The following is a 40837-nucleotide window of genomic DNA, read 5'->3' as shown; positions in this document are numbered from 1 at the left end:
TCCTGGAAGGAGAGGGTTGGGGTGAGGTGTAGTCCATCTCCGGAGAGGTCACGCACCTCACCCTGTCCCTCTCCTTCCAGGAGAGGGGACCCGCGCTCCGTCTCGTCAGCTGTCCGACCTAATCTACCGGAGGCCGTATGAGGCGCAGTGCCTCAGACGAGGTAGAGCGTCGATTGCAGGCGGAAGACCTTCGGGCAGCGCAAGCTGGCGACGAGCGCCTGGGCCTCGTCGAGGGTGATCTGCCGGTCGGCGGCAATGTCCTGCAACGTCATCCAGCGGTTCGTCATCGCTCGCATCCTTATCGTCGAGCAGGCAACACCCGACGCGACGGTTGGTTCACCCGGCGCTGAAGGTCACGCAGGGCCTCAGCGCAGATAGGTCACGCTGTAGAGCGTGCGGCGCAAAGCCTCCTCGCCGACCCAGACGCGGCCGTTGTCGCAGGAGTCCCGCATGCCCTCCCGCATGCGGGCGCAGTACTCGCCGGTGTTGTCCTGCACCCGGTACTGGCAGGTGCCGCCGAGCATGCGCCGGCCGATGACCGGGCTGGCATGGTCGGCATGGAGATCCGGGTCCTTCGGGTCGCGGTCCTCCAGGAGGTACCAGCTGTACCCGATGGTGGGCACGCGGCCGTGGTCGAGGGCGTAGTCGATCATCGCCAGGATGCGGCTGATGGCGCGGGGGCTCGGCGGCGTGCCGGAATCGCGCATCTCGACGAACTCGGCCTGGTTGGCCGCGACCCGGTAGGAGACCGGGAGCAGCGGAACGGGCAAGGGCACGCGCCGGCAGCGCGCCTCGACATGGGCGATCCAGGCGGCGTTGAAGGTGTCGGTGCGCGGATCGCGCAGGTGCGGCACGGTGCCAGCCAGAGTCCGATGGCTCATCGGCCGGGGGGCGAGTCGGCTGCGGTAGCGCAGGCGCCGCAGGGTCGGGTTGGCGTAGCGGTAGCCGTCGTTCGAGGGCAGGTCGCGGTCCTCGCACAGGCCGCCGATGTTGTAGAGGAGCGCGGCGGTGTCCTCCTCGCCGCCCTCGATCTTGTCGAAATACGGCAGGAGCCGAGGGTTGCCGATAGGCGACATCTCGGCGGCGTTGCGGCTCCAGGCGATGTCGGCGCGCCAGTTCGGATGGGCCTTCATGTGGGCGCGCAGGGCTGGGATCGCGGCGAGGCGCTCAGGGTCCGCGAAGTAGTTCTTCGTCGCCACGTCGAGGGGCGAGACCTGACGCCCCAGGCGGTGCGAGATCATGTCGGCGGTGGCGTAGGCGAAGCAGATCGCGCTCTCGCCCTGGTTCAGCGGCATCTCGCGCGGCGAGGGCGAGAGGCCGACGTCGCGCGTGCCCTCGTGCGCCTCGAAGGGGATCGTCGTCTCCAGAGCGGCACAGGCGGGGTTGCGGGCATAGGCCGGGTGAGGCGGCAGGATGCGCGGATCGGCTTGAGCGGGCGCGGTTTGAGCGGGCGCGGTTTGGGCGCGCGCGGGAGCCGGAACCGCGAGCGCGAGCCAGCCACCCGCCAGGGCCGCGCCGAGGACGCGGGGAAGGCGGCCGTCGCGCATGCCTCAATCCTTCCGGCGCAGTCGGGTGGCGAAGAAGCCGTCGAGACCGCCGCTGGCAGCCGGAGCCTCGCCGCCGAGCGGGGACGCGAGATGCGAGGGAAGCGTGCGCAGGTCGCCCGAGGCGTCGATGCATTCGGTGAGGCCTCCGAGCTCTTCCGGCCGAACCGGTACGCGCTCGAAACCGGGGTTGCGGGCGAGGAAGGTCGCCACCTGCGCCTCGCCCTCCTCCGGCTCCAGCGAGCAGGTGCAGTAGACGAGTCGCCCGCCCGGCCTGACCAGGGTGGCGGCCTTGTCGAACAGCCGCTTCTGCAGGCCGATGAGGCGGCCGATGTCGCTCTCGGTCTTGGTCCAGGCGACATCGGGGTGGCGCCGCAGGGTGCCGGTGGCCGAGCAGGGCGCGTCGAGGAGCACCGCGTCGAAGGCGGCCTCGTCGGGCAGGGCCAGGGCGTCGCCGACCTGGACCTCAGCCTCCAATCCGAGGCGCGCGAAGTTCTGGGACAGGCGTCCGAGCCGGGGACTGGAGCGGTCGACGGCGAGCACGGAAGCACCGGCGGCGGCGAGTTGCGCCGTCTTGCCGCCGGGGGCGGCGCAGAGGTCGGCGACGCGCTCGCCCGGCTGCGCGCGCAGCAATCGCGCCGGCAGGGCGGCGGCGGCGTCCTGCACCCACCATTGGCCCTCGCCGTAGCCGGGCAGGTCCGCGACGTTGGCGCGGATCTCGTGCAGGCGCACGCTGCCGGTCGGCAGGGCGACGCCGCCGAGGCGCTCCGCCCATTCGGTGACGGAGCCCCGCACGGTCAGGTCGAGGGCGGCGCCCTGGAGGTGGGCCGCCGCGATGGCGCGGGCGGTGTCCTCGCCATAGGCCGCGCGCCAGCGCCGGGCGAGCCAGTCCGGCGTGTTGTCGGCCAGTGGATCGGCGGGATGGGCCACGATCTCGGCCCGCTCGCGCACGATGCGGCGCAGGACCGCGTTCACGAGGCCCGACAGGTGCTGGAGCTGCGGGTCGGCCTTGGCGAGGCGCACGCCGAGATCCACGGCCGCGTGATCGGGCACGTTGAGGTCGAGGATCTGCACGGCGCCGGTCGCCAGGAGGGCGACGAGGCGCGGCTGGTCCTCGGGCAGCCCCTGCGACATCCGCGCGGCGAGCACGCGACGCAGGAAGCCGAGGCGCCGGAAGGTCGCGGTGGCGATGGCCCGGGCGAGCCCGGCATCGGCCGCGTCCAGCCCGGCGGCGCGGCCGGCCTGGGCAAGGGCATCCTCCAGGGCGAAGCCACGGGTCTTGCCGATGAGGTCGGCGACCGCACCCTGCGCCACCTGCCGCGCGGCGAGGCCCGCGACGCTGCGGTCGATCGGCGCCGTGGGCGCGTCCGTGTTGCGGCGTGTCGCCATGAATGCCACTTCCTGCTTGAAAGACCCGCCGCTCGAGACCCGTTCGCGACGGGCGGTTTTCGTGCCCTGTCCCCCTGCCCTTCCACCCGAGACACCGAGATGCAAGCCATGACCAGCCCGGAGCCGACGGAAAACCACGCGGACGAGGCGCTTCCGGCGGCGCCGGCGCGTCCGCTGACCCCGGAGGCGGCCCGCGCGCTGGCCGAGGCGGCGGAGCGGCGCGCGGTCATCGACGCCCACGCGGCCGAGATCACCGCCACCCGCGAGCGCCAGGGCCGGGGCGGCCTGGAGCCGGTGCGCTACGACGATTGGGAGATCAAGGGCATCGCGGTCGACTTCTGAACCGGCCTACGCCTGTTCGGCGCGGATACCGGAACGTCCGCCATCGGCTCCCGTTGTCCCGGCCATCGGCCCGGCGACGACGGGCAGCGACGGAGGATACGATCATGGCCGTGAAAGTTTCGAGCAGGACTGCCGGCGAAGGTCCGCATGGCGAGGTCGCCCTGGCGCGCGGGCAATCGGTGGCGATGCGGATGTGGCGGAACGAGTCGCCCGCGACCGACAAGCCGATGGCGGCCCGGCCCTACGAGACCGTCGGATACGTCGTCTCCGGGCGGGCCGAACTGACCGTCAACGGCGAGAAGGTCGTGCTCGAACCGGGTGATTCCTGGCTGGTTCCTGAAGGCGCCGACCACAACTACACGATCCTGGAATCCTTCACGGCGATCGAGGCGACGTCGCCGCCGGCCCGCTGACGCGATCCGGCCCGCACCGGCCGCGACGCGCGGTCCGTTGCGGGCCCCGGCGGGTGACATCCGGGAGCGTCGCTCTGATCGTGTCTCCGCTCCGATCAAGCGGCGACTGTATCACGGATCACCGCGTGACGTAGACCTGGGTTCCCACCGAGACGCGCTCGTAGAGATCGACCACGTCCTGGTTGTACATCCGGATGCAGCCGTAGGACGCGTAGGTGCCGATGGAGTTCGGCCGGTTGGTGCCGTGGATGGCGTACTCGCCGCCCGCCAGCGTCATCGCGGCCGATCCCATCGGGTTCGAGGGCGAGCCGCCCGCGATCACCGAGGGCAGGCGCGGGTTGTCGCGCTTGACCTCGCGCGGGGGGGCCCAGGCCGGCTCGACATATTTGCCGTCGATCCGCGTGGCGCCGCTCCACTGCTTGCCGGGCTTGCCCACCGCGACCGGATAGCGGATCGCCGTACCGTCCCCGTTCACGAGGTAGAGCCGGCGCTCGGACGTGCGCACCACGATGGTGCCCGGCATGACGCCATCCATGACGCCCTCATGGAAGGCGACGACCTCCCGCGCCATGGCGGGCGCCGCCGACAGGCCTACGGCCAGCATCGCGCCCAGAACGGCCGCACCCGAAATTCCCCGACGCACCATGACCCGAACCCTCGCAAGCGTGACCTTAAGCCCGCTGATAAAGCGGGGCGCGGGTTGTCGTTCCGGTAAAGCCTTGCGGGGATGGAGGGTTATCCCAGCGGAATCGGACGACGCGGTAAAATCTGAGCGGGGAATTCAACACAAAGGCGTCGCATTGCTTTCAACGATCGTTGACTCTGATTGCGACGTCTCCGCCTCGCGGAGATTACGGCTACAATCAATCGGCCGGGACGAAGCGGAGGGTGCCGGCGCGCCGGGTCGGCTTGCCGGTGTCGTTCGTGTGGTTGACCCCATCCATGACGGGCACCTCGGGGAAGTCGAAGGGGCTCACGCCGTCCAGGCACGCCACGTTCACCGCGTACAGGTTCCGGTCGGACCGCCGCTGGTGATGGGTGTAGATCCCGCAGCGGGAACAGAAGAAGTGCTGCACCGCCTCGCTGTGGAAGCGATAGGTCGTCAGGACCTCGGCGCCCTGCAGGACCTCGACGCCCCCCATTTCCGCCATGGCGACGACGGCGCCGCGCATCCGGCAATAGGAACAGGTGCAGCGGCGGATCGACCGGAGGCCGTCACTGAGCGTCGCCCGGAAACGCACCGCGCCGCAATGGCACTGGCCGACCCGAATGTTCGTGTCCTCCACCATGTCGTTCGTCCTCCCGTGCGTCAGCGCTCGATCAGCGCCATGCGGGGGTCGAGCCGGTCCTGCCAGCCGTGCCGGACCAGTTCCGGGTCGGCGTGCTCCTCGACGGGGTAGCCCACGCAGAGATAGGCGACGAGGTGCCAAGCGCAGGGTACGCCCAGGGTCTCGCACACGGTGCCGGGTTCGAGGATCGAGACCCAGCCGACGCCGAGTCCCTGAGCGCGGGCCGCGAGCCAGAAGGTCTGCACGGCGGTGACGACGGAGTAGCGCAGCATCTCCGGCATGGTCGCCCGGCCGAGGCCGTGGCCGGTCTCCGTCGCCTCGTCGCAGAACACCGCGAGGTGGACCGGCGCCTCGCGCAGGCCCGCGAGTTTCAAGCGGATGTAGGCCTCGCGGCGCTCGGCCTCGTAGCCGGAGGCGGCCTCGGCGTTGCAGCGCTCGAAGCTCGCCACCACGCGGGCGCGCCGCCCCGGATCGGCGACCCGCACGAAGCGCCAGGGCTGGCTGTTGCCGACGGACGGGCTCAGGGCCGCGAGGTCGAGGCAGCCGCGCAGCAGCCCTTCGTCCACCGAATCCTTGCGGAAGCGGCGGACGTCGCGCCGCCAGGCGAACAGATCCGCGAGTGTCCGGCGAAAGGCGGCATCGAAGCTGACCACGATCCGCTCCCCCGCGGTTGAGACCACCAGACCCTCGACGATGGCGTGGCCCCGAGGCGGCAGCTCCCGGGACGGCCGCGCCCCAGACGGCGTTTCTCGCCGCTGACGGACGGTGCCGCAAGGGTCAAAAGCGAGGGGTCAAAAGCGAGGGCCCAAAAAAAGGGCCGCACTCCGAGGAGGCGGCCTGAAGTCCTTGGGTCTCGAAACCTCTGGGATGTCGGGCCTGCCGGACCGGGCGCCGTCCGAAAGCTGGGGAGCCGAAAGACTCGGACGCCGCGCCGGGAGCAGGATCGACGAAGTTTCGGCAACAGGTGTCGCGTCTCATCAAGGCCGGCACGCGGCTCGATGGCGGCGAAATCGTGACGATATGTTTCGGGAGCAGCCCTTGGCCGGACGCCGAATCGCTGCCCTTGCGAGCGCGAAAGCGCGACACCATGATGACAATCCAGATCCGGACCAGGAGCGACGATGAGCGAGAGAACCGGTGCCGACCCGCGATTGCCCGAAGCCGCTCGGGTCATTCCCTTCCCCACGGCGCCGGTAGCCCCTCAGATCGCCTTCGACCGCGCGGAGCTGCGCGTCCTGTTCAACCTCTACGGCCGGATGGTGTCCCAGGGGGAGTGGCGCGATTACGCCCTCGATTTCCGGCGCGACAAGGCGGTGTTCTCGATCTACCGCCGCAGTTCCGAGATGCCGCTCTACCGAGTCGAGAAGGACCCGAAGCTCGCTCGCCGCCAGGGTGCCTACGCGGTCCTGGCCGCCTCGGGGCTGGTGATGAAGCGGGGCACCGATCTCGCCCGCGTCCTCGCCGTGCTGGAGCCCCCGCTGCGGGCGGTGTGAGACGTCGGGACATCGAATCGGGTCGAACAGAAAAAAGGCCCCGGCGGGATTCCGCCGGGGCCTTTTCGATCGTTCGGGCTCAGGCCCCGCTCAGCGGCGGTCGCCGAGGAGCGAGAGCAGCATCTGGAACATGTTGATGAAGTCCAGGTACAGCGTCAGGGCGCCGTTCACGGAGAGCTTGGCCGCGCCCTCGGCATCCGCGCCGCTGTAGAGGAACATCTCCTTGAGCTTCTGCGTGTCGTAGGCGGTGAGGCCCGCGAAGATCAGCACGCCGATCACCGAGATCGCGAACTGAAGCGCCGAAGAGGCAAGGAAGATGTTCACCAGCGAGGCGATCACGAGGCCGATCAGGCCCATGATCAGGAAGGAGCCCATGCCCGACAGGCTGCGCTTGGTGGTGTAGCCGTAGAGGCTGAGGCCACCGAACGTCGCCGCCGTGATGAAGAACACCCGCACCACGCTGGCGCCCGTGAACACGAGCAGGAGCGAGGACATCGAGGCGCCCATCACCGCCGCGAAGGCGAAGAAGGTCAGGCGTGCCGCCGAAGCGGACATCCGGTCCATCTTCATCGAGAAGATGAAGATGAAGGCCAGCGGCGCTAGCATGATCACCCACTTGAGCGGGCTGGTGTAGAGGAGCTGGCCGAACGGGGTCAGCGCCACGCGGCCCGTCGCGGTCTGCGCGACGGCGGCCATGTTGAGGCCGAGCGCCACGAGACCGGAGATCCCGAGGCCGATGACCATGTTGTTGTAGACGCCGAGCATGAAGGTGCGCAGGCCCTGGTCGATCTCGACCTGGCTGCCGGCGTACCCGGTCGGCTGGGCGCCGTACCGGAAGGGGCTGTTATCGAATGCCATGGGAGATTCCCTTGGAAGCTCTCTCAGCGTGTGATTTCGGAATGAGGCTCACGCACACGACCTCTGGCGCCCTGCGACGCCTCACGGTGAAATATGTTCGGTCACGCTGCCCCGCACAAGGGGCCGGCCAAGGCTGATCGGGCCGAATCACGCCCCGCTGTGCTGGTATTTTATTCCCCGCGCCGGGATTAAAGCGCGGGCTGACCATGCGAGACTTTTATCGACCCGCGCTTAACCAAGTCGCCAAGTCGGGGTCGCGGGCCGGAGCGCGGGCCGTCAGCCCGGCACGGCGTCGAGGCAGCACTTCTTGAACTTCTTGCCGCTGCCGCAGGGGCACGGATCGTTGCGGCCGACATGCTTCAGGGGATTCGTCACGGGCTGGCCGGCGCCCTCCGCCGTCCAGTCCAGGGCGGCGACGGGATCGTCGAGGGTGCCGAAGCGCCGGGGGTCGAAGCGGGAGAGGTCGTCCGGCTTCGCCTCGGCCTGACGCAGGGTCTTGACGAACCAGGGCTGGTCGCTGAACGCGTCGGTCAGCCGCTCGTCCCGCCGCGCCGCCAGCACCCGGGTCTCCAGTTCGCGTAAACCCAGGAGCGCGATGGTCTCCTCCCAGCCGACCCAGCCGACATCGCCCTCGACGGCGACGCGTTTCTCGTCGAAGCGCACCAGCAGGTCGCGGGCCTGCCGACGCGGAATCCGGCCGGTCTGCGTCAGGTAGGCCAGGGCCGCGAAGGCCTCGTTGCGCACCAGATCGTCGATCGTGCTGTCGAGCAGGAGGGCGCCGAGCGGCTCGGCATCGCCGTCGAAGGTACTGACGAGGACCTTCGCCAGGGTCATCGTCACCGCATCGCCGAGCAGGACGTCGAGGGTCTCGCCGTCCTGATGGAGCAGATGCACCAATGGCCGGAACACCCGGAGGTCCCGGGCGGCAGCCAGAACGTGCAGGCCCCAGAACAAGAGGTCGGCCTGCGGCTCCTCCAGTTCCGTACCCTCGGCGGCCTGCTTCAGGACGGCGAGCACCGCATCCGCGATGCGGTCCGGCTCCGCCAGCGCCGCGCGCATCTCGGGCACGGGCAGGTGCTTGGCCGCCGAGAGGGCGGCGACGAGATCCGGATCGCGCATCGGGTCCTTCCTTCGATCCGGCGCGAAGGGTCGCGCCGGCCTTCTCGCTCAGGCGCGGAGGGTCGCGCCGGTCTTCCTGGTCAGGCGCGAAGGGTCGCGCCGGTCTTGCGACCGACCTCTGCGACGATCCGGCCGGTCACCGCCTCGATCTCCGCGTCCGTGAGGGTCCGGTCCGTCGGCTGGAGGCGGACCGCGATCGCCACCGACTTCGAGCCCTCGGGAATCCCGACGCCCTCGTAGATGTCGAACACCTCGATGCCCGCGATGAGCTTGCGCTCGGCGGCCTGGGCCGCCTTCACCACGTCTCCGGCGGCGACGTCGCGGCCGACCACGAAGGCGAAGTCGCGCGAGATCGCCTGGAAATCCGACAGCACGAGGGGCGGCTTCACCTTGGTCGGGCGATGTTTCGGCAACGGCACCGCGTCGAGGGTGATCTCGAAGGCGACGAGGCGGCCCTTCAGGTCGAGGGCCTTCAGCACGCGCGGATGCACCTCGCCGAAAAATCCGACCGGGTTCTTCGGGCCGAATTGCAGGGTGCCGGAACGGCCGGGATGCAGCCAGTCCGGCCCGCCGGCCACGACCTGGAGCCCGCCGGTCGGAACGCCGAGCGCCGCCAACAGCGCCAGCGCATCGGCCTTGGCGTCGAAGGCGTCGACATTGTCGGCCGTGCCGTCCCAGTGGCGCCCCGCGCCCGCATGGGTCGCGCTGCCCCGGCGGATCGCCGCCGCCCGGATGGTCTGACCCTCGGGCTGGTCGGTGGCGAAGCACTGGCCGACCTCGAACAGAGCCACGTCGGCGCTGCCGCGATCCGCGTTGCGCTGAGCGGCCTTCAGGAGGCCCGGCACGAGGCTCGGGCGCATGTCGGAGAGGTCGGCGGCGATCGGGTTGGCGAGCGCGAGGTCCGCCCCCCCGCCGCCGAACAGCACCGCGTCGTCGTGCGGGATGAACGACCAGGTCACGGCCTCGACCAGCCCCCGGCTGGCGAGTGCGCGCTTGGCCAGCCGCGTACGCTTCTGCATCACGGTGAGGACCGGCTTGCCGACGGCCGCCTCGAGGCGCGGCAGGGGCTTGGGCTCGATGCGGTCGAGCCCCGCGATGCGAATGATCTCCTCGACGAGGTCGGCCTTGCCCTCCACGTCGGGGCGCCAGGAGGGGGTGAGCACTTTCACCCGGTCGCCGGTGCCGGCCACGTGGAAGCCGAGCGCCTCCAGGGTCACCTTCATCTCGGCGCGCGAGAGCTCAATCCCGGCCAGCCGCCGGGTCTCGGTCCAGGGGAAGTCGATGACGCGCTCGATGACCGGCGGCTCGCCGACGATCACGGCCTCGCTCGGGCTGCCGCCGCAGATGTCCATGACGAGGCGGGTGGCGAGGTCGAGGCCCGGCAGGGTGAAGGCCGGGTCGACGCCGCGCTCGAAACGGTAGCGCGCATCCGTGATGATGCCGAGGCGCCGGCCGGACTGGGCGATGTTGACGGGGTCCCACAGGGCCGATTCGATGAGCACGTCGACGGTGCCGGCGTCGCAGCCCGAGGCCTCGCCGCCCATGATGCCACCGATCGATTCGGCGCCGTTGTCGTCGGCGATGACCACGGTGTCGCCGGTCAGGGCGTAGGTCCGGCCGTCGAGGCCCTTCAGCTCCTCGCCCTCGCGCGCCCGGCGCACGACAAGGCCGCCCCGCACCTTGGCGGCATCGAAGACGTGGAGCGGCCGGCCGCGGTCGAAGGTCAGGTAGTTAGTGATGTCGACCAGCGCGTTGATCGGGCGCAGGCCGATGGCGCGCAGGCGCGCCTGCATCCAGTCCGGCGAGGGGCCGTTCCGGACGCCGCGCACGAGGCGCAGGGTGAAGTAGGGGCAGAGGCCGCGATCGAGCGGGTCGAGATCGAGGGTGACAGAGACCGGGCAGGCGCCCTCGCCGCGCACCGGCGGATGCGGCGGACGCTTGAGGCTGCCAAGCCCCGTGGCGGCCAGATCGCGGGCGATGCCGTGGATCGCGGTGCAATCCGGGCGGTTCGGCGTGAGGTTGATCTCGATGACCGGGTCGTCGAGCTTGGCGTAGAGGGCGTACGGTTCGCCCGTGGGCGCCTCCTGGGGCAGGTCGAGGATGCCGTCCGCCGCCTCGCCGAGGCCGAGTTCGGCCCCCGAGCACAGCATGCCCAGGCTCTCGACGCCCCGGATGGTGCCGACCGACAGGGTCTTGTCCAGGCCCGGCACGTAGGTGCCGGGGGGGGCGAACACCGTCTTCATGCCCGCGCGCGCGTTGGGCGCGCCGCACACCACCTGAACCGGACGGCCGTCACCGGTCTCCACCGCGCAGACGCGCAGGCGGTCGGCATTCGGGTGGGGTTCGGCGCTGATCACGTGGGCCACCACGAAGGGCTTCAGGCTCACGGCCTTGTCCTCGATGCCCTCCACCTCCAGGCCGATCCGCGTCAGCGTCTCGGCGATGGTGTCGAGGGAGGCCTCGGCGTCGAGGTGGTCCTTGAGCCAGGAGAGGGTGAATTTCATGGGCCTGCGTATCCGTCGATGGAGTCAGGAACGGCGCGGTTTTGCGATGAGCAGAACGGCCAGCTTCCGATAGGTCGTCTTGGGCAGCGCCTCGATGAGATCGATGGCTTCCTGAGCCTGCGCGATGCGCGCCAGGGTTTCCGCCTTGTTGGTCGCGAACGGCCTTGGATCGTAATCGGCCGTATGACGCTCCTTGATGAGGTCGCGCAAGATTTCACCGATGCGCCGGACCTCGGGACCGAGGGCCGCGACGTCCGGCGCGGCAAAGCGCTTCTTGGCGTCCTGATGATCGAGGGAGCGATAGATCGGCTCGAAACTTTCCCAGGGGGTGTTCCACCCCACCAGACCGTCGGCCGTGAGGTAGCAGACGGCATGAAAGACGGCGTAGTACGAATCGCTGACGGCGCGCCGCAGGGCGGTCTGGGTCGGTCTGGCGGAGCCACCCTCCACGCGCGCGTAAGCCGATTGGATCAGCTCCCGAACGATCCGATGCTTGATCTGGCTCATGGATGCGGCGACGCCGGTTCATCCAGATCGTCCGAGTAGGGTTCCGGCTCGCCGGGAAGCCGGTAGGAAACGTAGGGAAATCGTTCCTCGCCCAGCGCCGTCAAGGCGTCGTGCAGTTGACCCCGCGCCTCGACCAGGGCCTTGCCGTTGACGATGTTCGAGCCCGGCTCGAAGAACGCCTCGATGAAAAAGGCCTTGTCGCCATCCTGATCGGCGCCGGACACGACGGACGCGCGCGAAAAGCCCAGCGGTCCAAGAATCGTCGCGAAGATCGGCTCGGCAAGCTTCAGAACCTCGGCGTCGGTCAACATCTCAACCTCCCCACGCGTCACCCTACCCCGTCAGCCCGGCCACCAGGCTCGGGATGTCGAGCGGCCGGAAGCCGTAATGGTCGAGCCAGCGCACGTCCGCCTCGAAGAACGGGCGCAGGTCCGGCATGCCGTATTTCAGCATGGCGATGCGGTCGATGCCGACGCCGAAGGCGAAGCCCTGCACGCTGTCGGGGTCGAGGCCGCAATTGCGCAGCACGTTCGGGTGGACCATGCCGCAGCCGAGGATCTCGAGCCAGTCGGTCCCCTCGCCGAAGCGGATCTCGCCGCCCTTGCGCGAGCACTGAATGTCGACCTCGGCCGAGGGCTCGGTGAAGGGGAAGAACGAGGGCCGGAAGCGCATCTTCACCGCATCGACCTCGAAGAAGGTGCGGCAGAACTCCTCCAGGACCCATTTCAGGTTGGCGATGTTGGCGGCCTTGTCGATCACCAGCCCCTCGACCTGATGGAACATCGGCGTGTGGGTCTGGTCGGAATCGTGCCGATAGGTGCGCCCCGGGCAGATCACCCGGATCGGCGGCGCTCCCGCCCGCATGGTCCGGATCTGGACCGGCGAGGTGTGGGTGCGCAGCACCTTGCGCCGGCCGTTCCGGTCGGGCGCCAGGAAGAACGTGTCGTGCATCTCGCGGGCCGGATGGCCGGGCGGGAAATTGAGGGCCGTGAAATTGTAGTCGTCGGTCTCGATGTCCGGACCTTCGGCCACCGAGAATCCCATATCGGCGAAGATCGCGGTGATCTCGTCCATGACCTGGCTGATCGGGTGGATGCGGCCGCGCGTCTCGGGCGCCTCGCGCACCGGCAAGGTGACGTCGATGCGCTCGGCCGCGAGACGGGCGCCGAGCGCCGCCTCGGCCAGGGCGTCGCGACGCGTGCCGATCGCCCCCTGCACCCGGTCGCGCAATCCATTGATGAGGGGGCCGCGCGCCTTGCGCTCGTCCGGCGTCATCGCGCCCAGGGTCTTCAGGAGTTCGGAAACCGACCCCTTCTTGCCGAGGGCCGCGACGCGCACGGCGTCGAGGGCGGCCTCGTCGGACGCGTCCGCGACCTGACGCAACAGATCGCCTTCGAGAGTGTCGAGATCGGTCATCGGTTCAACTCACCGGCTGCGGCTGCGGCGATCGGTGCGGATCGGCCGGGCTCGGTCATTCGGACGTGGCGAGGGTTTTGCGGGTCGTGACCCGCAATGCAAGCGGCTACGCCCATAAAGTCGGCGGCCGCGCCGGCAAAAACCCGAGGGTCTCGGCGAAACGCATCGCGCGAAACGCCGAAAGGCGCGGCTCCTTTCGGGCGCCGCGCCTTTCGGTGAGGACGGAACGCGCGGCCCTGAGCCGCGCGGTCGACTCAGGCGGCCTTGGCGGCCGGGAGGGCGGCCTTGGCGATCTCGACCACCGCCGCGAACGAGGCGGGCTCGTGGATCGCGAGATCGGACAGGGCCTTGCGGTCCACGGCGACGCCCGACTTCGTCAGGCCGTCGATGAAGCGCGAATAGGTCAGGCCATGCTCGCGCACGGCGGCGTTGAGGCGCTGGATCCAGAGCGCGCGGAACGTGCGCTTCTTGTTCTTCCGATCGCGATAGGCATACTGCATGCCCTTCTCGACCGCCTGCTTGGCGATCCGGATCGTATTCTTGCGGCGACCGTAATAACCACGGGCGGCCTTGAGGACTTTCTTGTGCTTCGCGTGACTGGTCACGCCGCGCTTGACGCGGGCCATGGGAATTCTCCTGGATTACGAAAGATGCAGTGTCGGCGTCGTGAAGGCTTACCGGCTGTTGGGCAGGAAGTACTTCTTCACGTTGGCGGCATCGCCCTCGAACAGGGTGGTGGTGCCGCGCAGGTTGCGGATCTGCTTCGTCGTCCGCTTGATCATCCCGTGGCGCTTGCCGGCCTGGGCGTACATGACCTTGCCGGTGCCGGTGATCTTGAAGCGCTTCTTCGCGCCCGACTTGGTTTTCAGCTTGGGCATTTGGCTCTCCTGAACGCGCAACGTCTCCGATCCGGCTCGGATCGAAGGGATGCGCTCGGTTGATGCTTCTGATGGAGCAGCACGAACCGCCACGGCAGCCCGATCGGCCGGGCGGTTCAACGCGAGGGGGCGTATGACAGAAAAGAGACGCGGTTTCAATGGTGGCCCGACGGCGAGAATCCCCCTGCCCGCGGACCGTCGGCCGCGCCGGATCGCTCCCGCCAGATTCCCATGCGAATGCGCTCCGGGATTGCTTGACAGCCCCCGGCACTGAACCTACACCCCCGACACCGCCGGAAACGGGGCGGGACGTCAAGCGGGCGTAGCTCAGTCGGTTAGAGTGCCGGCCTGTCACGCCGGAGGTCGCGGGTTCGAGTCCCGTCGCCCGCGCCACGTCGCCTTCAGACCGAATAAATGATGCGGGCGTAGCTCAGTCGGTTAGAGTGCCGGCCTGTCACGCCGGAGGTCGCGGGTTCGAGTCCCGTCGCCCGCGCCATTCCTCATCCTGCATTTCATTTGCGTGGCCGATCCGGCCTCCGTCGTCCTCGCGGCTCGTCGATGTCGTGTCCGGCCCCGGTCTACCTTCCACACGCTCCGCCTTCATGCGGATGCGGCGGATGGCGAGCCTGACCGATCCTGGCCATCACCACCCGTCCGCGCGGCACCCGCGCCGGCTCGCGGGGCGTCGTGATCGGGAAGACACAGGCGTGGGCGGGTGGCGCGAGGCCCGGACGCGTGCCGCGTTTTCGCCGCATCGGCCCGGAAAGGGGTCCGCTCCCGCCGAGGCGCGCCGCGAGATCCTTTCGAACCCATGCCCGCACTCATGCCCATATCCGCGTTCCCCCGCTGCGTCTGCCGCGCGCCCCTCTTCGCCGGCCTCTCGCTTCTCCTGATGCTGGCCGGCTGCGGCAGCCCGAGTCTCATCGCACCCGAGCAGCCGACCAGCCTCGTGGTCCTCGACGAGCAGGCGGCGGCCGCCGCGATCTCGCGCTACCGCGCGCAGCATGGGCTCGGTCCCGTCGTCATCGATTCGAGCCTGATCCGGGCCGCCTCCTACCAGGCCGCCTCGAACGCGAAGGCCGGACGCCTCAGCCACGAGATCGGCGGCACCTTCAACGCCCGCATGGCGGAGGCCGGGTTCGGGCGCACCTACGCCTCCGAGAACCTGAGCGCCGGCTCGGCGACCTTCGACGAGGTACTGGCCCGCTGGAAGGCCTCGCCCGAGCACAACAAGAACATGCTGCTCCCGCAGCTCAAGCGCGTCGGCATCGCGCGGGTCGATGCGCCGGGCACCCGCTACAAGCGCTTCTGGGCCCTGGTGATGGCCGGAGGCTGAGGCCTCCCGCCGGAAGGGTCCGGCATCGGCCGGGACGACACGCGCTCAGGAATCCGGGTCGCCGGACTCCGCCTCGGCGAGGCCATCCTGCAGCGAGCGGATGATCGTCCGCATCTCCGGAACCATGGCGATCGCCTTGGCGATGCGTTGCGCCTCGTCCCGCGTCATGGCGCCGGTCGCCGCGCGCTGGTCGGCATCGGCCGAGAAGTAGGTCCAGGCGACGGCGAGCCCGCTCGCATCCTCGACACAGAAACTCTCGGCCTTCTCGACCACGATCCAGGGCGGCGGGAAGCCCCGCCCCGGGCCCGAACGATCGCCGGCTTCATCCGTCACGGTGTACCTCTGCGATGAAAGCGGATTCGGGGAGATCCTCACCGCATCCACGATGACAGGAAAGAGGAGCGCCCGAGGTCACGAGCCGCCGGGGAGGCGCTTTGCCTCGCGCATCCTGCGACGCGGGCCGATCATACCGGAATTCATCCGATCGCGTGAGGCACTCACGCCGCCCATCGAACGGGCCATGACCGAGCCCCCATTGGTGTGTCACGTCGCCGGCGCGAGTTTTTCGGTCAATGTCGGGCGCGCACCTCCTGAGCGAGGCCTCGTGCCAGGTTGATCAGCAGGTGGTCCAAGAGAAGCAGGCTGTCCTTCGCGTCCGGTGCGCGCATCTCGGCCAAGCACCGCCGGGCCGCGATCAGGTGGTCGATCCCCTCGAGCAATCCCGCGGGGAAAGCGCCTCGGCCATCCGACACTTCGTCCTGCGCAGCTTCGAGCAGGCCAGAATCCGACAAATCGACGACGATGCCGCTCGTGCGGACGTCGCTTCGGCCTTCCGCGGGGCTCACGTTGCCGCGCATGAGAAGGCGACGGGAAGGCCCAAGCGCAGGATCGGTGCGCAACGTCGCATTGATCATGCCGCCGCTCCGGAGGATTGGGGCCACCTTCGCGAGGTAGGTCGCCCGGTCCTCCGGATGCACCACGGCCGCGAGTTCGCCCAATCCGAGACCGGTGAGTCGCTGATCGTTCGGCAACCCGAATGCGAGGGCCGCCCCACGGCAGTAGCAGAAACGGTCCCGCTCCATATCGTAATCCCAAACGCCGGCCTGGGCCGCGAGGAGCGCCGAGGTCTTGTCGTCGATCACGGATCGTCGTCGGTGGGTCGGGACATCGGCCTGTGAATCGCTTGGCATGCCGGTTTCCCCCACGGATTGGCCAGAAGCCTTGTTGGAACCTAGTCAACGCAGGACTTCGCGTCGATGATCCACCGGCTCTCGATTGCCAGGGCCGGGCGTTGGATGTCGTCATTCGCCAGGAGATTTGCTGCGTTGAACAATGCCTCGTGCAAAGATGACGCCATCTATTGATTTTGTTTAATTTCTCTGACGTGGGAATTTCAGCCTCCATACATCGCTTCGCATGGCGGAACGCAGAAATAATTCCGCCATTCCGACGGTGACTGATCTTAAAAATTCCGTTAAGCGATGCGGTCTGTATGATGGGCTCAAGGCATGCCGGACCGGAAAAAATCGGACGACGTTCTCGCGGAGCAGTCGCTGGCCCGCATCGCCGAAGCCTTGGGTGTCCCGGTCGACAGCTTCCGCCGTTCGGCCGGCCGGATCACCAATCCAGAGTATACATTGGAATTGCTTCGCCTCTGGTCCGAATTGGATAATGACTTTTCGTGCGAGAGCTTATTGGTCTACGCACGTCAACTGGTCGCGATGCAGAACGATAGCAAGCAGAACTAAATTGTATCCGGCAAGACGTATTCGCTGGAGCGGACGGATGCCACCTCGCAGACCATAGTCGCGAGCCTGTGCGCGGACCCGAGATGGCACGTCGCAAAGGGGTCGACAGCCTGCCGCCGGAAGCTCACGGACCAAGGCGCGGTGTCCGGCCGGCGTCTGACGCGCCCTCTCTAAAACCATCTGGAGACGATTCCATGCGTCTGGGCAAGATTCCTCTCGTGGTCTGTCTGCTCCTGCCCGGATCGGCGCCCGCGCTCGATGCCGGGCGACGGCCGGGCAGCCCCCCGGACGTGGGGCAGACGCCCTCCCCGACGCTGAAGGGACCGAATTCGTCGGACCCCACCGATGGAACGCGCGCGAATCCGTTCAACCTCACGACGCCTCGGACCCTGTCCAGCCTGTTCGGTGATCTGCCCATCACGCCGCAGCATTTCCCGGAGCTCTATTCGGGGGACGACGCGACCGTCGCCGTTCAGACCGCGATCGACACCGCGCTGGCGCAGAACCGCCCGTTCTCGTGCCACGGCGATTACCGTGTGAGCCAGATCGTCGTCGCGAGTGGCGGGCTTCGATTTACCGGCAATTGCCGTTTCCTCGGAAACGCGACGGCTCCGACGCCGAGCGTGCTGGAGTTCCGGGCTGGGGTGGTCAACATCACGGGCAAGCTCGAAGTCTCCGCCCAGTACAGGACCAATTACGAAGCGGCCTTCTGGTGGAACACCAACGCGCAGGGCTCGGAGGTGCACAATCTGAGCGCAACCCAGGCGAAGCTCTGCTATAAGATCGGGTCCCCGGACAAACCCAGCACGCTCCTGTCCGAGCTGACTTTCTTCGGCGGCCACACCTACGGCTGTACCCAGGTCGCCCAGTTCATCGGCACCGAGACCTACGTCCACGTCGTCGGCGCTCAATGGGGGTCCGACGACCTGGGCGCGCCTTCGCGGAATTGGGCCGGGATACGCCACAAGGGCATCGTCGCGGTCGGCGCCGATGTCACCGTGACAGGCGGCGAGCTGCTCATGGCGGGCATCACCACGGGCGTCCTCGTCGAGAACCAGCCGATCGCCGCCCCGGACAAGGGCGTGCAATGGGGCCGGGTGCGGATACGCGGGACGACCGTGGAATCGGCCTCCCAGCTCGCGAACACCCTCAACCCGGAGAAACTCGCCTCCGCCCCTGCTGCCGGCAACCGAGGGCTCATTTCGTTCACCGGCGTGGGCGGCTATCACAGCCAGGACCTCACGCCCCTCCTCCAGACCGGAGCCGACTACGACGGCGAGGTGGTCTGGCAGAACAGCCGCATGTGGTTTCCGGCAGGCCAGCGGAAACGCGCCAACGTCCTCGCCGGCAGCACCAAGACCGACGTCTGGGTCGACGATCTCGGCTTCGGCACCGGCTTTCGCGCGGCCCTTTCCGGCACCGAGAACGGCATCGCGCATCACGGGTTCCGCCAGGTGCTCTACGCATTCGGCGTGACCCAGCCCCTCACCATCGGGGGCCAGTCCATCGCCTTCCAGACCGTCGACCCCAGTGGCGACGTCGCCCGCTACCTGCGCGACTACACGACCGGCACGGGTATCTTCACCGTGCCGCCGGGCGGCCTCGCCGAGGTAGAGGTCAGTGTCAATTTCGACTTCCCGGGCGCGCAGGGCGCCATCTCCGTGCTCCAGGCGGGGGGACGCATCGCCAAAGCGCCCATCGTCGACGGCGTGGGGCAGGTGCGGGTCACGCGTCGCAACATGCCGGCCGGCGCGACCCTCCAGGCCTTCGCCGAGCTGACTGCGCTGCCGACAGGTGGCCAGGGCGCACCCCACACCAACCACATCGCCATCGCGGTCCGGAATTGAGAACGGCCGGCCGTCTTCGGGCAGCCCAGGCTCTGGCAGGGATGAATCCCGCAATGGCCCCCTCTTCGATCGGTCGAGAAGTCCGGGAGCAGGGCAAGAACTGCCGGCTCGAAGCCTGCCGCGCACGCGGCCGCGTCCGGATGACTTCGAGATGCGGATCACCGTAGCGCGGGCCGATGGTTTCCGCGCACGGGTCTTCGCGCAGCTTCCAGCTTACCCTGTGCTTTCAAAGCGAGAAGGCTAGTCAGCAGACCTATGGCTAAGCCATTGACGGATATGGTGGGCGGTGAGGGACTCGAACCCCCGACCCTCTCCGTGTAAAGGAGACGCTCTACCAACTGAGCTAACCGCCCGCCGCGCCGCTTCGTAACGGAAGCGCATGAGGGCGCGCAACCCCCGACGGGGCGGTGACGCGGGACGCGCCCAGCAAAAAGGCCCCGGCATGTCTGCCGAGGCCTCGCTTCACTTCAAACCCCCGCCGCCCTCAATGGGCGATCACCGTCGCGGAATCCTCGTCGGCGATGACGGGACGGACCGGACGGGCCGGCTCCTCCCATTCGATCGCCTCGGGCACCCGGACCAGGGCGTGCTGGAGCACCTGGTCCATCCGCGAGACGGGGATGATCTCCATCCCGTTCTTCACGCTGTCGGGCACCTCGGCGATGTCCTTGGCGTTCTCCTCCGGGATGAGGACCGTCTTGATGCCACCGCGCAGAGCCGCGAGCAGCTTCTCCTTGAGGCCGCCGATCGGCAGCACGCGGCCACGCAGGGTGACCTCGCCCGTCATCGCCACGTCACGGCGCACCGGAATGCCCGTCAGCGTCGAGATGATCGCGGTCGCCATGCCGATGCCGGCGGACGGCCCGTCCTTCGGGGTCGCCCCCTCCGGCACGTGGACGTGGATGTCCCGGCGCTCGAACAGCGGCGGCTCGATGCCGAAATCGACGGCCCGCGAGCGGACATAGCTCGCCGCGGCCGAGATCGACTCCTTCATCACGTCGCGCAGGTTGCCCGTCACCGTCATCTTGCCCTTGCCGGGCATCATGACGCCCTCGATCGTCAGCAATTCGCCGCCGACCTCGGTCCAGGCTAACCCTGTGACCACCCCGACCTGATCCTCCTCGTCGATCTCGCCGTAGCGGAACTTCGGCGCTCCGAGGAAGACGGGCAGGTTCTCCTCGGTGACGGCGACGGCCTTCACCTTGGTGATGAGGATCTCCTTGACCGCTTTGCGGATGAGGTTCGACAGCTCACGCTCCAGGTTGCGCACGCCCGCCTCCCGCGTGTAGCGGCGGATGAGCATCAGCAACGCGGCATCGTCGATCTGCCATTCCTTGGCATCGAGGCCATGCTTCTTGATCGCGCCCGGGATCAGGTGCTTGCGCGCGATCTCGAGCTTCTCCTCCTCGGTGTAGCCGGCGATGCGGATCACCTCCATGCGGTCCATCAGGGGCGCGGGGATGTTCAGCGTGTTGGCGGTGGTGACGAACATGACGTTCGACAGATCGTAATCGACCTCGAGGTAGTGATCGTTGAAGGTCGCGTTCTGCTCCGGATCGAGCACCTCCAGCAGGGCCGCCGAGGGATCGCCCCGGAAGTCCATGCCCATCTTGTCGATCTCGTCGAGCAGGATGAGCGGGTTCGAGGTCTTCGCCTTGCGCATCGACTGGACGATCTTGCCGGGCATCGATCCGATATAGGTGCGGCGGTGACCGCGGATCTCGGCCTCGTCCCGCACGCCGCCGAGTGACATGCGCACGAACTCGCGGCCCGTCGCCTTGGCGATGGACTTGCCGAGCGAGGTCTTGCCGACGCCCGGGGGCCCGACGAGGCAGAGGATCGGGCCCGTGAGCTTGTTCGCGCGCTGCTGCACGGCGAGATACTCGACGATCCGCTCCTTGACCTTGTCGAGGCCGAAATGGTCCTCGTCGAGCAGGACCTGGGCGCCGAGGAGATCCTTCTTGATCTTCGAGCGCTTGCCCCACGGGATGCCGAGCATCCAGTCGAGGTAGTTGCGCACCACGGTGGCTTCCGCCGACATCGGCGACATCTGACGCAGCTTTTTCAGCTCCGCCACCGCCTTGTCGCGGGCCTCCTTGGTGAACTTGGTCTTCTCGATCTTCTCCTCGAGCTCGGCCAGTTCGTCCTTGCCGTCCTCGGAATCGCCCAGTTCCTTCTGGATCGCCTTCATCTGCTCGTTGAGGTAGTACTCGCGCTGGGTCTTCTCCATCTGCCGCTTCACGCGGGTCCGGATGCGCTTCTCCACCTGGAGCACGGAGATCTCGCTCTCCATCAGCGACAGCACGCGCTCCAGGCGCTGCGCCACCGTGGGAATCTCCAGGATCGCCTGCTTGTCGGCGATCTTGACCGCGAGGTGCGAGCCCACCGTGTCGGCGAGCTTCGAGGGCTCGTCGATCTGTGTCACGGCGGAGACGACCTCGGGCGAGATCTTCTTGTTGAGCTTCACGTAGTTCTCGAACTCGGCGATGACCGAGCGGGCGAGCGCCTCCGCCTCGACGCTGTCACCGAGTTCGTCGGTGAGGGTCTCGGCCTCGGCCTCGTAATAGGTGTCGGACTTCGAGAAGCGGGTGATCTTGGCACGTCCCGCGCCCTCGACCAGCACCTTCACGGTGCCATCGGGCAGCTTTAGGAGCTGCAGCACGGAGGCCAGGGTGCCGATCTTGTAGATGGCATCCGTCGAGGGGTCGTCCTCGCTCGCGTTGATCTGCGTCGCCAGCAGGATGTGGCGGTCGGTGCGGACCGCCTCTTCAAGGGCGCGGATCGACTTCTCGCGGCCGACGAAGAGCGGCACGATGATGTGCGGGAACACGACGATGTCGCGCAGGGGGAGGACGGCGTAGGAGCCCGTCGAGCCCGGAACAACGGGCTGGCGCGATTTCGATTGGGTCATATCGGACTTCCTCATGATGGACGCCGGGCAGTCGCTCCTCCCATGGAGCAAGCATCCTGCCAGGGGCCGACCGGGCCGCGAGGGGGTCGGAAGTGTTCAGGGAACGAGTCGTGGACGATGCGGCTGGTGGCGGGACACCGCGCCTCGGAAGGGTGAGCGTGCGGCCATCGCGCTGGGTTTGAGATGGAAATCGGGGCGGATGTTTTCAAGCATCCGCCCCGTGGCTCGACCCAGACCTGATGAAGCCCCGAAGAGGCTCAGGCGCTGACGCTGGCCGGGGCTTCCTTGTTGCGGTCGCCGTGAATGTAGAGCGGCCGCGACTTGCCATCGACGACTTCCGGCCCGATCACCACCTGCTCGACGGAATCGAGGCCGGGCAGGTCGTACATCGTCTCGAGCAGGATGGTCTCCAGGATCGAGCGCAGGCCGCGGGCGCCGGTCTTCCGCTCGATCGCCTTGCGGGCCACCATCGAAAGCGCCTCGTCCTGGAAGGTCAGGTCGACGTTCTCCATCTCGAAGAGGCGCTGGTACTGCTTGACCAGGGCGTTCTTCGGCTCCTGCAGGATGCGCTTGAGCGCGGTCTCGTCGAGATCCTCCAGCGTCGCCAGCACCGGCAGGCGGCCGACGAATTCGGGGATGAGGCCGAACTTCAGCAGGTCCTCGGGCTCGACGTTGCGGAAGATCTCGCCGGTGCGGCGGTCGTCGGGGGCCTGCACGGTCGCGCCGAAGCCGATCGAGGTGCCCTTGCCGCGCGCCGAGATGATCCGCTCCAGGCCCGCGAAGGCGCCGCCGCAGATGAACAGGATGTTCGTGGTGTCGACCTGCAGGAATTCCTGCTGCGGGTGCTTGCGGCCGCCCTGCGGAGGCACGGAGGCGACGGTGCCCTCCATGATCTTCAGGAGCGCCTGCTGCACGCCCTCGCCCGAGACGTCGCGGGTGATCGACGGGTTGTCGGACTTGCGCGAGATCTTGTCGATCTCGTCGATGTAGACGATGCCACGCTGCGCCCGCTCGACGTTGTAGTCGGAGGCCTGGAGCAGCTTGAGGATGATGTTCTCGACGTCCTCGCCGACGTAGCCGGCTTCCGTCAGAGTGGTGGCGTCCGCCATGGTGAAGGGCACGTCGAGGATGCGGGCCAGGGTCTGGGCCAGCAGCGTCTTGCCCGAGCCGGTGGGCCCGATCAGCATGATGTTCGACTTCGCCAGCTCGACGTCGTTGTGCTTCGAGGCGTGGGCGAGCCGCTTGTAGTGGTTGTGGACCGCGACCGAGAGAACCTTCTTCGCAAAATCCTGGCCGATGACGTAGTCATCCAGGACGCGGCGGATCTCCTTCGGGGTGGGCACCCCGTCGCGCGACTTCACCAGGGAGGACTTCGATTCCTCGCGGATGATGTCCATGCACAGTTCGACACACTCGTCGCAGATGAACACCGTCGGGCCCGCGATCAGCTTGCGGACCTCGTGCTGGCTCTTGCCGCAAAACGAGCAGTACAGCGTGCTCTTCGAGTCGTTGCCGCCAGTCTTGCTCATATCGGTCTCCGTTCGCGGGCATGGCGCCGGTCCGGGGCGCACACGCATCCTTCGAATTTAAGTACGTCCGCCTAAAGAAACAGTCACCTGCGCGCTTCTGCCGGCTTCGATCAGACTGACGATGCAAGCACGCGACCGCGACGGGATCAAGGCAGGCCGGCACATGCGTCCCGCATCGAAAGGACGCGCCGGGCCTAAGCAACCCGGCGCGCGGTTCCTCAGGCGGCCGCTGGCTCGGGGCGCTTCTGGATCACTTCGTCGATCAGGCCGAACTCCTTGGCGGCGTCGGCCGTCATGAAGTTGTCGCGCTCCAGCGCCTGCACGATGGTGTCGTAGTCGCGGCCGGTGTGCTTCACGTAGATCTCGTTGAGGCGCTTCTTCAGGGCCTCGATCTCGCGGGCATGGATCAGGATGTCGGTGGCCTGGCCCTGGAAGCCGCCGGAGGGCTGGTGCACCATGATCCGGGCGTTCGGCAGGGCGAAGCGGTGGCCGGGCTCGCCGGCGGTCAGCAGCAGCGATCCCATCGAGGCGGCCTGGCCGACGCAGAGCGTGGTCACGGGGCAACGGATGAACTGCATGGTGTCGTAGATCGACAGGCCGGAGGTCACGACGCCGCCCGGCGAATTGATGTAGAAGGAGATTTCCTTCTTCGGGTTCTCGGCCTCGAGGAACAGCAGCTGCGCGACGATCAGCGACGCGCCGTAATCCTCGACCGGGCCGGTCAGGAAGATGATGCGTTCGCGCAACAGGCGCGAATAGATGTCGAAGGCACGCTCACCGCGGCTCGACTGCTCGACCACCATGGGCACGAGCGCGCTGTTATAATAGTCGACCGGATCTCTCATCATCACGTGCCCCAGCTACAAGGGGTCCGGCCGCGCCGCGAATCAGGCGCGCACCGGACGTTTCAGCGAACTACGACGACGGTGAACGCCGCCTTACTCATCGCCCGCCGCCCTCGTGGGAGCAGGCGGGCTCAGTCGGCCTTGGCGACGGCGGGCAGGGCCTCGTCCGAAGCCGAGGATTCCGTCGGGGTCTCCGTCGAAGCCGTCTCGGCCTTCGCCCCGTCGGTCTCGGAAGCCTCGTCCTCGTCGGCGAACAGCGCCTCCTTCGAGACCGGCTCCTCGACGAGCTTCACCTGCGCGAGAACGTGGTCGACGACCTTCTCCTCGAAGATCGGCGCACGCAGCTCGGCCAGCGCCTGGGCGTTCTTGCGGTAGAAGTCCCAGACCTGCTGCTCCTGGCCGGGATACTGCCGCACCCGGGCGATCAGCGCCTGGTTCACCTCGTCGTCCGTGACCTTGATATCGGCCGTCTCACCGACCTGCGCAAGCACCAAGCCGAGGCGCACGCGACGCTCGGCGATTTTGCGATACTCGGCGGTGGCCTTCTCCTCGGTGGTTCCCTCGTCCGCGAAGGTCTTCTCGCGGGACTTGAGGTCCTGCTCGACCTGGGCCCACACGGCGGCGAATTCCTGGTGGACGAGGCTCGGAGGCAGCTCGAAGGCGTACTTCGTGTCGAGGGCGTCGAGCAGGTCCTTCTTGAGCTTGCGACGGGACTGCGCCTCGAAATCGCTGCCGATGGCGGTCGAGACCGCCTCCTTCAGCTTGTCGAGGGAATCCATGCCGAAGCCCTTGGCGAGCTCGTCGTCGATCTTGGTCTCGCCCGGGGCCTGGATCGCCGTCACGGTGACGTCGAACTCGGCATCCTTGCCGGCGAGCTGCGGCGCGCCGTAGGCCTCCGGGAAGGCGGTCTTGACGACGCGCTGCTCACCGACCTTGGCGCCGACGAGCTGGTCCTCGAAGCCGGGGATGAACGAGCCGGAGCCGAGCTCCAGGTCCACGCCCTCACCCTTGCCGCCCTCGAACTCGGTGCCGTCGATGCGGCCGACGAAGTCGATGGTGACGCGGTCGCCGGTCTCGGCCGCCGCGCCCTCGTCGCGGGGCGAGAAGCTGCGGTTGGACGAGGCCATGCGGGTGATGGCCTCGTCGACCTCCGCGTCGGAAGGCTTGGCCACCTGCTTGGTCAGGCTGACGTCGGAGAGGTCGGCGAGCTCGAAGGTCGGCAGGACCTCGAGGGCGACGTTGAAGGAGACGTCGTCCTTCGCGTCGAGGGCGCGCTCGACGATGGACTTGTCGCCGGGGAACTCGATCTTGGGCTCGAGGGCGAGCTTGAGGTTGTTCTCGGAGACGATCTTCTGGTTCGCCTCGTTGACGGCGTTCTGCAGCACGTCCGCCATCACGGAGCGGCCGTAGAGCTTGCGCAGGTGCGCGACCGGCACCTTGCCGGGGCGGAAGCCCTTGATCTGGGCCTTGTCCTTCAGGGTGGACAGCTCGCTCGTCAGGCGCTCCTCGAGCTCGTTCGCGGCGAGCAGGACCTGAAACTCGCGCTTCAGTCCCTGGGAGAGTGTCTCGGTCACCTGCATGGTCGTCTTTCCGCTGTCGTCCGTGTGATCGCGTAAATTCGTTGCCCCGCCTGACCCGTCGCGACGGACCGGACGCGGCCGGCGAGGGGACATCGCACCGCCGAGGGGCCGACTTCCTACGGCGGGCCGGGCGGCCATCGCTGTGAGCCAATCCGTTCCCGACGGCGAAGGACTGGTGCGGGCGGAGGGGCTCGAACCCCCACGTCTTGCGACACTGGAACCTAAATCCAGCGCGTCTACCAGTTCCGCCACGCCCGCAAGCGCCAACGCCCAGCGCGCATTCCGCCGCCAGAGCGCGGTCCTATAGCACGGGTGCAACGGGCCGCATCAAAAAAAGTCGGGTCCCTTCCGGATCGCCGCGACGGGCGGGACGCGCCGATTTGGCGTCCGCCGGACCCGCATTCTACAAGCGCGGCCCGGACGTCTCCGCTCCCGATCCCGCCCTTTTCCCTTCGCCGAGGTTCCATGCTGAAAGCCCGATCGCTCGCGACGAACGCCAAAGCCTCGGCTCCATGCTCGGCCTCACGCCGCGCCCTGCTCGGGGGCGCCGCGGCCCTGACGCTGATGCCGCGCGCCGCGCTCGCGCAGGCAGCGAAGCCGGTGCCGGTCACCCCGCCGACGCCGCCGCCGGCGAGCGCACCGCCGGCCCGGATCCTGACGGCGGCCCCCGGAACGACCCGCCTCAAGCCGGAGCCCGCCGCGGCGACGCCGGTCTGGTGCTTCGACGGCAAGGCTCCGCCTCCGGTGGTTCGGGTGAAGCTCGGCGAGACCGTGCGGCTGAAGGTCGAGAACAAGACCGACAAGCCCTTGAGCCTGCACTGGCACGGGGTGCGCAACCAGAACCCGATGGACGGGGTCGGCGGCGTGACGCAAGGGCCGATCGCGCCCGGCGCCGACTTCACCTATGCCTTCGTGCCGCCGGATGCCGGCACCTTCCTGATTCGGCCCCTCGTGGTGGGCGGCTCCAGCGAGCCCTCCGGGCGCGGCCTCGCCGGGGCCCTGGTGGTCGAGGAGGCGTCGCCCCCGGCCGTGGACCAGGACCTGACCCTGCTGATGCAGGATTGGCGGCTCGACGACGATGCCGGCCTGATGGCGTTCGGCCAGACCGCCTTCGCGGCGAGTTCCGGCCGGCTCGGCAGCCTCGTGACCCTGAACGGCATCCCCGTCCCGGCGCCGATCACGGCGCGCCCGGGCAGCCGCCTGCGCCTGCGCCTCGGCAACGTCTGCAACGCGCGCGGCACCCGCATCCGCTTCGACGGCGTGAAGGTCTACGTCCTGGCCGTGGACGGACAGCCCACCGACACCTTCGAGCCCCTGCGCGCCACCCTGCCCTTCCCGCCCGGCACCCGCTACGACCTGATGCTCGACCTGCCCATGGAGGCCGGTGCCACGGGCAGCATCACGGCGCTGATCGGCAACGGCATCGCGCTGGCCACCCTGACGCTGGCGGGCGCGCCCGTGACGCCGGCGCGGCCCCCGATCACCAAGATGGCCGAGAACAAGCTTCTGCCCGCCGAGGTGAAGCTGCAGAACGCGGTGCGGCGCGACGTCACGATCACGGGCGGCGCCCGCATCGAGAAGGACAAGCCCACGGCCGAACCGGCCTATGCCGGCGACCCGAACCGGGTCTGGGCCGTGAACGGGACCAGCGGCGCGGCCGGGCAGGCGCCGCTGTTCTCGGTGAAGCGCGGACAGGTGGTGGTGCTGGCGATCCGGAACGAGACCGCCTTCCCGCAGGCGCTGCACCTGCACGGCCACGCCTTCCGGCTGCTCCACCCTCTCGACGACGGCTGGGAGCCGTACTGGCTCGACACCTTCCAGCTTCTCGAGAGCCGCACCGCGCGCATCGCCTTCCGGGCCGATAATCCGGGCCGCTGGCTCCTGAGTTCGACCGTGCTGGAGCGCTTCGACACCGGGCTGTGGACGAGCTTCGAGGTGACCTAACTTTCGAGGAGCGCCCGCAGCACCGCCGGCATCATCTCCGGCAGATCCTCGGCGATCAGGCCCGGTCCGTGGCGCAGACCGGCGTCACCGTGGAGCCAGACGGCGGCGCAGGCCGCCTCGAAGGGCGCCATGCCCTGCGCCAGCAGACCCGCGACGAGACCGGCCAGCACGTCGCCCGCCCCGGCGGTGCCGAGATAGGGCGTGCCGTGATCGTTGATCGCGGCGCGGCCATCGGGTGCGGCGATCACCGTGTCGGCACCCTTGAGTACCACGACGGCGCCCGCGAGGGCCGCCGCGCGGCGCGCCCGTTCCAGCTTGCCGCCCTCCGGGTCGACCGCGTCCGTGCCCTCGAACAGGCGCGCGAACTCGCCCTCGTGCGGGGTCAGCACGGCCTGCGCGTCCCCGTCCGCGAGGTGCGCGGCCAGCAACCGGGCCTGTCCCTTGAAGCTCGTCAGCGCATCCGCGTCGAGGACGAGGGCGCGGCCCGCCGCGGCGGCGACCGCCATGAGGTCGCGGGTGGCCGCGCCGGCACCGAGCCCCGGCCCGGCCAGGACCACGTTGAGGCGCTCGTCCACGAGAAGGTCGTCGAGATCGTCGGCCCCCTCGCAGGCGCGCAGCATGATCGCGGTGCAATGGGCGGCGTTCTCCGCCAGGGCGGAGGCCGGTGAGACCAGCGTGACGAGCCCGGCCCCGATCCGGAGGGCGCCGCGCGCCGCCATCCGGGCGGCCCCCGTCCGATAGGCGGGCCCCGAGAGCACGAGCGCGTGCCCGCGCGTGTACTTGTGGCTGGCGGCGGTGAGGCGGGGAAAGCCGCCGCGCCAGAGGTCCGGATCGTTGCGCCAGACGGGCGCATCGTCACCGAGCCCGGCCGCGAGGTCGGCCGCCCCGGTGCCGATCCCGGCCACGTGAAGGGTGCCGCAATGGGAACGGCCGGGCTCAAGCAGATGCCCCGGCTTCGGGGCGACGAAGGTGACGGTCTCGGTGGCCCGCACGGCCGTGCCGCGCACCGCGCCGGTATCGCCGTCGATTCCGCTCGGCACGTCGACGGCCAGAACGGGGCGGCCGGACTCCACGAGGCGCGCGACGAGATCCGCGACCTCCCCTTCGAGGTCGCGCGCGAGGCCGGCCCCGAACAGGGCGTCGATCACGAGGGCGTAGCCCGCCAGATCACCGAGTTTCGCCAGCGTACCGACAGGACCGGACCAGGCGGACGCCGCCTCGGCGGCATCGCCGGACAGGGATTCGAGCGGCGCAAGACCGACGAGGTCGACCGCGAAGCCCGCTTCCGCGAGGAGCCGCGCCGCGACGAAGCCGTCGCCGCCGTTATTGCCGGGACCGCACAGGACCAGGATGCGGTCGCTCGCCGCCGCCAGGGCGCGGGCGCGCTCCGCCACCGCCGCGCCGGCCCGCTCCATCAGGACCCGCCCCGGGGTTCCGCCCGCGATGGCGGCGGCATCGACCCGGCGCATCGCCTCGACCTTGAGCAGCCGCAGCGTCGTCATGGAACATTCCTTCTGCGATGCCCGTGCGAGGCCCACGAATCCGCCTCGGGGGCAGCCTTCGTCCAAACGATTTGCGGAACGTGCATATTTGTTGTGCAGTTTTCCGCCGTCTCCGGCCAAAACGGCGTGGCGAAGGCCGGACGGCGATGATACCAACGGTGGGTCAAGCAGCATCGAGGTCAGGCCCGCCCGGCATGAAGAAGATCGAAGCGATCATCAAGCCTTTCAAACTGGACGAGGTGAAGGAAGCCCTCCAGGAGGTCGGCCTCCAGGGCATCACCGTGATCGAGGCCAAGGGCTTCGGGCGCCAGAAGGGGCATACCGAGCTCTATCGCGGCGCCGAGTACGTGGTGGACTTCCTGCCCAAGGTGAAGCTCGAGATCGTCCTGTCCGACGCGTTGGTGGAGGGCGCCGTCGAGGCGATCCGCAAGTCGGCCCAGACCGGCCGCATCGGCGACGGCAAGATCTTCGTCTCGACGATCGAGGAAGCGATCCGCATCCGCACGGGCGAGACCGGCACCGACGCGATCTGAGCGGCGGCCCGCAATCCCGTGATTCAGGTGGCCTGCCGGCTCGATCCCGTGAGCAGCCCGTCGGATTGGCGCCACTTCCATACCCTCCGGCGCGACATTCTCTGGACGGCGCGCGGGCGGACGGGCTACGACGAGAACCACCCCGACGACCGCCGTCCCGACCACCATCCCCTCCTGCTGAAATGCCAGGACGGGCCCGTCGGCGTCGTGCGCCTCGACGATCGCCGCGACGGAACCGGGATCGTGAGGCTGGTGGCGATCGCGCCGGACCGGCGGGGTCAAGGTCTCGGCCGCGCCCTGGGCGCAGGCGTCGAGGCGAAAGCGCGGGGATTGAACATCGACACGCTCTTCGTGAACGCCGTACCGGATGCGGTGGGCTTCTACGAGGCGATGGACTGGGAACGGTTCTGCTGGGACACCTCGGAATTGGTCGGCGACGCCGCGAATTGCGTCCAGATGCGCAAGATTCTGAGGGCAAGATCTTGACGGTATACGGGGCCATGGCACGTCGGCGAGACCGGGATGTCGTCGCGGTGGAGCGCCGAGACGACGAAGTCAGATCTAAGTTTCTGTTTTTGCGTCTCTTCTGACGGCCCATGCGCTCCTGGCGCGCAGAAATTGCGCTGGCCCAGACGGCGCACCTGCGCTAAACGCTCGGCGCCCACCCCTTCCGCTCTGCGGCACGACGCCGGCCGCTGCGGCAAAACCACGGCCGCAACGGGCCGAGACATGAAGGAGACCCCCAAGGATGGCCAAGACTGCAGCCGACGTCCTGAAGGAAATCAGGGACAACGACGTCAAGTACGTCGACCTTCGGTTCACCGACCCGCGCGGTAAGTGGCAGCACGTCACGTTCGACGTCTCCCTCATCGACGACGAGATGTTCTCCGAAGGCACGATGTTCGACGGCTCGTCGATCGCCGGCTGGAAGGCCATCAACGAATCCGACATGCTGCTGATGCCCGACCCGGCGACCGCCTGCATGGACCCCTTCTTCTCGGCCTCGACCATGTCGATCGTCTGCGACGTGCTCGAGCCCTCCACGGGCGCGCCCTACAGCCGCGACCCGCGCGGCACCGCCAAGCTGGCCGAAGCCTTCCTGAAGTCCACCGGCATCGGCGACACGATCTATGTCGGCCCCGAGGCCGAGTTCTTCGTGTTCGACGACGTGAAGTTCGGCGCCGACCCCTACCACACGGGTTTTCAGCTCGACTCCACCGAGCTGCCGACCAACGGCTTCACCGATTACGAGGGCGGCAACCTCGGTCACCGCGTCGCCACCAAGGGCGGCTACTTCCCGGTGCCGCCGCAGGATTCGGCCCAGGACATGCGCGGCGAGATGCTGGCCGCCATGCAGTCCATGGGCGTGAAGGTCGAGAAGCACCACCACGAGGTGGCCTCCGCCCAGCACGAACTCGGCATGAAGTTCGACACGCTGACGCTGCTCGCCGACCACATGCAGATCTACAAGTACTGCATCCATCAGGTCGCCCAGAGCTACGGCAAGACCGCGACCTTCATGCCCAAGCCCGTCTACGGCGACAACGGCTCGGGCATGCACGTGCACCAGTCGATCTGGAAGGACGGCAAGCCGCTCTTCGCCGGCGACAAGTACGCGGATCTCTCCCAGGAATGCCTCTGGTACATCGGCGGCATCATCAAGCACGCCAAGGCGCTCAACGCCTTCACCAACCCGTCGACCAACTCCTACAAGCGCCTGGTGCCGGGCTACGAGGCCCCCGTGCTGCTCGCCTACTCGGCGCGTAACCGCTCGGCCTCCTGCCGCATCCCGTGGACGACGAACCCAAAGGCCAAGCGCGTCGAGGTCCGCTTCCCCGACCCGATGGCGAACCCCTACCTCGCCTTCTCGGCCCTGCTGATGGCCGGCCTCGACGGCATCATCAACAAGATCGATCCGGGCCCGGCCATGGACAAGGATCTCTACGACCTGCCCCCGCGCGAGTTGAAGAAGATCCCCACCGTCTGCGGCTCGCTCCGTGAGGCGCTGCAGAACCTCGACCGCGACCGCGCCTTCCTCAAGGCCGGCAACGTCTTCACCGACGACCAGATCGACTCCTTCATCGAGCTGAAGATGACGGAGGTCATGCGCTACGAGATGACCCCGCACCCGGTCGAGTTCACGATGTACTACTCGCTCTGAGGGCGAGGGGGCCGGGCCGCGCGCCCGGTCCAGCCGAGACGGCTTTCGAACGCCGGGGCTCCGCGAGGGGCTCCGGCGTTTCGCGTTCCAACTCCCGGATTTGCGAGGGGGGATCCGATGTCGTCGAGCACGACGACCCTTCTGCGGGCGAGATGGCTGATCTCTTCGGCCCGCCTTCAGGTCGCTTTTCAGCAGTTGTGTCTTTCACTTCGTGCGTATCATGTCGATCAACCCCGCGTGCCGGCCGGACATCCGGACGGTACGCGTCCCGACCGGTCGGGACGCGTACCGCACGACGAATATCGAACCCGACATGCGAACGACATACAGTGTCGGCGTCGTCATTGCTCATGATCCGACATCGCCGAGAGGATACCGCGTCTTAACGGCTTATCCACGCAACGATGCCGATCGATCTGAAAACCTCTACGGCATTCAAGTATTTTACCTTGTTAGGTCTTCAAGATATCGAATGAGATTATGAAGACATAAACCAAGCAAGAGATGGAATTACGAAATCAATCCCAGTCATTAAACGATAGTCCAGAACCAACCGCAACGCCACGCGCTTGGCACAACCGGAACCGCGACTGCCGAAGGACGAGAGTAAGGATGCGCGATCCCGGCGGGGCGGCCGCCTGGAGCGCGCCAACGCCCTGGTGCAGACCCTCGCGATCGTCGCGGCCGGTGCCTGGGCGGTCTACACCTTCATCTACGAGGCCCGGATCAAGCCGGCCCTGGAGCCGCCCGCCGTCTCGGTGACGACGAACCTCGTGCGGGCCGGCGAGCGCGGGCAGCACGTGGCCATCCGCTCCACCGTGACGCGCAGGAACGTGGGCCAGACCGGCGTGCGCGTGCTCGGCCTCGTCTACAACGTCACCGGCGTACGCGTGCGCTTCGCGCCCTCCGAGGGAAAGCCCACGGACGGCAAGCCCGCAGACGATATGCCGACCTCCGACCGCACCATCACGGCGCGCAGCTACGGCTTCGACGGGCCGGGCGAGGCGATCCTGCGCGAGAGCCGCCTGTTCGCCGGCGCGACCGATGCGGGGGGCGAGGCCTCCGACCTCAATCCGGGCGAATCCGTCTCGCGCGATCTCATCGTCTACGCGGATCGCGACCGCTTCGACTTCGTGCGCTTCGAGGTCGGCCTCGCCTACACCAAGGCGGACGACGCCCCCGTGCGCCTGCACTTCGAGACGAAAGGCGACGGCACCCTGGCCCTGCGCCCACAGGCCGATTGCCGGGCCGAGCCGCGGACCTGCGAGCGCCTGAAGACCACCGACTTCGCCACCGAATTCTCGCTCTGGTGAGCGGTGGTCGTCACGCGATCTTGTGCGGGATCCTGCCGCCGCACCCTCGCGATTCGCTGACACCGGCGCCACTCCGGCGTAGATGTCGGGCAAGGGTCGCCGCGCATCGCGGATGATTTGGCAAGATGGCCTGCACGAGGGCTCGCAGGACGGACATGACACGGCGGCCACGCGGCCCGATGAGGCGTGGCGCCGAAGCACGAAAGACGGCGCGGGCGCCGACGCCCGCACCGACCCACAGCCGAGGTGATCCGACCATGCTGCTCCGTCGTTCCCTGCTCGCGCTCCTCGCCCTCGCGCCGCTCGCCGGCCCCGCCCGCGCGGCGGAGATGGCCCCCTATTCCGCCGATGCGTTCGCGGCGGCACAGAAGGCCGGCAAGCCGATCCTCGTCGAGGTGAGCGCGCCCTGGTGCCCGATCTGCAAGACGCAGAAGCCGATCCTGGCCGAACTCGGCCGGCAGGCGCGCTTCAAGGACCTCGTCGTCTTCGACGTCGATTTCGACTCGCAGAAGGACGTGCTGCGCCGGTTCAACGCGCGCATGCAGAGCACGCTGATCGCCTTCAAGGGAGAGACCGAGACCGGCCGTTCCGTGGGCGAGACCCAGCCGGAATGGATCGAGGGTCTCGTCGAGAAGACTCTCTGAGCGAAGCGATGGGAGCCGGCCTCGGACTGAGCTTCCTCGCCGGCCTGCTGTCGGTGCTCTCGCCCTGCGTGCTGCCGCTCCTGCCCCTCGTCCTCGGCGCGGCCGCCTCCGAGCATCGCCTCGGGCCGCTCGCGCTCGCCTCGGGGCTGGCGCTCGCCTTCGTGGCGATCGGCCTGTTCGTGGCTACCATCGGCTTCGGCCTCGGCCTCGACACGGAGGTGTTCCGCACCGGCGCGGCCGTCGTCATGATCCTGCTCGGGCTCGTGCTGATGCTGCCGGCCGCGCAGACCCGGCTCGCGGTCGCCGCCGGCCCGGTGAGCGACTGGACGAACCGCCGCTTCGGCGGTGCTTCCGGCGCCGGCCTCTCCGGTCAGTTCGGCGTCGGCCTGCTCCTCGGCGCGGTCTGGTCCCCTTGCGTCGGCCCGACCCTCGGGGCGGCCTCGCTGCTCGCCGCGCAGGGGCGCGATCTCGCCGCCGTCGCTCTCACCATGCTGCTGTTCGGCCTCGGCGCGGCGCTGCCGCTGGTCGTCCTCGGCACCCTGTCGCGCGCGACGCTGATGCGCTGGCGCGACCGGATGATGGGCCTGGGGAAAGGCCTGAAGGCGGCCCTCGGCCTGATCCTGGCGGTGACGGGACTGGCGATCGTTCTCGGCTGCGACAAGGCGCTGGAGACAATCCTGGTGAACGCCTCGCCCGACTGGCTGACGCGCCTGACGACGCGATTCTAGACGTGCTCTCGAGCCGAAATGGGCACCGGGCCGATTGCATTTGCGCGGCGGCTGACCAAACTCACGCCAGCGACCGGCTCCGGTGAAGGGCGGGCGCATCGGAGGATCGAGCCATGAGCACGCGCCGCGACTTCCTGCACCTCTCGGCGGTGGCGACCGCCATCGGTGCCCTGGCCGGGCCGGCCGCCGCCCAGGCGCCGGATGCCGGCCCAGGCCGCGCGATTCCGCCGCCGCCCGGCGGCAATGGGCTGCGCCTCGTCACCTTCAAGCCCGATGCGGCGAGCGCCCCGCGGCTCGGTGCCGTGCGCGCCGACGGACGCGTCGTCGACCTCGTGCGTGCCGCCCTGCCGGGCTTCGATCCGACCGCGATGGTCTCGCTCATCGAGGCCGGGCCGGAAGCGCTCGAGGCCGTCCGTCGCGCCGCGCGCACCGGGGATGGCGTGCCGCTGGAGAGCGTCCGACTCCTCGCCCCGATCCCGGCGCCGACGCGCAACATCTACGCGGTCGGCTGGAACTACCTCGAACATTTCGAGGAGGGACAGGCGGTGCGCGGCACCAAGGCGGAGTATCCCGCGCACCCCGTGTTCTTCACCAAGGGCGTCAACACGGTGAACGGGCCCTACGACGCGATCCCCTACGACCCCATGGTCTCGACCGCGATCGACTGGGAGGTGGAGCTCGCCGTGGTCATCGGCACGCGCGGGCACAACATTCCGGAGGCCGATGCGATGCGCCACGTCTTCGGCTACACCGTCATCAACGACACCACGGCGCGGGACATGCAGATCAAGCTGCACGGCGGGCAGTGGTTCAAGGGCAAGAGCCTCGATGGGCACGGCCCCATCGGCCCCTGGATCATGCCCGCCGCCGACCTTGACCCGTCCGACCTGCACCTCCAGACGCGCGTCAACGGCGTGGTCAAGCAGGACGCCTCGACGAAACAGATGTATTTCAAGGTCGCCCGCATCATCGCCGAATTGTCGCACGGCCTCACGCTGCTGCCCGGCGACATCATCGCCACCGGCACGCCGCCCGGTGTCGGCAACGCGCGCAAACCGCCGGAATTCCTCAAGCCCGGCGACGTCATGGAGACGGAGATCGCCGGCCTCGGCACCCTTCGCAACGTCATCCAGGCCATTCCGACCTGATCCATCCGAGGCCGGGCCTATCGAGCGCGCGGCGGGCGCGGCTAACAATTCGGCCGCGTCCGCCCAGATGAGCGGAGAGCCAAAGCACCAGGAGCCCCCATGTCCCTCGTCGTTCCGGTCATCCTCGGCTCCGTGCGCTCCGACCGCCAGGGCCTGCGCGCCGCCCGCTTCTTGATCCGTGAACTGGAGAGCCGTGGCATCGAGGCGCCGCTGGTCGACCCGGCCGAGCTGAAGCTCCCGCTCCTCGACCGGATGTACAAGGAATTCCCCAAGGGCAGCGCCCCCGCCGTGCTGGAGGATCTGGCGACCCTGTATCGGCGCGCGGATGCCTTCCTGGTCGTCTCGGCCGAGTACAATCATTCGATCCCGCCGGCCCTGTCGAACACCCTCGACCATTTCCTGGAAGAATATTCTTGGCGGCCCTCGGGCATCGTCTGCTACTCGGCCGGGCAATATGGCGGCGTCCGTGCCGCGATGCAGTTGCGGGCGATGATGGCCGAACTCGGCGCGGCGAGCATTCCCTCGCTCCTGCCGATCCCCCGCATCGGCAAGGCCCTCGACGAGGCCGGGACGGCGCAGGACGAATGGCTGCCCAAGGCGGCCAAGCGCTTCCTCGACGAACTGGTCTGGTACGCCGAGGCCCTGAAGACGCGGCGGGCGGCCGGCACGCCCTATTGAGGGTCTGGCGCGAGGCTTGCCCCGCAGGCCCGACCGATTCCTCCCACCGAGAACCATCCATGCCCGAGAGCGCCGCCACGGACCTCCGCACCCTGCTCGCCAACCTCGTGCGCGCCGCCCTGATGTCCGACGATCGCGCCAGCGCCCTCTGGCGCGAGGCCGCCCGCCAGGGGCAGGCGGGGCTGGCCGCCGACCCGGGCCGGGTGGAAGGCCTCAACGTCGAGGGGTTCTGGACCCTGGCGGTGCGCGAGGCCGAGGCGCCCGAATACCGCGAGGCTGAGAATCAGGTGCAGTTCGGCTTTCCGGCCCTGTGCCCCTTCACCCTCTCCGAACTCACCGCGCGGGATTTCGACGTCGACGGCGCGGTGGAGCGCCTGCGCAAGTCCGCCGCCACCGGCTGAACCCTGTTCAGGGCGCGGCCCGCGCCGTTGCCGGCGCGGGCCGCGACGCCCATGTTAAGGGCCGAACCGGGATGGACGATCGTCGCCGGCAAACCTCTTTCCGCGTCCGGCCTCGCGCCCGCGCAGCGAGCCCGATCCCTTGGCAAAACGCATCGTTCCCAATCCCGGTCCCGGCGGCCTCCCCACCCGGGAGCAGATCCTCGCCTTCATCGCCGCCTCCGCCGAGACGGTCGGCAAGCGCGAGATCGCGGCGGCCTTCAACATCAAGGGCGCCGACCGCATCGGACTGAAGCGCATCCTCAAGGAGATCGAGCAGGACGGCGCCATCGCGCGGGGGCGCGGCGGCCTCGCGCCGTCCGGCCGCCTGCCGCCGGTGGTCCTGGCCGACATCACCTCCCGCGACCGCGACGGCGAGTTCCTGGCGAGCCCGGCCGAGTGGGATGTCGGCAACGGTCCCGCCCCGAAGGTCACCGTGGCGGCGCCGCGCGGCGGCCGGCGCCCGGGCCAGCCGGCCCCGGGCATCGGCGACCGCGTGCTCCTGCGCGTCGAGGCGAGCCCGGCCGAGCCCGGCCGCTACACCGGCCGGGTCATCAAGACCCTCGGCAAGAACAAGGCGGAGATCATCGGCGTCTACCGGGCCGGCCCCGAGGGCGGCCGCATCATTCCCGTGGAGAAGCGAGCGCAGGGCCGCGAGATCGCGATTCCCGCCGGCGAGGAGGGGGAGGCCCGCGACGGCGACCTCGTCAGCGTCAGCCTCCAGCGCGAGAGCCGCTTCGGCCTGGCCCAGGGCCGGGTGCGCGAACGCCTGGGCTCGCTCGGCTCCGAGAAGGCCGTCAGCCTGATCGCGCTCCATCTCCACCACATCCCCCACGTCTTCGCCGCCGCGACCCTGGCGGAGGCCGACGCGGTGGTGCCGGCGGGTCTCTCGGGCCGCGAGGACTGGCGGAACGAGCCGCTCCTCACCATCGACCCGCCGGATGCCAAGGACCACGACGATGCCGTGATGGCGCGGCCCGACCCCGATCCTGCCAATGCGGGCGGGTTCGTCGTCACCGTGGCGATCGCGGATGTCGCGGCCTATGTCCGGCCGGGCTCGGCCCTCGACCGCGAGGCCTTGACGCGCGGCAACTCGGTCTATTTCCCCGACCTCGTCGTGCCGATGCTGCCCGAGCGCATCTCCAACGACCTCTGCTCCCTGCGCGAGGCCGAGGACCGGCCGGCCCTCGCGGTCCGCATGGTGATCGGCGCCGACGGTGAGAAGCGCCGGCACAGCTTCCACCGCGTGATGATGCGCTCGCGCGCCAAGCTCGCCTACGCCCAGGCGCAGGCCGCGATCGACGGCTTTTCCGACGCCGTGACCGGTCCCCTGCTGGAGCCGGTGCTGCGCCCCCTCTGGGACGCCTACGCCGCCCTGCGCCGAGCCCGCGACGCGCGTGGGCCGCTGGCCCTCGACCTGCCCGAGCGCAAGGTGTTGCTCACGCCGGACGGCGCCGTCGACCGCGTGGTGGTGCCGGCCCGCCTCGATGCGCACCGGCTCATCGAGGAGTTCATGATCCTGGCCAACGTCGCCGCCGCGGAGACCCTGGAACAGGCGAGGCAACCCCTGATCTACCGGGTCCACGACGAACCCGCCCTGGAAAAGATGCGGGCGCTCGGCGAGGTGCTGGCCTCCATCGGCATCAAGCTTCCGAAAGAGGGCGCCCTGCGCCCGGCCCTGTTCAACCGGATTCTCGCCAGCGTGGCCGAGACCGAGCACGCGACCTTCATCAACGAGGTCGTGCTGCGCTCGCAGGCCCAGGCCGTGTACGCCGCCCAGAACCTCGGGCATTTCGGCCTCAACCTCCGGCGCTACGCCCACTTCACCTCGCCGATCCGGCGCTATGCCGACCTCATCGTCCACCGGGCCCTGATCGCGGCCTGCCGGCTCGGAAGCGACGGCCTGTCGTCGGACGTCACGGTGGCGGCCCTGGACCAGATCGGCGAGCAGATCTCGGCGGCCGAGCGCCGCGCCATGGCGGCCGAGCGCGAGACCATCGACCGGCTCATCGCCCACCACCTCGCAGACCGGGTCGGCGCCCACTTCACGGGCCAGATCTCCGGCGTGACGCGCTCGGGACTGTTCATCAAGCTCGACGAGACCGGCGCGGATGGCTTCGTGCCGATCTCGACCATCGGGGCGGATTACTACCGTCACGACGAGGCCCGGCACGCCCTGGTGGGCGAGCGCTCGGGCGAGACCCATCGCCTCGGAGACCGGGTCGAGGTCCGCCTCGTCGAGGCCGCCGCCGTGGCCGGGGCACTGCGCTTCGAACTCCTCTCCGAAGGGCAGGCCCGGCCGGAGCGCACCGGCCCCGCCGGCCGGACGCGCGGCGCTCCGCGCAAGCCGGGCGCGCCCGGCCGCCCGGCCGGTATCCGCAACACGGGGTCGCGCCACCGCGGGTCGCGCCGCTGAGGCGAACGGGATAGACTGCCGGCCATGCGCGGGAATCAGGACATGCCGGCCGTCGAGGATGTGGGGATGGTCAAGCGTTGCCCACGGGAGCGGGCCGGCCTCGTCACGGCGATGGCCCGCGGCTTCGTGGGACGCTGCCCGCATTGCGCCGAGGGCCGGATCTTCGGGCGCTTCCTCAAGGTCAGACCGGAATGCGACGTCTGCGGCCTCGAACTCGCGCATCACCGCGCGGACGATCTGCCGCCTTACATCGTCATCTTCGTCATCGGCCACATCGTCGGATATTTCCTCTTGGAAACCGAGATGAATTACGATGTCCCGCTTTGGTTCCAGCTCAGTTTCTGGCCCCTCGTCACGCTGCTGGGCTCGCTGGCCCTGCTGCAACCGGTGAAGGGCGCCGTGGTCGGCCTGCAATATGCGCTTGGCATGCATGGGTTCGCCACGCTACCGCTGCCTCGGATATCGGGTGTGCCGCAGGACGAGGAGACGCAGCATGGACCAGGCGACGGGCGTGCTGCCGACGGAGCCCCCGGCTTCGGTCCCGCCTGACGCCTCCAGGCGCAAGGCCGCCCTGCGACCCCGCAACGCCGCGACCCTGATCATCATCGACGGCACCCGACGCTCACCGAAGATCCTGATGGGGCGGCGACATCGGGGCCTCGCCTTCATGCCGGGCAAGTTCGTGTTTCCGGGCGGACGCATCGAACCGGGCGACCGGCACATGCCGGTGGCCGGCGCCCTCTCGAACCGGGCCGGCGATGCCCTGGCGCTGCGGGTGCCGCGCGGCGGCGAGGGACTGGGCCGCGCCCTCGCCCTCGCGGCGATCCGGGAGACCTACGAGGAGACCGGCCTGATGCTGGGGACGCGGGAATACGGCGCCCCGGACTCCGCGCCGGATGGAAGCTGGACGGCGTTTCGCGCCGCGGGCGTGATGCCGGATCTCGAAGCGCTGCGTTTCATCGCCCGCGCGGTGACGCCGCCCGGGCGCGTGCGCCGGTTCGATACGCGCTTCTTCGCGGTCGATCGCACGGCCATCGTCCACAGCGTCCCGGACGTGGTGTCACCGGATGCCGAGCTGGTGGAACTCGCCTGGGTCACGTTCACGGAAGCGCGCGCGCTCGCTCTGCCGCGCATCACCCGAGTCGTCCTCGACGATCTGGAAGTTCAGGTTCGGGGCGGCTTTGCGCCCTACCTCCCCATCCCCTATTACTACGAGCGCCACGGCAAGCCGCAGAGAGAAACCCTGTAGGTCGGAACCCCTTCACGCGCGCCGCAGTTGGACATCACCGGTGGGTGAGTGGGGAGACGCAAGATGTTGAAGGGCGGTTTGCTCTGGCTGATCGGAATACCGATCCCGGTGATTCTTCTGATCTACTTTTTCACGTCCTGGCTGCGCTGACGCGATCGACTTGGCAGGATCGTAACAGAATAAGCCCGACCCGCATGTTGTGCGGGTCGGGCTTATTCGTGCGCACCGTTCGTGCGCCTTGAACGCACACGACCCGCCTCGCGTTGGCGAGGCGGGTCGTGCGTGTGATGTATTTGGTTGCGGGGACAGGATTTGAACCTGTGACCTTCAGGTTATGAGCCTGACGAGCTACCGGGCTGCTCCACCCCGCGCCACCGTTTGATCGTTTGAGGGACTGTGTTGGTGTCTTGTCCTGTGCAGGTCTGGCGGCGACCGACTCTCCCGTGTCTTGAGACACAGTACCATGGGCGCTGGTGCGTTTAACGGCCGAGTTCGAGATGGGATCGGGTTCTGGGCGCACCGCTCAAACCACCAGA

The 40837-nt window shown here is 68.7% G+C and carries 39 protein-coding genes, 5 tRNA genes, 1 rRNA gene and 2 pseudogenes; 21 read left to right on the top strand and 26 right to left on the bottom strand.

Annotated features, from left to right (window positions below; all coding sequences use genetic code 11):
• Positions 1 to 152: 152 nt before the first annotated feature.
• The 3 genes from MKK54_RS24525 to MKK54_RS14575 form a co-directional block, all read right to left on the bottom strand.
• Entirely contained in the window at positions 153 to 287 is a 135-nt protein-coding gene (locus tag MKK54_RS24525; RefSeq protein ID WP_279597369.1) for a hypothetical protein, read from the bottom strand.
• A gap of 78 nt (positions 288 to 365) precedes the next feature.
• Positions 366 to 1547: a hypothetical protein gene (locus MKK54_RS14580; RefSeq protein ID WP_244011889.1), complete on the bottom strand. Its 1182-nt coding sequence runs from the start codon at positions 1545 to 1547 to the stop codon at positions 366 to 368.
• A 3-nt stretch (positions 1548 to 1550) separates the two neighbouring features.
• The gene (locus MKK54_RS14575; RefSeq protein ID WP_244011887.1) at positions 1551 to 2933 is read right to left on the bottom strand and encodes an RsmB/NOP family class I SAM-dependent RNA methyltransferase; all 1383 of its coding nucleotides are present in this window, start codon (positions 2931 to 2933) and stop codon (positions 1551 to 1553) included.
• 108 nt (positions 2934 to 3041) lie between these two features.
• Here MKK54_RS14575 and MKK54_RS14570 point away from each other — a divergent pair, with 108 nt between their 5' ends.
• Both MKK54_RS14570 and MKK54_RS14565 read left to right on the top strand, forming a co-directional pair.
• The gene (locus tag MKK54_RS14570) at positions 3042 to 3275 is read left to right on the top strand and encodes a DUF1674 domain-containing protein (protein WP_244011885.1); all 234 of its coding nucleotides are present in this window, start codon (positions 3042 to 3044) and stop codon (positions 3273 to 3275) included.
• 104 nt (positions 3276 to 3379) lie between these two features.
• Complete coding sequence (locus MKK54_RS14565; protein WP_244011883.1) at positions 3380 to 3688, top strand: cupin domain-containing protein; 309 nt, start codon at positions 3380 to 3382, stop codon at positions 3686 to 3688.
• A 118-nt stretch (positions 3689 to 3806) separates the two neighbouring features.
• On the opposite strand, the gene MKK54_RS14560 is transcribed toward MKK54_RS14565, so the two are convergent.
• From MKK54_RS14560 to bluB, 3 genes are all read right to left on the bottom strand, one after another.
• Positions 3807 to 4334 carry a L,D-transpeptidase gene (locus MKK54_RS14560; protein ID WP_409564187.1) on the bottom strand — a complete coding sequence of 176 codons (528 nt, stop codon included), beginning with the start codon at positions 4332 to 4334 and terminating at the stop codon, positions 3807 to 3809.
• Positions 4335 to 4551: 217 nt separating this feature from the next.
• Entirely contained in the window at positions 4552 to 4977 is a 426-nt protein-coding gene (locus tag MKK54_RS14555; RefSeq protein ID WP_244011879.1) for a GFA family protein, read from the bottom strand.
• A 20-nt stretch (positions 4978 to 4997) separates the two neighbouring features.
• Positions 4998 to 5657: a 5,6-dimethylbenzimidazole synthase gene (gene bluB / locus MKK54_RS14550; protein WP_244011877.1), complete on the bottom strand. Its 660-nt coding sequence runs from the start codon at positions 5655 to 5657 to the stop codon at positions 4998 to 5000.
• Positions 5658 to 6098: 441 nt separating this feature from the next.
• On the opposite strand from bluB, the gene MKK54_RS14545 reads away from it, so the two are divergent.
• Entirely contained in the window at positions 6099 to 6470 is a 372-nt protein-coding gene (locus MKK54_RS14545) for a DUF2794 domain-containing protein (protein WP_244011875.1), read from the top strand.
• Between the two features lie 90 nt (positions 6471 to 6560).
• Here the strand turns inward: MKK54_RS14545 and MKK54_RS14540 are convergent, their stop codons facing one another.
• The 9 genes and pseudogenes from MKK54_RS14540 to rpmI all read right to left on the bottom strand — a co-directional run bounded on the left by MKK54_RS14540 (position 6561) and on the right by rpmI (position 13752).
• On the bottom strand, positions 6561 to 7328 hold the full coding sequence (locus MKK54_RS14540; RefSeq protein WP_244011873.1) for a Bax inhibitor-1/YccA family protein: 768 nt from the start codon (positions 7326 to 7328) through the stop codon (positions 6561 to 6563).
• Positions 7329 to 7604: 276 nt separating this feature from the next.
• A pseudogene (locus MKK54_RS24760) lies at positions 7605 to 7709 on the bottom strand (SEC-C metal-binding domain-containing protein); the annotation flags it as partial.
• A 294-nt stretch (positions 7710 to 8003) separates the two neighbouring features.
• Positions 8004 to 8387: pseudogene (locus MKK54_RS24755) on the bottom strand (DUF1186 domain-containing protein); the annotation flags it as partial.
• A 140-nt stretch (positions 8388 to 8527) separates the two neighbouring features.
• Complete coding sequence (pheT, locus tag MKK54_RS14530; protein WP_244011870.1) at positions 8528 to 10951, bottom strand: phenylalanine--tRNA ligase subunit beta; 2424 nt, start codon at positions 10949 to 10951, stop codon at positions 8528 to 8530.
• Positions 10952 to 10975: 24 nt separating this feature from the next.
• Positions 10976 to 11458 (bottom strand): hypothetical protein, encoded by a 483-nt coding sequence (locus MKK54_RS14525; protein WP_244011868.1) that lies wholly within the window; start codon positions 11456 to 11458, stop codon positions 10976 to 10978.
• A complete protein-coding gene (locus tag MKK54_RS14520; protein WP_244011866.1) occupies positions 11455 to 11769 on the bottom strand; it encodes a hypothetical protein in 315 nt (104 codons plus the stop codon). Before MKK54_RS14520 ends, MKK54_RS14525 begins: the two co-directional genes overlap by 4 nt.
• Positions 11770 to 11791: 22 nt before the next feature.
• Complete coding sequence (gene pheS, locus MKK54_RS14515; protein ID WP_244011864.1) at positions 11792 to 12874, bottom strand: phenylalanine--tRNA ligase subunit alpha; 1083 nt, start codon at positions 12872 to 12874, stop codon at positions 11792 to 11794.
• Positions 12875 to 13128: 254 nt separating this feature from the next.
• Positions 13129 to 13500: a 50S ribosomal protein L20 gene (rplT, locus tag MKK54_RS14510; protein ID WP_244011862.1), complete on the bottom strand. Its 372-nt coding sequence runs from the start codon at positions 13498 to 13500 to the stop codon at positions 13129 to 13131.
• A gap of 48 nt (positions 13501 to 13548) precedes the next feature.
• Positions 13549 to 13752 carry a 50S ribosomal protein L35 gene (gene rpmI, locus MKK54_RS14505; protein WP_018044555.1) on the bottom strand — a complete coding sequence of 68 codons (204 nt, stop codon included), beginning with the start codon at positions 13750 to 13752 and terminating at the stop codon, positions 13549 to 13551.
• A 316-nt stretch (positions 13753 to 14068) separates the two neighbouring features.
• On the opposite strand from rpmI, the gene MKK54_RS14500 reads away from it, so the two are divergent.
• The 3 genes from MKK54_RS14500 (at position 14069) to MKK54_RS14490 (ending at position 15088) form a co-directional block, all read left to right on the top strand.
• Positions 14069 to 14145, top strand: a tRNA-Asp gene (locus MKK54_RS14500).
• A gap of 26 nt (positions 14146 to 14171) precedes the next feature.
• Positions 14172 to 14248, top strand: a tRNA-Asp gene (locus MKK54_RS14495).
• Positions 14249 to 14644: 396 nt separating this feature from the next.
• Entirely contained in the window at positions 14645 to 15088 is a 444-nt protein-coding gene (locus MKK54_RS14490; RefSeq protein ID WP_244011893.1) for a CAP domain-containing protein, read from the top strand.
• Positions 15089 to 15133: 45 nt separating this feature from the next.
• Here the strand turns inward: MKK54_RS14490 and MKK54_RS14485 are convergent, their stop codons facing one another.
• Positions 15134 to 15421 (bottom strand): hypothetical protein, encoded by a 288-nt coding sequence (locus MKK54_RS14485; protein WP_244011860.1) that lies wholly within the window; start codon positions 15419 to 15421, stop codon positions 15134 to 15136.
• A 236-nt stretch (positions 15422 to 15657) separates the two neighbouring features.
• Positions 15658 to 16230, bottom strand: coding sequence for a PAS domain-containing protein (locus MKK54_RS14480; protein ID WP_244011858.1), 573 nt, complete (start codon positions 16228 to 16230; stop codon positions 15658 to 15660).
• A gap of 366 nt (positions 16231 to 16596) precedes the next feature.
• On the opposite strand from MKK54_RS14480, the gene MKK54_RS14475 reads away from it, so the two are divergent.
• Both MKK54_RS14475 and MKK54_RS14470 read left to right on the top strand, forming a co-directional pair.
• Positions 16597 to 16836 carry a hypothetical protein gene (locus MKK54_RS14475; RefSeq protein WP_244011856.1) on the top strand — a complete coding sequence of 80 codons (240 nt, stop codon included), beginning with the start codon at positions 16597 to 16599 and terminating at the stop codon, positions 16834 to 16836.
• A gap of 194 nt (positions 16837 to 17030) precedes the next feature.
• Positions 17031 to 18683, top strand: coding sequence for a hypothetical protein (locus MKK54_RS14470; protein WP_244011854.1), 1653 nt, complete (start codon positions 17031 to 17033; stop codon positions 18681 to 18683).
• A 277-nt stretch (positions 18684 to 18960) separates the two neighbouring features.
• On the opposite strand, the gene MKK54_RS14465 is transcribed toward MKK54_RS14470, so the two are convergent.
• The 6 genes from MKK54_RS14465 to MKK54_RS14440 all read right to left on the bottom strand — a co-directional run bounded on the left by MKK54_RS14465 (position 18961) and on the right by MKK54_RS14440 (position 25806).
• A tRNA-Val gene (locus MKK54_RS14465) sits at positions 18961 to 19036 on the bottom strand.
• Positions 19037 to 19167: 131 nt separating this feature from the next.
• On the bottom strand, positions 19168 to 21594 hold the full coding sequence (gene lon / locus MKK54_RS14460) for an endopeptidase La (protein WP_244011852.1): 2427 nt from the start codon (positions 21592 to 21594) through the stop codon (positions 19168 to 19170).
• 257 nt (positions 21595 to 21851) lie between these two features.
• Positions 21852 to 23123, bottom strand: coding sequence for an ATP-dependent Clp protease ATP-binding subunit ClpX (clpX, locus tag MKK54_RS14455; protein ID WP_238276775.1), 1272 nt, complete (start codon positions 23121 to 23123; stop codon positions 21852 to 21854).
• A gap of 218 nt (positions 23124 to 23341) precedes the next feature.
• Positions 23342 to 23968 (bottom strand): ATP-dependent Clp protease proteolytic subunit, encoded by a 627-nt coding sequence (locus MKK54_RS14450; protein ID WP_026176059.1) that lies wholly within the window; start codon positions 23966 to 23968, stop codon positions 23342 to 23344.
• 131 nt (positions 23969 to 24099) lie between these two features.
• The gene (gene tig / locus MKK54_RS14445) at positions 24100 to 25548 is read right to left on the bottom strand and encodes a trigger factor (RefSeq protein ID WP_244011850.1); all 1449 of its coding nucleotides are present in this window, start codon (positions 25546 to 25548) and stop codon (positions 24100 to 24102) included.
• 173 nt (positions 25549 to 25721) lie between these two features.
• A tRNA-Leu gene (locus MKK54_RS14440) sits at positions 25722 to 25806 on the bottom strand.
• Positions 25807 to 26013: 207 nt separating this feature from the next.
• Here MKK54_RS14440 and MKK54_RS14435 point away from each other — a divergent pair.
• Positions 26014 to 27492, top strand: coding sequence for a multicopper oxidase family protein (locus MKK54_RS14435; protein WP_244011848.1), 1479 nt, complete (start codon positions 26014 to 26016; stop codon positions 27490 to 27492).
• On the opposite strand, the gene MKK54_RS14430 is transcribed toward MKK54_RS14435, so the two are convergent.
• On the bottom strand, positions 27489 to 28994 hold the full coding sequence (locus MKK54_RS14430; RefSeq protein WP_244011846.1) for an NAD(P)H-hydrate dehydratase: 1506 nt from the start codon (positions 28992 to 28994) through the stop codon (positions 27489 to 27491). The genes MKK54_RS14435 and MKK54_RS14430 overlap by 4 nt on opposite strands.
• A gap of 194 nt (positions 28995 to 29188) precedes the next feature.
• Between MKK54_RS14430 and MKK54_RS14425 the strand changes: the two genes are divergently transcribed.
• From MKK54_RS14425 to MKK54_RS14370, 12 genes are all read left to right on the top strand, one after another.
• Positions 29189 to 29527, top strand: a complete 339-nt coding sequence (locus tag MKK54_RS14425) for a P-II family nitrogen regulator (protein WP_003600526.1) — start codon at positions 29189 to 29191, stop codon at positions 29525 to 29527.
• A gap of 48 nt (positions 29528 to 29575) precedes the next feature.
• Positions 29576 to 30013: a GNAT family N-acetyltransferase gene (locus tag MKK54_RS14420; protein ID WP_244011844.1), complete on the top strand. Its 438-nt coding sequence runs from the start codon at positions 29576 to 29578 to the stop codon at positions 30011 to 30013.
• A gap of 262 nt (positions 30014 to 30275) precedes the next feature.
• The gene (glnA, locus tag MKK54_RS14415) at positions 30276 to 31688 is read left to right on the top strand and encodes a type I glutamate--ammonia ligase (protein ID WP_244011842.1); all 1413 of its coding nucleotides are present in this window, start codon (positions 30276 to 30278) and stop codon (positions 31686 to 31688) included.
• A gap of 569 nt (positions 31689 to 32257) precedes the next feature.
• Positions 32258 to 33001, top strand: a complete 744-nt coding sequence (locus MKK54_RS14410) for a hypothetical protein (RefSeq protein ID WP_244011840.1) — start codon at positions 32258 to 32260, stop codon at positions 32999 to 33001.
• Between the two features lie 257 nt (positions 33002 to 33258).
• Positions 33259 to 33645 carry a thioredoxin family protein gene (locus tag MKK54_RS14405; RefSeq protein WP_244011838.1) on the top strand — a complete coding sequence of 129 codons (387 nt, stop codon included), beginning with the start codon at positions 33259 to 33261 and terminating at the stop codon, positions 33643 to 33645.
• An 8-nt stretch (positions 33646 to 33653) separates the two neighbouring features.
• The gene (locus MKK54_RS14400) at positions 33654 to 34373 is read left to right on the top strand and encodes a cytochrome c biogenesis CcdA family protein (protein WP_244011837.1); all 720 of its coding nucleotides are present in this window, start codon (positions 33654 to 33656) and stop codon (positions 34371 to 34373) included.
• Positions 34374 to 34486: 113 nt separating this feature from the next.
• Positions 34487 to 35521 (top strand): fumarylacetoacetate hydrolase family protein, encoded by a 1035-nt coding sequence (locus MKK54_RS14395; protein ID WP_244011835.1) that lies wholly within the window; start codon positions 34487 to 34489, stop codon positions 35519 to 35521.
• A 99-nt stretch (positions 35522 to 35620) separates the two neighbouring features.
• Positions 35621 to 36199 carry an NADPH-dependent FMN reductase gene (locus MKK54_RS14390; RefSeq protein ID WP_244011833.1) on the top strand — a complete coding sequence of 193 codons (579 nt, stop codon included), beginning with the start codon at positions 35621 to 35623 and terminating at the stop codon, positions 36197 to 36199.
• Between the two features lie 59 nt (positions 36200 to 36258).
• A complete protein-coding gene (locus MKK54_RS14385) occupies positions 36259 to 36600 on the top strand; it encodes a hypothetical protein (protein ID WP_244011831.1) in 342 nt (113 codons plus the stop codon).
• A gap of 139 nt (positions 36601 to 36739) precedes the next feature.
• Entirely contained in the window at positions 36740 to 39052 is a 2313-nt protein-coding gene (rnr, locus tag MKK54_RS14380) for a ribonuclease R (protein ID WP_244011829.1), read from the top strand.
• A 42-nt stretch (positions 39053 to 39094) separates the two neighbouring features.
• Positions 39095 to 39601, top strand: coding sequence for a DUF983 domain-containing protein (locus MKK54_RS14375; protein WP_409564185.1), 507 nt, complete (start codon positions 39095 to 39097; stop codon positions 39599 to 39601).
• Positions 39546 to 40301: an NUDIX hydrolase gene (locus MKK54_RS14370; RefSeq protein WP_244011827.1), complete on the top strand. Its 756-nt coding sequence runs from the start codon at positions 39546 to 39548 to the stop codon at positions 40299 to 40301. The genes MKK54_RS14375 and MKK54_RS14370 overlap by 56 nt, the downstream gene beginning before the upstream one ends.
• A gap of 294 nt (positions 40302 to 40595) precedes the next feature.
• On the opposite strand, the gene MKK54_RS14365 is transcribed toward MKK54_RS14370, so the two are convergent.
• Together MKK54_RS14365 and rrf are read right to left on the bottom strand one after the other, a co-directional pair.
• Positions 40596 to 40672, bottom strand: a tRNA-Met gene (locus tag MKK54_RS14365).
• A 49-nt stretch (positions 40673 to 40721) separates the two neighbouring features.
• A 5S ribosomal RNA gene (gene rrf / locus MKK54_RS14360) occupies positions 40722 to 40837 on the bottom strand.

Origin of the sequence: Methylobacterium sp. J-068 (assembly GCF_022829445.1) — a bacterium.
GTDB lineage: Bacteria > Pseudomonadota > Alphaproteobacteria > Rhizobiales > Beijerinckiaceae > Methylobacterium.
The sequence above is the reverse complement of the archived record's forward strand: the minus strand, read 5'-3'. Positions and strand labels throughout refer to the sequence as shown.

Coding starts and splice junctions, on each gene's coding strand:
- MKK54_RS24525 (WP_279597369.1), bottom strand. CDS start 287: ATGACGAACCGCTGGATGACGTTGCAGGACATTGCCGCCGACCGGCAG.
- MKK54_RS14580 (WP_244011889.1), bottom strand. CDS start 1,547: ATGCGCGACGGCCGCCTTCCCCGCGTCCTCGGCGCGGCCCTGGCGGGT.
- MKK54_RS14575 (WP_244011887.1), bottom strand. CDS start 2,933: ATGGCGACACGCCGCAACACGGACGCGCCCACGGCGCCGATCGACCGC.
- MKK54_RS14570 (WP_244011885.1), top strand. CDS start 3,042: ATGACCAGCCCGGAGCCGACGGAAAACCACGCGGACGAGGCGCTTCCG.
- MKK54_RS14565 (WP_244011883.1), top strand. CDS start 3,380: ATGGCCGTGAAAGTTTCGAGCAGGACTGCCGGCGAAGGTCCGCATGGC.
- MKK54_RS14560 (WP_409564187.1), bottom strand. CDS start 4,334: ATGGTGCGTCGGGGAATTTCGGGTGCGGCCGTTCTGGGCGCGATGCTG.
- MKK54_RS14555 (WP_244011879.1), bottom strand. CDS start 4,977: ATGGTGGAGGACACGAACATTCGGGTCGGCCAGTGCCATTGCGGCGCG.
- MKK54_RS14545 (WP_244011875.1), top strand. CDS start 6,099: ATGAGCGAGAGAACCGGTGCCGACCCGCGATTGCCCGAAGCCGCTCGG.
- MKK54_RS14540 (WP_244011873.1), bottom strand. CDS start 7,328: ATGGCATTCGATAACAGCCCCTTCCGGTACGGCGCCCAGCCGACCGGG.
- pheT (WP_244011870.1), bottom strand. CDS start 10,951: ATGAAATTCACCCTCTCCTGGCTCAAGGACCACCTCGACGCCGAGGCC.
- MKK54_RS14525 (WP_244011868.1), bottom strand. CDS start 11,458: ATGAGCCAGATCAAGCATCGGATCGTTCGGGAGCTGATCCAATCGGCT.
- MKK54_RS14520 (WP_244011866.1), bottom strand. CDS start 11,769: ATGTTGACCGACGCCGAGGTTCTGAAGCTTGCCGAGCCGATCTTCGCG.
- pheS (WP_244011864.1), bottom strand. CDS start 12,874: ATGACCGATCTCGACACTCTCGAAGGCGATCTGTTGCGTCAGGTCGCG.
- rplT (WP_244011862.1), bottom strand. CDS start 13,500: ATGGCCCGCGTCAAGCGCGGCGTGACCAGTCACGCGAAGCACAAGAAA.
- rpmI (WP_018044555.1), bottom strand. CDS start 13,752: ATGCCCAAGCTGAAAACCAAGTCGGGCGCGAAGAAGCGCTTCAAGATC.
- MKK54_RS14490 (WP_244011893.1), top strand. CDS start 14,645: ATGCTGGCCGGCTGCGGCAGCCCGAGTCTCATCGCACCCGAGCAGCCG.
- MKK54_RS14475 (WP_244011856.1), top strand. CDS start 16,597: ATGCCGGACCGGAAAAAATCGGACGACGTTCTCGCGGAGCAGTCGCTG.
- MKK54_RS14470 (WP_244011854.1), top strand. CDS start 17,031: ATGCGTCTGGGCAAGATTCCTCTCGTGGTCTGTCTGCTCCTGCCCGGA.
- lon (WP_244011852.1), bottom strand. CDS start 21,594: ATGACCCAATCGAAATCGCGCCAGCCCGTTGTTCCGGGCTCGACGGGC.
- clpX (WP_238276775.1), bottom strand. CDS start 23,123: ATGAGCAAGACTGGCGGCAACGACTCGAAGAGCACGCTGTACTGCTCG.
- MKK54_RS14450 (WP_026176059.1), bottom strand. CDS start 23,968: ATGAGAGATCCGGTCGACTATTATAACAGCGCGCTCGTGCCCATGGTG.
- tig (WP_244011850.1), bottom strand. CDS start 25,548: ATGCAGGTGACCGAGACACTCTCCCAGGGACTGAAGCGCGAGTTTCAG.
- MKK54_RS14435 (WP_244011848.1), top strand. CDS start 26,014: ATGCTGAAAGCCCGATCGCTCGCGACGAACGCCAAAGCCTCGGCTCCA.
- MKK54_RS14430 (WP_244011846.1), bottom strand. CDS start 28,994: ATGACGACGCTGCGGCTGCTCAAGGTCGAGGCGATGCGCCGGGTCGAT.
- MKK54_RS14425 (WP_003600526.1), top strand. CDS start 29,189: ATGAAGAAGATCGAAGCGATCATCAAGCCTTTCAAACTGGACGAGGTG.
- glnA (WP_244011842.1), top strand. CDS start 30,276: ATGGCCAAGACTGCAGCCGACGTCCTGAAGGAAATCAGGGACAACGAC.
- MKK54_RS14405 (WP_244011838.1), top strand. CDS start 33,259: ATGCTGCTCCGTCGTTCCCTGCTCGCGCTCCTCGCCCTCGCGCCGCTC.
- MKK54_RS14400 (WP_244011837.1), top strand. CDS start 33,654: ATGGGAGCCGGCCTCGGACTGAGCTTCCTCGCCGGCCTGCTGTCGGTG.
- MKK54_RS14395 (WP_244011835.1), top strand. CDS start 34,487: ATGAGCACGCGCCGCGACTTCCTGCACCTCTCGGCGGTGGCGACCGCC.
- MKK54_RS14390 (WP_244011833.1), top strand. CDS start 35,621: ATGTCCCTCGTCGTTCCGGTCATCCTCGGCTCCGTGCGCTCCGACCGC.
- MKK54_RS14385 (WP_244011831.1), top strand. CDS start 36,259: ATGCCCGAGAGCGCCGCCACGGACCTCCGCACCCTGCTCGCCAACCTC.
- MKK54_RS14375 (WP_409564185.1), top strand. CDS start 39,095: ATGCCGGCCGTCGAGGATGTGGGGATGGTCAAGCGTTGCCCACGGGAG.
- MKK54_RS14370 (WP_244011827.1), top strand. CDS start 39,546: ATGGACCAGGCGACGGGCGTGCTGCCGACGGAGCCCCCGGCTTCGGTC.